The following is a 56,962-nucleotide window of genomic DNA, read 5'->3' as shown; positions in this document are numbered from 1 at the left end:
GCTAAGGCGGAGATCATTTCGATATGGCTATGTTTGTCCGGCGCCGCCAGCATCACAATCACATCGACGGGGTCAAACTCACCAGCACCAAATGAGACGCCCTGTTTCAGTTTTAATAATGACAGGCCAAGTCCTTTCGCCCCTTCTTCCGGTCGCGCATGTGGCATTGCCAGCCCAGGAGCCAGCACATAGTAGGGACCTAACCTGTGATGCTGCTCAATGATAGCCGTGACATATTTCGGCGCAATGACCTGCAAATCCAGCAGCGGTTTCGCGCACAGTTCCAGCGCCTGGGGCCAGCTTTCAACGCTATCCTGTAGGATGATGGTTGTATCATATATCCACTTTTTGAGCATTTTTCACTCCCGCTAAAGGCCAGACATGGGCAAACTCTATTCAACCCATCAATTAATGACTGCGATCGCGATCACAAAGATAGCGCTACCAACGACTAACATGCAGAACTGTGATAGCGCTATCAAATTGCTATCCTGGTGCGAAATCACAGCAAAAAAAGGGATTTAAGGCGTATACTGCCTGTCACGTAAAATGAAGGATGAAACTAAATCGCGTCCTGTCAGCAGGAAGATGTATGTCTTTAACCCGAAAACGGCGCAGTACCGGAAAAGTAACGCTCGCGGATGTCGCGCAGCTTGCCGGCGTAGGCACGATGACTGTTTCCCGTGCCCTCCGCACGCCCGAACAGGTTTCCGATAAACTGCGTGAAAAAATTGAAGCCGCGGTGCAGGAGCTGGGTTACATGCCCAATCTTGCCGCCAGCGCACTGGCATCGGCATCGTCATGGACGATTGCGATGGTAGTACCCAATCTTTCCGAAGCTGGCTGTTCCGAGATGTTCGCCGGGCTACAGCAGGTGCTCCAGCCAGCCGGATATCAGATTATGCTGGCGGAATCTCAGCATCGTCTTGAACAGGAAGAGAAACTGCTTGAAACGCTGCTGGCCTCGAACATCGCCGCGGCGATACTGCTCAGCGTCGAGCACTCCGATACCGTGCGACACTGGCTAAAAAACGCCTCTATCCCGGTGATGGAAATGGGTGCAATGCGTGCCGATCCTATTGATATGAATATCGGGATTGATAACGTCGCCGCCATGTATGAACTTACCGAAATGGTGATTCAGCGCGGCTACCAGAATATCGGCCTGCTGTGCGCTAACCAGGAGCAGTGGATTTTTCAGCAGCATTTGCAGGGCTGGTACAAGGCGATGCTGCGCCACCACCTGTCGCCAAACAGAGTGATTAATGCCGCCATGCCGCCGAGCTTTTCCACCGGTGCGGCACAATTGCCGGAGTTTCTGCTGGCGTGGCCGGAGCTGGATGCGCTGGTGTGCGTATCAGATGAACTGGCCTGCGGCGCGCTGTATGAGTGCCAGCGTCGGCGCATCAAGGTGCCGGACGATTTAGCGGTCGTGGGCTTTGGCGACAGCGACGTCAGCCGCGTCTGTCAGCCGCCGCTGACGACGATGGCAGTACCGCATCGCAAGATTGGGATTGAAGCCGGGAAAGCGTTACTGGAACGTCTGAATGATGGAGACTGGCGCGACCATAAACCCATCGCGTCCAGCCTGTGTCTGCGGGAAAGCTGTTAAGGCTTACTCAGCCTCTTCCTCTTTTTCCGGCTTATTTTCCGGTTTAGCGGATTCGTTTTTGGCGTTGCGGGTCATCCACAGCGCCAGTGCTTTAAGGGAATCCGGCGTGAATTCGTCGCAACGCGCGGTGATCTCTTCCGGCGTCATCCAGCACACTTCGCTCACTTCCTCTTCCTGCAAGGCGAAAGGTCCGTGGGAAACGCAGCTAAACAGCCCGCCCCAGACGCGACAATGCTCATCTTCGAAATAAAACTGTCCGTGCTCGGCAAACGGCACGCCAGCGATACCTAACTCTTCTTCCGCTTCACGACGCGCGGAATCCAGCAATACTTCATCGGCCTGCACGACGCCACCCGCTGTGGCATCCAGCATACCAGGAAGAAAATCTTTGGTGTCAGTGCGACGCTGGACCAGAATCTTGCCCATGCCGTCATGAACAACGATGTAAGTCGCGCGGTGACGCAGACGCTCCGCACGCATTTGTTCGCGGCTGGCCTGCGCGATCACTTCATTCTCTTCGCTGACAATGTCAACCCACTCAGTACTTGCCAAATGATTCTGCTCCACCATCGGGAAACCTTCTCGTCTAAGCGCTCTTTCGGCGCGTTTGCAGTTGTGGTGTAACTTACGGATTAATCGCTATCTGCGCAATAACTTGCTGATCATTAAGTGCGATAACGCTTAATGTCCCGTCTTCATACATGCCGTAGCTTGCCGGGTTACCGCCTTTAGGAATGCTGACAGACCCGGGGTTAAAGTGGTAAAACGCCCCGCGTTTTTCCGCCACCGGAATATGAGTATGACCATAAACCAGGACATCGCCAGCGGCGAGTGACGGCAGGTTATCCGGGCCGAACAGGTGCCCGTGGGTCAGGAACAAACGGCTGTTTTCCATCAACACTTGTTGCCAGGGAGCGGTGATGGGAAATTGCAGCAGCATCTGGTCAACTTCGCTGTCGCAGTTGCCGCGAACGGCGATAATGCGCGAGGCAAAATGATTAAGTTTTTCCGCCACCTGCGCGGGAGCATAGCCTTCCGGCAACGCATTGCGTGGGCCGTGGTTTAACACATCGCCCAGGATCACCAGCCATTGCGCCCCGCTTTGGACGAACAGAGAAAGCACGCGTTCGGTCGCGGGCAGCGATCCATGAATATCCGACGCAAACATCAGTTTCATCAGTTACTCCTCGGGAATACAGACTGCCCTATCATACCTCAAGCGCCCCGTCTTATCAGCCCGCGCGCTTAGCAGAGAGTGCCAGATAGCGCTGTACCGACGCGCGTTGCCACTGGAAGGTGGCGTAATCCACCAGCAGCTGTGGGACGTCATCGCCGTTGAGGATCAGGCGATTGAGCATCAGCGCCAGATCGGTGTCGGCAATACACCACTCGCCAAACAGGTTTGGGTTACCCTGTGACAGCAGCGATGACGCGGTATCAATCAGCTTCCGGGCGCTGGATAAGCCTTCCTCGCTGAGGGCGGGCTTTTTGACGCCAGCGAACACCACGTCCGTGGAGCGTTCTGTGCGAATCGGCACCAGGTCGCTACGCAGCCACGCCTGGATCTGGCGGACGCGGGCGCGCTTTTGCAGATCGTGAGGATAGATGCGTTCCCACTCTGGTGGGGCAAAGCGGTCTTCAAGGTACTCGTCAATCGCTGAGGATTCACTCAACTCAAAACCGTCAATCTCCAGCACAGGGACACGGCGGGTGAGCGCGTAACCCTGCCACTGAGGCTTCAGATGTTCGCCGCTGTCCAGGTCAACGGTTTTCAGACTAAAAGTTAGCCCCTTTTCTGCCAGCGCCACATAAACGCTCATGACATAAGGAGAAAAAAAGTTCGCATCGGACCACAACGTTATTACAGGCTGGCTCATAACATCCTCATCGGCTGATCGGTTTTCACTCAACATATAATCTCTTTGCCTCGCTGTCACTTGATGAAAACTCACGATTTACAACAAGCACCTATACTGATTTTTCATGGCAACACTATTCGCACTGACAGGAGTTGAGAATGATAGATCTCTATTATGCCCCCACCCCTAATGGCCATAAGATCACCCTCTTTCTTGAAGAAGCCGAACTGGACTACCGGATCATTCGCGTGGATATCAGCAAAGGCGATCAGTTCCGCCCCGTTTTTCTGGCCATCTCGCCCAACAATAAAATTCCGGCCATCATTGATAACCTGCCTTCTGACGGGGGCAAACCGTTAAGCCTGTTTGAGTCCGGAGAGATTTTGCTTTATTTGGCAGAGAAAACCGGCAAGCTCCTGAGCGGGGAGTTGCGCGAGCGTCATCACACGCTGCAATGGTTATTCTGGCAGTCGAGCGGCCTGGGGCCGATGCTGGGGCAGAATCATCACTTTACCGCCTATGCGCCGCAGACGATCCCTTACGCCATTGAGCGATATCAGGTCGAAACCCAGCGCCTGTACGGGGTCCTGAACCGTCGGCTGGAAAAATCACCGTGGCTGGGAGGTGAGCATTACAGCATCGCAGATATCGCCTGCTGGCCGTGGATTAACACCCATGAACGCCACCGGATCGACCTGGCCACTTATCCGGCGGTGAACAACTGGTTTGAGCGCATCCGGACCCGCCCGGCAACCGAACGCGCCATGCAAAAAATCCATCAGATTTGAGCCTGTGCCCCGTTGGGTGCAGGTGTTCTCCTCATGTATGATGAGGTAAAAATACTGACACGGAGAAGACCTGCAATGTCCCAGCATGACGCTATTATTCGTATAAAAAACCTTCGCTTACGTACATTCATTGGTATCAAAGAGGAAGAGATCGCGAATCGCCAGGATATCGTGGTGAATGTCGTGATCCATTACCCGGCAGACAAGGCGCGCGCCAGCGAAGACATCAATGACGCGCTGAACTATCGCACGATCACCAAAAGCATCATCCAGTACGTTGAGAACAACCGTTTTGCGCTACTGGAAAAATTAACTCAGGATGTGCTCGACATCGCACGCGAACACCACTGGGTCACTTATGCTGAAGTGGAGATCGATAAACTTCACGCCCTGCGCTACGCCGACTCCGTCTCCATGACGTTAAGCTGGCAGCGCCAGGCGTAAACCTGGAGGTTGTATGAAGATCCTGCTCACCGGCGGTACGGGGCTGATTGGTCGCCATCTCATTCCACGTTTGCAGACGTTGCATCACGACATTACCGTGGTCACGCGCAGCCCGGAGAAAGCGCGCCAGGTGCTGGGCACCGGCGTTGAGATCTGGAAAGGCCTGGCGGAACGGCAGGATCTGAACGGCTTTGACGCCGTCATCAACCTTGCAGGCGAACCAATCGCTGATAAACGCTGGACCGAAGAGCAAAAACAGCGTTTATGCAGCAGCCGCTGGAACATGACCGAAAGGCTGGTTGAGCTGATTCGTAACAGCGAGATGCCGCCCTCGGTGCTGATTTCCGGCTCTGCAACAGGCTACTATGGCGATCTTGGTGAAGTGGTGGTGACCGAAGAAGAGCCGCCGCACAACGAGTTTACCCATAAACTCTGCGCCCAGTGGGAGCGCATTGCCTGCGGGGCGCAGAGCGATAACACCCGCGTCTGCCTGCTGCGCACCGGCGTGGTGCTTGCTCCGAAAGGCGGTATTCTCGGTAAAATGTTGCCGCCGTTTAAAATGGGGCTTGGCGGGCCCATTGGCAACGGTCGTCAGTATCTGGCGTGGATCCATATCGACGATATGGTCAACGGTATTCTCTGGCTGCTGGATAACGACCTGCGCGGGCCGTTTAACATGGTATCTCCCTACCCCGTACGTAATGAACAGTTTGCTCACGCCCTGGGTCATGCCCTGCATCGCCCGGCGGTACTGCGCGTGCCTGCGACGGCGATTCGGCTGTTGATGGGCGAATCTTCGGTGCTGGTGCTGGGCGGCCAGCGCGCGCTGCCAAAACGGCTGGAAGCGGCCGGATTTACGTTCCGCTGGTATGACCTGGAAGAGGCGCTGGGGGATGTGGTGCAGTGAATATGTTAGAGTTATACGCCATCTCTGGATGATATGGCGTAACTATGGCAACCATCACCACAACCCGGCTTCACCTCACCCCTTTCGAACCTTCTGACTGGGCGTTCTTTCGCTCTCTGCGCGAAGACCCCAACATCATGCGCTATATGGCCGCTATCATGCCTGAAAAAGAGACGCGCCGCGTATTTGCCGCGCGCCTGATGGCGGAGCATGTCTTTGTGATCCGTCTGCATAACGACGTTACGCCGCTCGGGGATATCGGCCTGCAAATCAGTGCGGCGAACCGTGAAGAGGCGGATATTGGCTACACGGTTGTGCCTGACGCGCAGGGAAAAGGCATTGCCAGCGAGGCGCTGCGGGCGGTGTGTGAGTATGCATTTAACCAGACGGGCGTGAAGGCGATAAACGCGTACGTGCTGGCGGATAATGGCGGGTCGGTGCGGGTTCTTGAGAAAGCAGGTTTTGTGCGCACGCAGGTACTGGAGAAGGCGTACGAGATTAACGGCGTACGGTATGACGACTGGGTGTATCGGCTGGAGTGTGGTGCGGTCTGAATGCTGGGCGACACTGCGTTTGCCCGGCCTACGGTTTTTGTAGGCCCGGAAAGCGAAGCGCCACCGGGCAATTGGGCGGCTCTGGGGCTGATGCCCTCACCCCGGCCCTCTCCCACAGGGAGAGGGAGAAAGGCCAAACCTACTTCAACGAGCCTTTCAGGAACTGCTGCAAACGCGGGCTTTGCGGGTTCGCCAGCACTTCGTCCGGATGCCCCTGCTCCTCAATCTTGCCCTGATGCAGGAAGATAACGTGGTTAGAAACGTTACGGGCAAAGCCCATCTCGTGCGTCACCACCACCATCGTTTTGCCCTCTTCCGCCAGCTTCTGCATGATGCGCAGCACTTCGCCAACGAGTTCAGGATCCAGCGCGGAAGTCGGTTCGTCAAACAGCAATACTTCCGGCTCCATCGCCAGCGCGCGGGCGATGGAAACACGCTGCTGCTGTCCCCCTGACAGGTGCACCGGATATTTGATCTGCTGCCGCTCGTCGATCCCCACTTTCGCCAGGTATTTCACCGCACGCTCGCGGGCTTCCTGCTTGCTTAAGCCGAGCACCTGAACCGGCGCTTCCATCACGTTCTCCAGCACCGTCATGTGGCTCCAGAGATTGAAGTGCTGGAACACCATTGTCAGACGCGTACGCAGCAGGCGCAGCTGGTTTTTATCCGCCACTTTAAGCTGGCCGTCTTTATCACGGACCATGTTGATGTTCTGTCCGCTCACCACAATCGACCCTTCGCTCGGCTTTTCGAGGAAGTTGATGCAGCGCAGGAAGGTACTTTTACCCGAACCTGATGAGCCGATAATACTGATCACGTCGCCCGCGTTAGCCTCCAGCGACACCCCTTTCAGCACTTCATGTTCGCCGTAGCGCTTGTGCAAATCAATTACGTTTAATTTGTTCTCAGCCATCATAAATTCTCAGTGCGTCGACGGTTTTATATGCTGCAACCAGCGTTTTTCAGCCTTACGGAACAGGCTGATCAGGACGTAAGAAATGATCAAATAGAGCACTGCCGCAATACCAAACGCCGTAAACGGCTGGTAGGTGGCAGAGTTAATATCGCGGGCAATCTTTAACAGATCCGGCACCGTGGCGGTAAACGCCAGTGCCGTCGAATGCAGCATTAAAATCACTTCGTTGCTGTAGGCCGGCAGCGCAATACGCAGCGCCGAAGGCAGAATAATACAGCGGTAGAGCTTCACGGACGAGAAGCCGTACGCGCGCGCCGCCTCAATCTCACCGTGCGGCACAGAACGGATGGCCCCGGCGAAGATCTCGGTGGTATAGGCGCAGGTATTAAGGGTCAGCGCCAGCACCGTACAGTTCAGACCGCTGCGGAAGAACGCGTTCAGCATCTCGGTGCCTTTCACGATCTCCAGCGTGTACATTCCGGAATAGAACACCAGCAGCTGCACGTACAGCGGCGTACCGCGAAACACGTAGGTGAACAGCCAGATCGGAAACTGGATAAATTTATTGTTCGACACGCGGCCAATGGCGAGAAACACCGCCAGAATGCCGCCCATGACCACCGAGGAGATCAGCAGCCACAGCGTGATCGCCACGCCAGTAAAGCGGTAGCCATCCGTCCACAGCAGGGATTTCCAGTACTCCTGAATAATCTCAATCACAGGTCAGCCCTCTTCACACCCACGGAGTAGCGACGTTCGAGCAGAAGCAGCACACCATTGGAGACGGTCGTAAAGACCAGATAGATTACGCCGCAGACTACCGCAAAATAGAACGGTTCCCAGGTGCTTTTACCCGCCAGCTGCGTGGCCTTCACCACATCTTCCAGACCCAGCAGGGAGACCAGCGCCGTTGCCTTGAGAATAACCTGCCAGTTGTTACCGATGCCCGGCAGCGCGTAGCGCATCATGGCCGGGAACATGATCCGGCGAAACGTTTGTGAGGAGGTAAAACCGTAGGCGGTCGCCGCTTCAATGTGCCCTTTCGGCACGGCCATGTAAGCGCCGCGAAAGGTCTCAGTGAAATAAGCACCGTAGATAAAACCAAGGGTAATAATACCGGCCACCATCGGGTCGATATCGATCTGATCCATGCCGATGGCATCCGTGACGCCGTTAAGTGCGATTTGCAGGCCATAAAAGATCAGCAGCATCAGCACCAGGTCAGGCACGCCGCGAATCAGCGTGGTATAGCCTTCAAATATCAGCGCCAGCGGTCTGTTGGCGGATAACTTTGCCCCCGCGCCCGCCAGGCCTATCAGCACCGCCAGCACCACGGAGCTGATAGCCAGCTCAAGGGTGACAAGCGCGCCCTGTAAAATAACGCCAGAAAATCCGTACAGCATACCGCGTGCCCTGTCGTCTCGTGAGTGGTGGAACCGTGTCTTTTCCCCTCCCGCAACGGGAGGGGCCGCACGTTATCAGACGGGGCGATTAGCCGCCGTAAACATTAAAATCGAAGTACTTTTTCGCCAGCTTGTCGTAGGTGCCGTCCGCGCGCATCTCGGCGAACGCTTTGTTCAGGGCTTCACGCAGTTCGTTGTCTTCTTTCCGCAGGCCCATACCGGTGCCAACGCCAAAGAGTTTTTCGTCCTTAATGGACGGACCGCCGAACTTGTAATCTTTACCCACAGGCTGTTTCAGGAAGCCTTCGCTTGCCGCCACTTCATCCTGGAATGCCGCGTCAATACGGCCTGCCGTCAGGTCTGCGTAGATGTTTTCCTGACCCTGGTAAGAGACAATTTCAATCCCCTTTGGCGCCCAGTGCTCGTTACCGTAGGTTTCCTGCGTCGTACCCTGCAACACGCCCACGCGTTTGCCCTTCAGAGATTCAAGGGTTGGCTGAATGTCAGAGGATTTCGCCACCACCAGACGTGAGTCAGCCGCGTAGAGTTTGTCCGTGAAGGCAATCTCCTGCTGACGTTTTTCGGTGATAGACAGGGAGGACATGATCACGTCAATTTTTTTCGCTTTCAGGGACGGGATTAGCGCGTCCAGCGGGTTTTCAACGTAGGTACATTGCGCTTTAATGCGTTTGCACAGCTCGTTAGCCAGATCGATGTCAAAACCGACCAGTTCCCCCTTCGCATTTTTCGATTCGAAAGGCGCGTAGGTTGGGTCAGTCCCAATACGAATTTTCTGCGGAATGGCTGCGAATGCTGCGGTGGCGCTGGAAAAGGCCAGTACCAGAGAAAGTGACAACACCAGTTTTTTCATATCTGTCCTCAACAAACTGTCTAAATACGAGATTTTACGACTACGGGGTGCCGTTAATGTGCCATTAATCCCCTCACTCAGGCAAAGATTAATGCCTCTGAACGGGAATTTTTGCATTTAAAATGCTTAACTATGCACACGGCGGTCCAATATGGTGCATTGCTTGCACCATACTGGAACACTTCCCCTAAAGATGCACCACATCAGTGCATCTCATTCAGGTATTAATCACCGTAGACGTTGAAATCAAAGTATTTCTTCGCCAGTTTGTCGTAGGTACCGTCTTTACGCAGCTCATTAAACGCTTTGTCGAAGGCGGCTTTCAACTCGGTATCATCCTTACGCAGACCAATACCGGTGCCGTCGCCAAAGTATTTTTTGTCTTTCACCGACGGGCCGGCAAAGGCGTACTCTTTACCCGCAGGCTGTTTCAGGAAGCCTTCGCTCGCGGCGACTTCATCCTGAAACGCGGCATCCAGACGGCCTGCCGCCAGGTCAGAGTAGATCAGATCCTGGTTCTGGTAAGCGACCACATCGACGCCTTTCTCGCGCCAGTTAGCATTGGCGTAACCTTCCTGGGTCGAGCCCTGAAGCACGCCAACATGTTTGCCTTTCAGCGAGTCGATGGTCGGCTGGATTGGCGAGCCTTTCGCGGCAATCAAACGTGAGTCGGCAGCGTAGAGCTTCTCTGAGAAGGCGATCTCCTGCTGACGTTTTTCCGTGATGGAGAGAGAAGAGATAATGGCATCAATTTTCTTGGCTTTCAGCGACGGGATCAGCGCGTCAAAGTCACTGCCCACCCATGTGCATTTCACTTCCATGCGTTTGCACATCTCATTTCCCAGATCGATATCAAACCCCACGAAGTCGCCTTTCGCATCCTTGGAGGAGAAAGGCGCGTAGGTTGCGTCTGTACCGATACGAACTGTCTGTGGTAGCGCTGCATAGCTACTTGCTGCTGCACTCAAGCCCACGAGCAAAGACAGAGCCAGAACCGTCTTCTTCATACATTTACCCTCAAGAACCGTGATTTTATTATGGTTTATGTTGCGTGTTGTGTTGCAGGCTGCTCTTGCAGGTCTTATGCCACATTGTCGTCGGGTTAAAACTACGACGTTAAATATGTTAATAAAACGTTGCGATACTGCCTTAATGGTGAAAGATAGCAGGTCTGCCGAACGAACCGGAAAGAGAAAAAGGGAAAAAGCGAATTAAATGTCGAGGATATGATCGCGGTTGCAGTTTTGCCCTGAAACAGGGCAAACAGTCATTTCATGCACCTTGTTTGTGCACAGCCTCACGCCCCCTGCCAGCGGGTAAAGAGATCTTCCGGCAGGTCTATATTGAACTGATCCAGCACGCGGTTAACGGTCTGGTTGATGACATCGTCCAGCGTTTGTGGACGATGATAGAACGCGGGGACCGGCGGCATTATCACAGCTCCCAGTTCGGCTGCCTGCGTCATTAAACGCAGATGTCCCAGGTGCAGCGGCGTTTCCCGCACGCAGAGCACCAGAGGACGACGCTCTTTCAGCACCACGTCCGCCGCACGCGTCACCAGCGTGTCGGTATAGCTGTTTACGATACCGGAGAGGGTTTTAATCGAACAGGGCAAAATAACCATGCCGGCCGTTTTAAACGAGCCCGAAGAGATGCTGGCGGCGATATCGCGGGCATCGTGGACAACATCAGCCAGCGCCTGAACGTCGCGCAGAGAGAGATCGGTTTCAAGAGAGAGGGTCTGACGCGCCGCCTGGCTCATCACCAGATGAGTTTCTACGCCTGCAACGTCACGCAGCACCTGTAACAGCCGGACGCCATAAATCGCGCCGCTGGCACCGCTGATCCCTACAATGAGTCGTTTCATGATTTTTGCCCTTGCTGATTTCAGGGCTGACTGTGCAGGATTTTACGGGGAGTTGCAAGTGAGGGCATTCGCCCTCACTTGCCGGAGCATTAACCTTCGTTGTGCATCTCTAAGCTTTCGAGATCGTTTTGCAGCTGGACGGCTTTCGCATCGTCGTTACGCAGAGAATCAAGGTAGTCGAGATACTGCTGGTCTACGTCTTTTGTCACGTAGATCCCATTGAATACCGAGCATTCGAACTGCTGAATATCCGGGTTCTCGGCGCGCACCGCATCGATCAGATCGTTCAGATCCTGGAAAATCAGGCCGTCGGCCCCGATGATCTGGCGAATCTCATCCACTTCTCGGCCATGCGCAATCAGCTCATTAGCGGTTGGCATATCAATGCCATACACGTTCGGGAAGCGAATTTCCGGCGCTGCGGAGGCGAGATATACTTTCTTCGCCCCGGCCTCACGCGCCATCTCGATGATCTGCTCAGACGTCGTGCCGCGCACAATGGAGTCGTCCACCAGCAGCACATTCTTGTCGCGGAACTCGGCACGGTTAGCGTTTAGCTTACGACGTACGGACTTACGACGCAGCTGCTGGCCCGGCATGATAAAGGTGCGGCCAACGTAGCGGTTTTTCACGAAGCCCTGACGGTACGGCTTGTCCAGAATACGGGCAATTTCCAGCGCGATATCACAAGAGGTTTCAGGGATTGGGATCACGACGTCGATGTCGAGATCGTCCCACTCGCGGGCAATCTTCTCGCCCAGCTTCGTCCCCATGTTGACGCGCGCGCTGTAAACGGAAATTTTGTCGATGAACGAGTCAGGACGCGCGAAGTAAACGTATTCGAACAGGCACGGGTTGCTCACCGGGTTGTCGGCGCACTGGCGGGTAAACAGCTGGCCCTTCTCGGTGATGTAGACCGCTTCGCCTGGCGCGACATCACGCAGGAATTCGAAGCCCAGCGTGTCCAGCGCCACGCTTTCGGAGGCAACCATGTACTCGGAACGGCCATCGCCGAGGTCTCGTTTGCCGAGCACCAGCGGGCGAATGCCGTTTGGATCGCGGAAGGCCACCATGCCGTGACCGATGATCATCGCTACGCAAGCGTACGCGCCACGGATCAGGCGGTTAGTCGCGGCAACGGCGGCAAAAATGTTGTCTGCTTCCAGCGGATAATGGCGGAAGTTATCCAGTTCGCTGGCAAAGATATTGAGCAGGATTTCAGAATCAGAGGTGGTGTTAATGTGGCGACGTTTCTCTTCGAACAGCTTTTTACGCAGCTCGTGGGCATTGGTCAGATTGCCATTGTGGGCAAGCGTGATGCCATACGGGGAGTTAACATAAAAAGGCTGAGCCTCAGAGGCGCTGGAACTGCCAGCAGTAGGATAACGAACGTGACCGATCCCCATATTACCTTGCAGACGCTGCATATGGCGGGCTTCAAACACATCGTTTACCAGGCCATTCGCCTTGCGTAAACGGAAGCAGTTGTTTGCATCAATGGTGATGATACCCGCAGCATCCTGCCCACGGTGCTGAAGCACCGTTAACGCGTCATAAATCGACTGGTTTACCGGCATGAAACCGGCGATACCGACAATACCGCACATTCGTCTTTTCCTCGTTAAGCCACATCTCAGGGTTTATGCCCTGGGCAAGAAACTCGACGAGCTTTGCAGATAGTCAAAGAACCATCTGATGATGAAGCTGAACTCCGGAATGAGCTGCGATTTTTGCCAGTCTTCACTTTTGGAGAACCCGGTAAAGGTATCCAGGAAGAACAGGATCGCGGCCACAATGAGCACGCCTCGCAACGCGCCGAAACAGATGCCGAGCACCCTGTCCGTTCCTGACAGACCGGTTTTCTCGACCAGCTGACCTATCACGTAATTGACGATAGCGCCGACAATCAGCGTCGCGATAAACAGCACCGCGATGGCGATTCCGTTTCGGACCAGTTCATCTTCAAAGCCCGTGAACCAGACAGACAGGTAAGTGTAGTAATGACTGGCAACAAAGAAAGCACAACCCCAGGTTACCAGCGATAACGCTTCACGAACAAAGCCACGGATCAGGCTAACCAGACAGGAAAAACCAATCACCGCAATGATGGCGTAATCAATCCAGACCATATGTGTCCCACGATTAAACGCCCTGTCATCCAGTTCGGGGCGAATTCTAACAGAAAAAGAAAACGTTTGCGTAGGGATTTCCTTCCCACGCGTAAATAAAAAAGGCGCTGAAAAAATGCTCAACGCCACCGCACCTTTGACGTTTCTGTGAACGTCTACCTCCCCCTCACCCCGGCCCTCTCCCTCAAGGGAGAGGGAGCAAACCGTCCCCTCGCCCCTTTGGGGAGAGGGTTAGGGTGAGGGGGTAATTTCTGTCAGTTTGCGCTGTAGTTCATCACCACACCGCTCAGCCCGGAGATCTGCTTCAGCTCGCCAAGCGAACCTTTGAGCTTATCTTTAGACGCATCCGGCCCCACGAGGATACGGGTAATTTTACCCTGTACCGGCGTGGTGGGTGAAGTATAAACACGGTATCCCGCGCCGCGCAGTTTACTCACAATCTCATTGACCTTATCTGCATTTTTCAATGCACCGAGCTGAACGACATAGGCTTTGCCGGTAGGGGCCGCGTCCTGTTTCGCCGGCGGTGGCGTTTCTGAAGCGGCTGCCAGTTGCTCGGCCGCTTTATCCCGCTGCGGTTTCGGCTGCGGCTTCTCCACCGGTTTCGGCTTCTCAACAGGCTTAGGCTGTTCTACCGGCACCGGATCAATCTCGATGTTATTGTTCGTCGCCAGACGCGACGGGTCAAGAGACGGCGCGGCTGCATCACCTGCGCGCACCTCTTCCGCTGCGCCTTCAGGCGGCTGGGCTGGCAGCGCCTGCGTTGCCGCTGGCAGCATATCGGGCTCGTCGCGATCGCCCGGTTTGGGTACCAGCGGAATGGCCGCAAATTCATCCTGGTAATGCTTTTTCTGCCCGTCGAGCAATCCCGGGAGAATAATCACCCCGAGCGCGACCAGCACAATGGTTCCTGTTAAACGGTTCTGAAACTTACTCGCCACCGGTTCTCCCCGCGTCCATCACTTCCATGACATGTGCCACCGTGTGGAATGACCCACACACCAGCACGGTATCTTCTGGTTTAGCCTCCGCCATCGCGGCACGCCAGGCCGAAACCACACTGCTGTAGATTTCGCCTTTGCCGAGATGTTCCATCAACTGCTCAGCAGTCGCGCCGCGCGGCCCTTCCAGAGGAGCACAATACCAGCTATCGACCACACTCTCCATGCAGGCCAGCGTGCCGCCGATATCTTTATCATGAAGCATACCGATAACCGCCAGCACGCGCCCGGTTTTTGGTAACGATTTGAGACGTCCTGCGAGGTACGCCGCCGCATGCGGGTTATGTGCAACATCCAGAATCAGACGCGGCGACTCAATCACAATCTGAAAACGTCCCGGTAACAGTGCGTTCTGAATGCCATCGCGGATTGCCTGCTCGCTTACCGCTAATCCGCTGGCGCGCAGGGCTGCCAGCGCAGTCGCCGCGTTAGGCTGTGGCACCTGCGGCAGCGGCAGATTCTCCAGTACGCCCTGTGCGTCGCTAAAGCGCCAGCCGTTGTCCTGCACCTCATACTGCCAGTCCACGCCGCGACGCAGCAGTCGAGCACCCTTCTCTTTCGCCACTTCAGCGATGGTATGCGGCATGTCCGGTTCGCCAACCACGGCAGGCTTATCGGCCCGGAAAATACCGGCCTTCTCACGGCCAATGCTTTCGCGGTCGGGCCCCAGCCAGTCGGTGTGATCCAGCGCGATGCTGGTGACGACGGCGACATCCGCATCTACCATATTTGTGGCATCCAGACGTCCACCCAGACCCACTTCCAGGATCACCACGTCCAGTTGCGCCTGCTTAAACAGCCACAGCGCCGACAGGGTGCCGTATTCGAAATAGGTTAATGAGGTATCGCCGCGCGCGGCTTCGATAGCGGCAAACGACGCCGTATGGGCCGATTCGGCCAGCTCGGTGTTTTGCACCCGCACGCGCTCGGTGTAGCGCACCAGATGCGGCGAGCTGTAAACGCCTACCTTATAACCGGCTGCCATCAGGACAGATTCCAGCGTGCGGCAGGTGGTGCCTTTACCGTTAGTGCCGGCCACGGTAAACACGAAAGGCGCAGGTTTCAGCACGTCAAGGCGCGCGGCAACCTGGCTTACGCGCTTAAGGCCCATGTCGATAGTTTTACTGTGCAGGTTTTCCAGATAAGAAAGCCACGCGGCCAGGGGCGACGTGGCTTGAGGAATGCTTTTATTTTCCATGATGCCCGGTTGTCATTAATGGTTTAGAAAGCAAAAGGGCAGCGCCATTTGGCCCTGCCCTTTTCAGTTATCAGGCCTCGGGTTCCTGATCCGGTACCACCACGCCTTCGCGCGGCTCGTCCGGGCTCGGCGACGGCAGATTCATCAGCTTCGCCAGGACGCTTGCCAGTTTGAGGCGCATCTCCGGGCGGCGGACGATCATGTCGATAGCACCCTTCTCAATGAGGAACTCACTGCGCTGGAAGCCCGGCGGCAGTTTCTCACGTACGGTCTGCTCGATAACGCGAGGACCGGCAAAGCCGATCAGCGCTTTTGGCTCAGCGATGTTCAGGTCGCCCAGCATCGCGAAGCTTGCAGAAACGCCGCCCATGGTTGGGTCGGTCAGTACCGAGATGTACGGCAGACCGCGCTCCTGCATTTTCGCCAGCGCGGCAGAGGTTTTCGCCATCTGCATCAGGGACATCAGCGCTTCCTGCATTCGTGCGCCACCGGAGGCGGAGAAGCAGATCAGCGGGCAGTTGTCTTCCAGCGCCTGCTCAACGGCACGCACGAAACGCGCACCAACCACAGAGCCCATTGAGCCGCCCATAAAGGCGAACTCAAACGCGGCGGCAACCACCGGCATCTCATGCAGGGTGCCTTTCATGACGATCAGCGCGTCTTTCTCGCCGGTCTCTTTCTGTGCAGAGGCCAGACGATCTTTGTATTTTTTGGAGTCGCGGAACTTAAGCACATCTTTTGGCTCCAGTTCGCTGCCCAGTTCTACCAGAGAACCTTCGTCCAGCAGGCTATGCAGGCGGTTGCGCGCCGACATACGCATATGGTGGTCACACTTCGGACACACCTCAAGATTGCGTTCCAGCTCTGCGCGATACAGAACCTGGCCGCAGCTATCACACTTCGTCCATACCCCTTCAGGAATGCTCGCTTTACGCGTTGGGGTAATGTTGCTTTTAATTCGTTCAATCCAGCTCATTGATAACCTTTCTGCCTGAACCTGGTCGTATGCCAGTTTTGCTGTAAGAGGCGAATAATGCCATTTTTGCCTCCAACAGACCATGAATGTTGCACATTAAAACATAACAGCCCGAAACTTTGGATAAAAAAGTGGTCGAACCGCCAGCGTGCATTTACTTCGCTTGTTTTGCCGCCGCGCGTTTGTGACGAATAATTTCGATCACACCCGGCAGAACGGAAAGCACAATAATCGCTACAATCAGTAACTTAAGGTTTTCCTGAACCACCGGCAGATCGCCAAACAGGTAGCCCGCATAGGTAAACAGCAGTACCCACAGCAGCGCGCCCACCACGTTGTACATGGCAAAATGACGATAGGACATGTGACCCATTCCCGCCACAAACGGTGCAAATGTGCGCACAATAGGCACAAAACGGGCAAGGATAATGGTTTTACCGCCATGGCGTTCATAGAACGCATGGGTCTTATCTAAATAACTGCGGCGGAAAATCTTCGAGTCCGGATTACTGAACAACCGCTCGCCAAACACCCGCCCGATAGTGTAGTTGACCGCATCACCAATAATCGCGGCGATGATCATCAGGACGACCATCAGGTGGACATTCAGGTCATTCGTTGGCAGTGCGGATAACGCGCCCGCCACGAACAGCAGTGAATCTCCCGGCAGGAACGGCGTAACCACAAGGCCGGTTTCACAGAACAGAATGAGGAACAGAATGGCGTATACCCAGACGCCGTACTGCGCGACCAGCTCCGCCAGGTGAACATCAATGTGCAGGATGAAATCAATCAGAAAACGTATTACGTCCATATTGTCTAAGCCCTAATTGCGCCTTTGTTTAGTCCGCTAAAAACAGCGGGCCCATTGGCGGTTTTGGCAGGTCGAACCGGTCCGGATAATCCACCGAAACCAGATACAGACCTTCCGCTTTCGCCGTTGCTGCCGCAAGCGTTCTGTCCTTCGCTGCCAGCAGTTCTGCAATCCAGCTCTCCGGCTGGTGTCCGGCGCCCACTTCCATCAGGCTGCCTACAATATTCCGCACCATATGATGTACAAAGGCATTGGCTTTGATATCCACCACCACATACGCGCCATAACGACTGACGTTAATGTGCATGACGTTACGCCACGGCGTACGGGACTGACACTGCACCGCACGAAACGACGTAAAATCATTCTCTCCAATCAGACACTGCGCCGCACGCTGCATACGTTCTGCATCCAGCGGTTCATAAAAATGCGTCACGCCCTGGCTTAACACCGCCGGGCGCAGGCGCTGGTTGTAGATGACATAACGGTAGCGCCGCGCCGTCGCGCTGAAACGCGCGTGAAAATCATCCGGCACAGCTTTCACCCAACGCACGGCAATGTCACCAGGCAAATTCGCATTTACACCCAGCGTCCAGGCCGCGTCTTTGCGCACGGCGGTGGTGTCAAAATGCACTACCTGTCCCGTGCCGTGAACGCCGGCATCGGTGCGGCCCGCACAGAAGACGCTTATCGGTTCATTCGCCACCTGAGAGAGCGCTTTCTCCAGCTTCTCCTGGACGCTGCGCACCTCATTCTGCCGCTGCCAGCCATAGTATTTACTGCCATCGTATTCAATGCCGAGGGCAATTCTGTGGACCGGCTTTTGTTCCACATCTGACATCAGTACAGATACTCCTGCACCAGTTTTTCCGCGATTTTGACCGCCATCAGCGCGCCGCCAAAACGCACGTTGTCGGCAACGGACCAGAACTGCACCTGCTCAGGCATACCGTAATCGTTACGCACGCAGCCTACAGAGAGATGCGCGCTGCCGGTAGCGTCGCCCACCTGCGTCGGGAATTCACTCTCTTCGGACAGGACAAGGTCCTCTCCGCGGCCAAACGCGTCGCGGGCTTCTTCAGCCGCCAGCGGACGCAGGGCTTCAAACCCGACCATCTGCGCGTGGCCGTAAAAGACCGGAGACTGCACAACGTTCGCGGAGATCATCAGACCGTCATCCTGCAGAATTTTGCGTGCTTCATCGACGATACGACGCTCTTCCCGCACCGAACCTTCACGATCCGGCAGCAGCGGCAGCATGTTGAACGCCAGCTGGCGGCCAAAGAAATCATCTTCGTCGATCGGGATACCGTTCAGCAGCTTCGCGCTCTGCCCTGCCAGTGCGTCTACGGCTTTTTTGCCGTTAGCGGAGGCTGACAGCAGGCTGGTCACGGAAATACGCGACAGGCCACCGTCGTCGATCAGCGGCTTCAGCGCGGTCAGCAGCTGGCTGGTGAGGCTGTTCGGTACTGCAATGATATTGCGGTTGCGGTAGTCAGCCAGCACAAACGGGTTGACGTCCGGCACCACCAGCGGCACATCCGGCTCCAGGGAGAACAGGCCGCTCAGGTCGATCACCAGACAGCCTGAATTGGTCGCTTCTTCAATGTAGGATGCCGTGGCTTCCGCACCTGCGGCAAAAAACGCAAGCTGAGCCTGTGTCCAGTCAAACGCGGCGGCATCCTGCACCATCACGGATTTCCCGCCGAAACGCAGATGTTCTCCTGCGCTGTCGGTACGCGCCAGCGCGTAAATGTCGCCCACCGGGAACTGACGCTCAGCAAGGGTTTCAAGCAGGGCTTCGCCCACGGCGCCAGTGGCACCCAAAATGGCAATGTTCCAGCCTTCAGACATGGTGGTTTACTCCAGAAATAAAAAAGCGTCCCTGCCGGAATATCCGACAGGGAGCATTAAGAAGACATTAACGTGCCGGGTGGTGAACGGCGTTAAATCCCAGCTGATGCAACAGCGCCGCCGCGGGGGCGTCATCGCACATCACATACAGGGAGGACCACTCGCGGCGCTCAAGGTAATTTTTGCGCAGCTTGTCAAACTCACCCGGAATACCCGCCACTTTACGCAGCAGCGCGTCATCGCGGCGCACATCATACACCAAATGCACCAGTCTTTTCAGCGTTGCCTCATCCAGCGGTCCATGAAGGGTAATGCGACCAAATTCCGGGGCGGGCAGCAGCGTATCCAGCGCGACCTGCTGCGGATGGCCGATAAAGGCGCTGTAAGCCTCAAACACCTGGGTTGTACCACGCGCTTTGCCTTCAAGGGTATAACCCGCGATATGTGCGGTACCCACGTCCACCTTATTCAGCAATGCGACGTTGAGATCCGGCTCTGGCTCCCAGACGTCCAGTACGACGCTAAGATCTTGTCCCTCGTCGAGACATGTCAGCAGCGCCGCGTTATCCACCACCGGTCCCCGGCAGGCATTTATCAGAATAGTGCCAGCCTTCAGACGGCGGATCAGCTTTTCGTCGGCCAGGTGCAGAGTCTTGTACGGCCCTTCTTTAAAGAGCGGCGTATGGAAGGTGATGACGTCGCACTCGTCGACCAGCTCATCCAGCGTGCGGAAATCGCCCTCATCGCCGTTATCCTTACGCGGCGGATCGCACAGCAGAGTGCGGATGCCCCAGGCTTCCAGACGCTTTTGCAGACGTCCGCCCACGTTGCCCACACCCACAATCCCGACGGTGCGGTCTTTCAGCGCAAAACCATCGCGCTCGGCCAGCATCAATAGCGAGGAGAATACATATTCCACGACGGCAATGGCGTTACAGCCTGGTGCCGCAGAAAAACCAATCCCCGCCTGCTTAAGCCACTGGTCATCCACATGATCGGTCCCGGCCGTTGCCGTCCCGACAAATTTAACCCCTTTGCCGGTGAGCAGCGCCTCATTTACTTTGGTCACCGAGCGCACCATCAGGGCGTCTGCATCGTCCAGTTCGCTGACCGGAATCGGGCGACCAGGGACAGCCTTAACCTCACCCAGGCGGCTGAACAGCTCACGGGCGTAAGGCATATTTTCATCAACGAGGATTTTCACGTCTGAGTACCTGTTTGAGAGGAAGTAAACCTGCCAAGTGTGCCATAATCTCGCCGCCGGGCATATATCTCCGCCCGGTTACGCAGAGTTTGACTTTAAGGATTTTTGACGATGCAGCCCATTTCAGGTACGCCTCCGCGCCCTCCGGGTGAAGGCCCCGTAACGCCCAACACGCCAGGCGAACAACCGCTCTCCACGCAGCAACGCACCGTACTGGAGCGTCTTATCACGCGTCTTATTGCGTTGACCTCACAGCAAAACGCAGAGGTATGGGCCGGCGTTAAGCACGATTTGGGCGTCAGAAACGATGCGCCGCTACAGTCGCGCCATTTCCCTGCCGCCGAACAAAACCTGAACCAGCGTCTTACCAGCGCACAGCAGCAACATACTACCCGCCAGATTATCTCGCAGCTGACCGAGCTGTTGGGCCAGGGGAATAATCGTCAGGCGGTGAGTGATTTTATCCGTCAGCAATACGGTCATACCGCCCTGAGCCAGCTTTCGCCGGAACAGCTGAAAACCGTGTTGACCCTGCTGCAAAGCAATCAGCTTTCTATCCCGCAGCCGCAACAGCGCCCGTCTACAGAGCGGCCATTACAGCCTGCGGAGCATAATACGCTCAAGCAGATGGTCACTAAGCTGGCTGCCGCCACCGGCGAACCGACAAAGCTTATCTGGCAATCTATGCTGGAACTTTCCGGTGTGAAAGCGGGCGAGATGATCCCGGCAAAACAGTTTACCCATCTGGTCACCTGGCTCCAGGCGCGTCAGACGCTTAGCACCCAGAGCGCTCCGACCCTGCACAGCGTACAGGCGGCACTGAAACAACCGCTGGAACCGCACGAGTTCGATATGATCCGGGATTACGCCCAGCAGAGCTGGCAGGCGACACCGCAAACCGTGCTGACCACCGCGCAGGTACAGGATTTACTGAATCAGATCTTCGTTCGCCGCGCCGAGCGGGAAGGCGGTGTGCCGGAGGTAAGAAACATTCAGCCGATCTACAACCCGCTGTTTGCCCCCGTTGTTGACACGTTCAAGACGCTTTCTGCCCGTCCGGGATTGATGTTTATCGCGTTGCTGATTGCGCTGGCGATTTTCTGGCTGGTTGCTTAAAACTGCCGGGTGGCGGCTACGCCTTACCCGGCCTACGGTTCGCGCGGTTGTAGGCCCGGTAAGCGGAGCGCCAACGGGCAAAAACTACGACCTGCGAAACGCCACCAGCGTCACCACAATCCCCACCACCGCTGACACCGCACCGGCGAGAAATACGGAAGGATAGCCAAACGACGTTGCAAGCAGCCCCGCCAGCGGCCCGGTGATGCCGTAAGAGATATCCTGAAACGCCGCATAGCCGCCCAGCGCCGTGCCGCGCACCTGCGGAGCCACGCGCTTAACCACTTCAACGCCCAGCGCCGGGAAGATCAGTGAGCAGCCGCAGCCGGTTAACGCCGCACCCAGCAGCGCAACGGATGCGGACGGCGCCTGCCAGAGCAGTACCAGACCCACGGTCTCAATGACCAGTGACGCCACCGCCACCTTCACGCCGCCAAAGCGATCCGGCATCCAGCCAAACAACACGCGCATCAATACAAACGCGCCGCCAAAAGCCGTCAGCGTAAAGCCCGCCATCGCCCAGCCGCGGCTCATGAAATAGAGGGAGACAAAGGTACCAATAACCGCGAAGCCCACTCCCTGAAGCGCCAGCCCAAGCCCCGGTTGCCAGATTTGCCCCACCACGCTCCACAGCGAAGGATGCTCGCCTTTATGGGCGGGCACCTTGCGCACCGAACCGTTAAACGCCCACGCCAGCAGCGGTAATACCATGGTGGTGCCTGCCAGCACCGCAAAACCAAACTGGCTGTGGATCAGCAGCCCCAGTGGTGCGCCTGCCGCCAGCGCGCCGTAAATCGCCATCCCGTTCCAGGACATCACTTTTCCGGAACGCGCAGGTCCCACCAGCCCCATTCCCCAGGTCAGGGTGCCGGTCAGCAGCTGGCTTTCGCCAAAGCCGAGGATCAGGCGCCCCGCCACCAGCAGCGCGAATTTATACGCTGCATCTATCGGCAACAGCGCCGCCAGCAGCCAGGCTCCCCCCGCCAGCCCGCAGGCAAACATGCCCTGCAACGCCGAGCGTTTTGCGCCGTGCTGATCCGCCAGGCGACCGGCGTAGCCCCGGGTTAAAACCGTCGCTAAAAACTGAATGCCCACCGCAATACCGACCATGGTGTTGCCATAGCCCAGCTCCTGGTGAACGAACAAGGGGATCACCGGCAGCGGCAGACCAACGGTCATGTAGGTCAGAAACACCGCAAAGGCGATGCGGAAAAGGGAAAGGTTCCCGGAAGGAGCGCTCTTCTCAGGGGTAACAGCCTTCATGCATAACTCCGTGTTCAGGCATAAAAAAAGGGAGCCGCGTGGCTCCCTTCTACTATATCTTCAAACGCTTACGCTTTCAGCTTACGCATCACCAGCGTGGCGTTGGTGCCGCCGAAACCGAAGCTATTGGACATAACGGTCGTCAGCTCACGTTCGGTGGTTTCGGTCACGATGTTCAGGCCTGCCGCCTGCTCGTCCATCTCGTCGATGTTGATGCTTGGCGCGATAAAGCCGTTTTCCAGCATCAGCAGAGAGTAGATCGCTTCCTGCACGCCCGCCGCACCCAGAGAGTGACCGGTCATGGCTTTGGTTGCAGAGATAGCCGGACTGTTGTCGCCGAACACTTCACGGATCGCACCCAGCTCTTTCACGTCACCTACCGGCGTTGAGGTGCCGTGGGAGTTCAGGTAGTCGATTGGGGTATCAACGCCGTGCATCGCCATCTTCATGCAGCGCACCGCGCCTTCGCCGGATGGAGCAACCATGTCAGCGCCGTCAGACGTTGCGCCGTAGCCCACGATCTCAGCGTAGATGTGCGCGCCACGCGCCAGAGCGTGTTCCAGCTCTTCAACCACAACCATACCGCCGCCGCCAGCGATAACAAAACCGTCGCGGTGTGCATCATAGGTACGGGATGCTTTGTCTGGCGTTTCGTTGTATTTGGTGGACAGTGCGCCCATCGCGTCGAACTCACAGGCCATTTCCCAGCCCAGCTCTTCGCCGCCGCCAGCAAATACGATGTCCTGTTTGCCCAGCTGGATCTGCTCAACCGCATTACCGATACAGTGTGCGGAGGTCGCACATGCGGAGCTGATGGAGTAGTTCACACCGTGGATTTTGAACGGCGTTGCCAGGCACGCGGAAACCGCTGAACCCATCGCTTTGGTCACAACGTATGGACCGACCGCTTTCAGGCCGCGCGGGCTGCGCATGGCGTCAGCACCGAACACCTGAGCTTTAGAGGAACCGCCGGAGCCTGCAATCAGGCCCACGCGTGGGTTGTTCTGGTAAGCGTCTTCGCTCAGACCAGAATCCTTGATCGCTTCCTGCATGGAAAGATAGGCGTAGATAGAGGCATCGTTCATGAAACGAACCACTTTACGGTCAATTAAACCGGTGGTATCCAGTTTAACGTTACCCCATACGTGGCTACGCATTCCAGAATCTTTAAACTCTTCAGAGAAAGTGATCCCGGAGCGTCCTTCACGCAGAGATGCCAGGACTTCCTGCTGGTTATTACCGATGCTGGAAACGATGCCCAGGCCAGTAATCACTGCACGTTTCATTCAATACCTCTGTAAGTCGCACTATAAAAAGTTTCGAGTCGCACAATAGCGTACACTTGTACGCCGAACAAGTCCGATCAGCGATTTTCTGTGGAAATTTGCACCGATGGGCTCACATCGCTAAGATCGTGCCACTGCCTGTCGGACGAGTAACTTACGTGAAACAAAACGCCATACAACCTGCCAACCTCGAATTCAACGCTGAGGGTACACCTGTTTCCCGAGATTTTGATGACGTCTACTTTTCTAATGATAACGGACTGGAAGAGACGCGCTATGTCTTCCTCGAAGGAAATCATCTCAGCACCCGCTTCCCTGAGCATCCGCGCAGCCTGTTTGTCGTCGCGGAGAGCGGTTTCGGCACCGGGCTGAATTTTTTGACCCTCTGGCAGGCCTTCGACCAGTTTCGCGCTGCACACCCCGAGGCTACCTTACAAAGATTACATTTCATCAGTTTCGAAAAATTTCCGCTTACCGCACACGATCTGCGGCTTGCCCATCAGCGCTGGCCGGAGCTTGCCCACTGGGCGGAACAGCTTCAGGCCCAGTGGCCACCGGCTATCGGCGGCTGTCATCGTCTGATTCTGGACGACGGACGCGTCACGCTCGACCTGTGGCTTGGCGACATTAACGACCTGACCGATAAGCTCGATGACTCAATGCATCAGAAAGTGGACGCCTGGTTCCTGGACGGTTTTGCGCCCGCCAAAAACCCTGACATGTGGAGTCCGCACCTGTTCAGCGCAATGGCACGTCTGGCACGCCCGGGCGCGACGCTTGCCACCTTCACCTCGGCGGGCTTTGTCCGCCGTGGGTTGCAGGAGGCGGGGTTTACCATGCGGAAAACCAAAGGCTTTGGCCGCAAGCGCGACATGCTGGTGGGGGTGATGGAACACGATCTGGCGATCCCGGCACAGGCACCCTGGTTTGCTCGCCGCCCCAGTGCGTCGCGTGAGGTCGCCATTGTGGGCGGAGGTATTGCCAGCGCCCTGCTCTCACTGGCGCTGCTGCACCGTGGCTGGCAGGTGACGCTCTACTGCGCTGACGAGGCACCGGCGATGGGTGCATCAGGCAACCGTCAGGGCGCGCTTTATCCCTTATTAAGTTCACACGATCCCGCACTGTTCCAGTTCTTCCCGGCTGCGTTTACGTTTGCTCGTCGCCTTTACGATAGCCTGCCGGTTGCGTTCGACCACGACTGGTGCGGTGTGACGCAGTTGGGCTGGGATGAGAAGAGCCAACAGAAAATCACCCAAATGTTGTCGCTGGGGCTGCCGGAAACCATCGCCCATGCCGTGACGGCTCAGCAGGTTGCTGAGACCGCTGGCGTCGACACCGGCTGCGGCGGAATTCAGTATCCACTCGGCGGCTGGCTGTGTCCGGCTGAACTGACTTCTGCGGCGATAGCCCTCGGGCAGTCGCGTGGGTTGACAGTGCATTATGCCCACAAGGTTCAATCGCTAAGTCGCACTGCGCACTGGGAACTGCGTTTTGCTGACGGCAAAGCGTCGCAGCATGCCAGCGTTGTACTGGCCAACGGACATCACATCACTCAGTTTACCCAGACAGCGTCATTGCCGGTTTATCCAGTCGGCGGCCAGGTAAGCCATATCCCGACCGCGCCCGAACTGAGCAAACTGCGTCAGGTGCTGTGTTACGACGGCTACGCGACGCCGCAAAATCCGTCCAACGGCCATCACTGCATCGGTGCCAGCTATCATCGCGGTGAAACAGATATGCAGTACAGCGAAGCGGATCAGCAGCAAAACCGCCAGCGCCTGCTCGACTGTTTCCCGAATGCGTCGTGGGCGAAAGAGGTTGATGTCAGTGAGGGTCAGGCGCGCTGCGGCGTACGCTGCGCGACCCGCGATCACCTGCCGATGGCGGGAAACGTGCCGGACTATGACGCCACGCTTGAAGTCTATCAGGATCTTGCAGACAACAAAGAAACGGCGGTAAGTGCGCCCGTTTATCCGGAACTGTTTATGTTGGGTGGCTTAGGCTCGCGGGGATTATGCTCCGCGCCATTGCTGGCTGAAGTGCTAGCCGCGCAAATGAGCGATGAGCCGGTTCCGCTGGACAGGGTTACGCTCGCGGGGCTTAATCCGAACCGACTGTGGGTGCGGAAATTGCTGAAGGGGAAAAGGGTTAAGTAGGGTGCGGTCTGGTGTCCTCACCCTGGCCCTCTCCCCAAAAGGGAGAGGGAAGAGAAGGCGGCAACTTAGCGTTTAGCCTGCTGGAACAAATTGTCCCACATGCCCAGCACTAAAGACTGGTCGCGTGGAGACAGTTCCCCGGCCAGAATGGCTTTTTCAAGGCTGCGAGTAACTTCCGCGTGAACGGCGTCGGCAGAGTGATCGTCCCCTGCTTCCAGCGCGGCTACCGCCAGCGTCAGGTGACCACGCAGATAACCGCTGGCGAACAGCTCATCATCGCTGGCGTGTTCCACCATGTCATCAATTAACGCCAGAATGCGTGATTCAAATTCTGCGATCATCTTCTTTCCTCTGTTATAAATCTTCCGGCCACGGGAAGCATTCCGCCGTGATCTCCGGCGTATGGTAATAATTTTGTAAAGCCTCGATCAGGCGTGCCGGACGTTCCGGGATGCCTTTCTCAAGATATTCCATCACCTGCGCATGCACGCGGCGCTGGAAGACGATACGGTCTGGCTCGAAGTCGCCTTCAAGGTTGTCACAGCTGACGTTGAACGGGAAACCCGCCGCCACGCAGAACAGCCACTCCAGCGCCTGCGGTTTCACCTCCACATCTTCGAACTGCCCCTGGATGGCGGCGTCGCGCCCGTCCGGGCAGTACCAGTAACCAAAGTCCACCAGCTCGCGACGCGCTTTCCCCGCGATGCACCAGTGCGAAATCTCGTGCAAACCGCTGGCGTAAAAGCCGTGGGCAAAGACGATGCGGTTGTATGAAACCTGGTCATCAGCAGGAAGATAGATCGGTTCGTCGTCGCCTTTAATCAGACGGGTATTAAAATCATCAGCAAAACAGCTGTCGAAGATCTCAATCAGCTGTTCGTATTTATGCGTACTGTTCATTAGTTCATCCCCAACCAGGTGAGGATCTCCTGTCCATGGCTGTCATAAAGAAGTTTGGCGCTCATCACCGCCGAGACGACAACAATCATCGGGCGGATCAGCTTTTGCCCTTTGCTTAATACCAGACGCGAGCCTGCGCGCGCGCCCAAAAACTGCCCCGCCATCATCACAAATCCGGTAGCCCAGATAACCTTGCCGCCAATGATAAACAGCAGCAGACCGCCAACGTTGGAGGTTGCGTTGAGGACTTTGGCGTGGGCGGTGGATTTGGCGAGGTTGAACCCGGCCAGCGTCACGAATGCCAGCGCGTAAAACGAGCCTGCCCCCGGACCAAAGAAGCCGTCGTAAAAACCGACGCAGCCACCGGCAATCAGCGCAAACGGCAGGCCGTGCAGTCGCCGCGCCCGGTCTTCCTCGCCGAGCTTTGGCATCAGTAAGAAATAGAGGCCAATACAGATAACCAGAATCGGCAGGATCTGGCGCAGAATGTCGGACTGTACGTGCTGGACCAGCAGCGCGCCCGCCGTCGAGCCAATAAACGTCATCAGGATATTGAGCTTCTGATCGGCGAGATTCACCACTTTGCGCCGAACAAAGTAGAGCGATGAGGAGAGCGAACCGCCGCATGCCTGGAGTTTGTTGGTGGCAAGCGCCTGGGCAGGGCTCATGCCTGCCGCCAGCAGCGCCGGAACGGTGAGCAACCCGCCACCGCCCGCCAGGGCATCGATAAATCCGGCTAACATCGCAACAAAAAAGAGCACCGCCAGCAGCAGCGGTGACACCATAAACAGATCGACGAAATTATCCATTAAAGTACATGCTCATCCAGTAGCGCCTGGCAGGAAGGCGGCAACGGAGGCGGTGTCTTCTTCTCAGGCTTAGAGGTTCCAGGCTTGGCCGGTTCAAACCAGCTTTGCAGTTCGTAACCACAACCATCGCCAGGCGGTGGCAGCGGCTGATCTTCACATTCCAGGCTGTTCGCCGGGCAGCGCAGGCGAACATGCATATGCGCCCGGTGCTGGAACCATGGGCGCACTTTACGCAGCCAGTCGCGATCCGTTCCCGCATCCAGGCAAAGCTGCTGCTTGATGGCCGGGTTAACAAAGATCCGTGTGACGTCGTTATCCTCTGCCGCCAGCTTAATCATGCTGGAAATTTCCGGCGACCAGCGCGAGGCGACGACCCGTTTACCGTCGGCCGAGACCAGATCCAGCGCCTGCGGTTTCAGCAGCTGCGCTGAGCTCCAGCGCGTTTTCGGCAGTTGCAGGAAGATGTCCACATCCAGTCCGGTCTGGTGGCTGGCGTGACCGCCGTTGAAGCGACCACCTGCAGGCATCCCCATATCGCCAATCAGCATCGTCCCCAGCCCCAGGTTATGCACCTGGTTGCCAAGACGCTGAATAAACAGCACCAGGTCAGGATGGCCGAAGTAACGGCGCTGGTCGGTGCGCATCACCTGATAGGTGTCCGACTGCAGCGGAAGTTCCTGCGCGCCGACGATACACCCGTTGGAGAAAGCGCCAATGGACTGCGCGCTTCCCGCTACCGGGTGGGTGATTTTCTGCCACGGCGTGGCGGCCAGGCTTGCTCCACTGGCCAGCAGCGCCAGCAGAGCGATTGCGGTTTTTTTCATAGTTACCAGCGTGGAATGGTGGTCGACACATCCGCATTCTGCGCGCGCTGGCGCAGGAAGTGATCCATCAGCACGATCGCCAGCATCGCTTCTGCGATCGGTACCGCGCGGATCCCCACGCATGGATCGTGCCGTCCTTTGGTGATCATCTCTACTTCATCGCCTGAGCGGTTAATCGTGTGGCCCGGCACGGTAATGCTGGACGTTGGCTTCAGCGCGATATTGGCAATAATTTGCTGCCCGCTGCTGATGCCGCCCAGAATGCCGCCCGCATGGTTGCTCTGGAAACCCGCCTTCGTGATTTCGTCGCGGTTCTGGCTGCCGCGAAGCTTAACCACGTCAAAACCGTCGCCGATTTCAACGCCTTTCACCGCGTTGATGCTCATCAGCGCGTGGGCGATGTCAGCGTCGAGGCGGTCAAATACCGGCTCGCCCCAGCCAGCCGGCACACCGTCGGCCACCACGGTGACTTTCGCACCAATGGAGTCGCCCTCTTTTTTCAGGCCACGCATCAGCTCGTCCAGCGCGTCCAGCTTGTCGGCATCGGCGCAGAAGAACGGGTTAAGTTCTACCTGATCCCAGTCTTTGATTGCCAGCGGAATGTCGCCCATCTGGGTCAGACAGCCGCGGATAACGATGCCGAATTTCTGCTGGAGATATTTTTTGGCAATCGCACCTGCCGCCACGCGCATCGCGGTTTCACGCGCGGAAGAACGTCCGCCGCCGCGATAGTCGCGAAAGCCATATTTTTGTTCGTAGGTATAGTCGGCGTGGCCCGGACGGAAGACGTCTTTAATCGCGCCGTAGTCCTGGGAGCGCTGATCGGTGTTTTCAATCAGCAGACCAATGCTGGTCCCGGTGGTACGGCCTTCAAAAACGCCGGAGAGAATTTTGACCTGGTCCGGCTCGCGACGCTGCGTGGTGTAGCGAGAGGTACCCGGACGACGGCGGTCAAGGTCATGCTGTAAATCGGCTTCGGTCAGTTCGATGCCTGGCGGGACGCCATCAACGATACAACCCAATGCCAGACCGTGCGACTCGCCAAAGGTGGTCACACGGAATACCTGTCCAATACTGTTTCCTGCCATCACGGCTCCGATGTTGTTGTTTGTGTTTGAGCGTTGTGAAACGGGCCGAAGCCCGCTGGATTAATCTTTGTAAATGCTGAAGTATTCGCGTGCATCAAGCAGTTGCGCCTTGGTCAGCATAAAGACGCCGTCACCGCCGTTGTCGAACTCAAGCCAGGTGAACGGCACATCCGGGTACTGCTCTATCAGATGTACCATGCTGTTACCCACTTCACAAATCAGAACGCCATCGTCGGTCAGATAATCCGGCGCGCAGGCCAGGATGCGGCGGGTCAGCTTCAGCCCGTCAGAGCCTGACGCCAGGCCCAGCTCCGGCTCGTGACGGTACTCGTTCGGCAGATCGGACATGTCTTCGGCATCCACGTACGGTGGATTGGTGACGATCAGGTCGTATTGCAGCGTCGGCAGGTCGCGGAACAGGTCAGAGCGGATAGGCGTGACGTGATGGATCAGGCCGTGCTCTTCAATGTTGTGTTCGGTGACGGCCAGCGCGTCGGTGGAGATATCGACGGCGTCCACTTCCGCTTCCGGGAAGGCGTACGCGCAGGCAATCGCGATGCAGCCGCTGCCGGTGCACATATCAAGTATGTGCTGCGGCTGATGGTTAATCAGGCCGTCAAAGTGGTTGTTGATCAGCTCGCCAATCGGCGAACGCGGCACCAGCACACGCTCATCAACATAGAACTCATGGCCGCAGAACCAGGCTTTGTTGGTCAGGTAAGCCACCGGAATACGCTCGTTCACGCGACGGATCACGCGCTCAACGATGCGGTGTTTTTCACTGGAGGTCAGGCGCGCGGTGCGCATGTCTTCCGGAATATCCAGCGGCAGGTAGAGTGACGGCAGCACCAGCTGGACGGCCTCATCCCACGGGTTATCGGTGCCGTGTCCGTACCAGATATTGGCGGCGCTGAAGCGGCTAACCGACCAGCGCAACATGTCCTGTATGGTATGCAGCTCGTTTACTGCTTCATCGACAAAAATTTTATCCACTCTTTCCTCCAGGGCATGCTTGCATAATTTTCGGCGGCTAGTTTGCCATGAAGACGGCGATAAATCAGCAATGACGCGTGTCGCTTGAGGTTAAAAAATGCGTTTAGTCGGGTACACTATCGGAAATACGAGATGAGAATGACGAATGAAAAAGAAAACATCGCTCAGCGAGGAGGATCAGGCTCTCTTCCGTCAGCTGATGACCGGGACGCGTAAAATCACGCACGACACCATTGTCCATCGCCCGCAGCGTAAAAAAATCAGCGAGGTTCCGGTCAAACGGTTGCTTCAGGAGCAGGCCGATAACAGCCACTATTTTTCAGATGAGTTTCAGCCGCTGCTAAATACGCAGGGCGCGGTGAAATACGTGCGCGAAGACGTTAGCCATTTTGAACTGAAAAAATTACGCCGGGGAGATTACTCGCCGGAGCTGTTCCTCGATCTGCATGGGTTGACCCAGATGCAGGCGAAGCAGGAGCTGGGGGCGTTGATCGCGGCGTGCCGACGCGAGCATGTTTTTTGCGCCTGCGTGATGCACGGTCACGGCAAACATATTCTCAAACAACAGACGCCGCTGTGGCTGGCTCAGCATCCGCACGTAATGGCTTTTCATCAGGCACCAAAAGAGTACGGCGGAGATGCCGCATTGCTGGTGTTGATTGAAGTTGAGGAGTGGCAGCCGCCAGAGTTGCCCTGACAGGATGGCGGGAGGCACGCGGCACCCCGCCATATCGCACGTCACGTCAGATGGCTTTAGCCATCTTCAGGTTGCATGGACTCATTTGCCAGTTAAAGACCCCTTTGCCGGTTTCGTCGAGGGTGACGTTGGCAATGGCGGACGTTGTGAACATTGGTGGCGTTTCGCCCGGGCACAGCTCAGATACCAGATAGCCGACCAGCGGCAGGTGGGAAATGACCAGTGCGGAAGCGACACCTTCGTTGCACAGCGCCTGAAGGTAAGCACTGACAAGGCCAACATCGCCACACGGCGTGAGTTCAGGGAGAACATCCACACTGGATGGCAGGTTCATACACTCCCCTACCACATCCAGCGTCTGTTCTGCCCGCAGGAACGGACTCACCAGAACGCGTTCAATGTCCACTTTTTGACCTTTAAGCCATGTCGCCATCTGACGGGATTCGTCGCAGCCACAGACGGTTAAAGGACGTACTGAGTCACTGGCGGCATCGAGTGCCGCGTCGCCGTGACGCATGATAAAAACTTGCATATTGCACCGCTTTTGTTAACCAGAATCACCGGCGTTAACTACCCGCGATTAATGCTCTGAGGTAGAAAACCCGATGGCCGGGCATTGTGCCTGATCCATTCGGTGAATGAAACGCTGTTTTTTACCTCAATGGCGTAAGTATAGTCAATCTCTGTTTACAATTTCGCCAAAACAGGTTCCATCACCTCAGGATTTACCCTTCTTTGACTTCAGTTTACGCAATCAGTTTCCCTTGCGGGCCAGAATGTCTGACCCCGTTCCGCCATCTGCAATAATTCGTCACAAGGTGTAAACCGTGGACCGTATTGCGAGGCCAGACGTTGCAGGATCGCAACCACTTCACCCGCCCCGAGGGTATCCATATACCGGAACGGGCCGCCAAGGAATGGCGGAAAACCGATACCAAACACGGCACCGATGTCGCCGTCGCGCGCGCTTTTGATCACCTGCTCACCAAAGCAGCGCGCCGCTTCATTGAGCATCATCATCACGCAGCGCTCAGCACACTGAACCGCCGACAGTTTTCCCTGACCCGTGACAGGAATAAGCGCATAAACCGAAGGGTCGACCTGTTTCTTGCTTTTACGCCCTTTCGCGGCGTAAAGATAGAAACCGCGTTCATTTTTTCTGCCTTTGCGATCGTCCTTCAAAATTGCGGAAACAAAGTTTGCAGGCGGCGCAAAACGATCGCCATAAGCCGCTTCCAGCACAGGGATAATTTTAGTCCCCGTATCAATTCCTACCTCATCCAAAAGTTGGATTGGGCCGACGGGGAAACCAAACTTCACCAGGGCGTCATCGACGTGCTCAATTTTCTCCCCTTCCGCCAGCAACCGCATCGCTTCGTTAATATACGGCGCCAGAATGCGGTTGACGTAGAAGCCGGCTTTGTCCGCGACCACAACAGGAGTTTTGCCCTGTTTTTTCGCCAGCTTCACCACGGTGGCAATAGTTTGCGGGCTGGTTGTGGCATGAGGGATAACCTCCACCAGCGGCATTTTTTCGACAGGACTGAAATAGTGCAGCCCTATCACCTGCTCCGGGCGCATGGCTTTCGCCGCGATGTCGCCGATCGGCAAAGACGAGGTGTTTGACGCGAAAATGGTGTGCGGCGCGCAATGCTGTTCAACGTCCGCTACCATCTGCTGCTTAAGGGCCAGATCTTCGAACACGGCTTCAATCACCAGATCGCGGTGTGCAAACCCACTGTAGTCGGTGGCGCCAGTGATCATCGCGAGGGTTTTATCGCGATCGCTGGCCTTGATATGGCGGCGTTTCACTTTGCGATCAAGGTTCTGCCAGCTGTACTGCAACGCGTGGTTGATGCCCTTAGGATTGATATCTTTGATACGTACGGGCAATTTGCCTTTGCTGGCGGTGACAAACGCGATGCCGCCGCCCATCAGCCCACCACCCAGAACCCCAACGGCGCGCAGCGGAGCCGGTTCAGCTTCACTGCCCGGATCTTTTTTAACCTCCGTGCTGGCAAAGAAAATGCCGCGCAACGCCTGCGACTGCGGCGTCATCGCCAGCTCGCCAAACGCTTTCGCTTCCGCGGCATAACCGCTGCTGCTGCCCTGCGATAAACCGGTTTCAATCACCTTCAGAATGCGCGTCGCTGCCGGATAGTTCCCTCTGGTTTTTTGCTCGGTTTTTTTACCCACCATATTAAACAGCAGCGTGCGCCCCAGCGGCCCGGCGAGGATACGCTCACGCACCGGCAGGGGGCGTTTCGCCTGACGACCTTTCAGCGCCCGCTCAACGGCAGCCTCAAGCAAGATTGCGTGCGGAACGACCTCATCAACCAGACCCGCCTTTAACGCCTGACGGGCGCGCAGCTGTTTACCGGTTAAAATCATCTCCAGCGCAGTACTGACGCCCACCAGCCGCGGCAAGCGCTGCGTGCCACCTGAACCGGGCAGCAATCCAAGCTGTACTTCAGGCAGTCCGAGTACGGTTTTCGCATCGTCGGTACAGATGCGACTGTGGCAGGCCAGCGCCAGCTCAAGCCCGCCGCCCAGGCAAGCCCCGTGGATCGCAGCGACAACGGGTATCGACAGCGCATGGATCTCCGCCATCACTTGCTGCCCCTGACGCGCCAGATCTTCTGCTTCCTGAGCGCTTGTCGCCCGGGCAATCATGTTGATATCGGCCCCGGCAATAAAGTTATCCGGCTTTGCCGAGATAAATACCAGGCCACGTATCGCTTTGTTTTCGCGGATCTGTCTGAGCATCGCACGCACCTGAACGCCGAACTCCGCCTTCAGGGTATTCATCTTTTCGTCGGGCACATCAATGGTGATAACGGCCACGTTATCAAGGCGAACAGCAAGGTTAAATGCAGATGTCGTTTCCATTATTCAGCCTCCAGAACCATTGCTGCGCCCAGGCCGCCCGCCGCACAGGCGGTGACGAGACCAAAGCCGCCGCCACGGCGACGCAGTTCGTGCAACGTCTGGGTGATCATTCTCGCCCCGGTCGCTGCAAACGGATGACCGTAAGCAATGGAGCCACCCAGCACATTGAATTTACTTTGATCCACTTCGCCTGTGGCATGTGCGCGGCCCAGCACGTCGCGGGCAAAACGTTCGCTCGCCATAAGCTGCACGTTTGCCAGCGTTTGTGCGGCAAAGGCTTCGTGCATATCAATTAACGTGAGATCGGAGAGCGTTAGCCCCGCGCGCTCCAGCGCCAGCGGCGTGGACCAGGCCGGTCCGAGCAGCATGTCCTGCCAGACATCGATGGCGGTAAAGGCGTAGCTGCGCAAATAGCCCAGCGGTGTGATGCCCAGCTCTTTCGCCCGGGATTCCGTCATCAGGATCACGGCGGCGGCACCGTCCGTCAGCGGCGTACTGTTGGCCGCCGTAACGGTGCCATGTTTACGGTCAAAGGCCGGGCGCAGTTTTGCGTAATCTGCCAGGGTTGAGGTGCCGCGAATGTTGTTATCTTCCGCGAGCGGTTCCCGGTAAGGCGGTACATAGGCGGTCATCACTTCGTTGGTCAGTTTGCCCTCCGACCAGGCTTTCGCTGCCAGCTGATGCGAGCGATGCGCCAGCGCATCCTGCTGTTCGCGGGTAATACCATAGGTTTTTGCCATCTGCTCGGCTGTATCGCCCATGCGCAGGCCGGTGGAGTATTCAGCAACGGCAGGTGGCACGGGCATGAGGTCGCGCAGGCGTAAACGCGAGAAGAGTTTAAGCTTTGCACCGGTAGTGCGAGCTTTGTTGGCATCCACGAGGATGCGGGCCAGCTGTTTGCTGACGCCGATGGGCAGCACGGAGGAGGAATCCGCGCCGCCGGCGATCCCCGCGCGAATGGTCCCCGCCATCAGGCTTTCCGCCACGTTCGCCACCGCCTGGAAACTTGTGGCGCAGGCGCGGCTGACGCTGTAGGCGTCGGTATGAACATTCATGCCGGTACCCAGCACGATTTCACGCGCGATATTGGGTGCTTCCGGCATCTGTACCACCTGGCCGAAAACCAGTTGCTCAATAACCTCTGGCGGGATCTCGCTGCGAGCCAGCATCTCCCCCACCACCATTTTTCCCAGATCGACAGCCGGTATACCGTGAAACGCGGTTGCCTGACGTGCAAACGGCGTACGTAACCCGCTGACAATGGCAATGCGGTCACCGTGTCGGGTGATAAGCGGTAATGCCTGACTCATAACACTCCCCTGTAAAAAAATTTTGCGCGCACGTTAAGTGGTCTGACCTGATAATAGTCTTAACTATTTTTTTACATTGAGCCAATCGGGGAAGCGAAAAATTGCGAGCTAAGGCACAGAGAAGAAAAAGAAAATGCCCAGGGTAAAAGCAAAACGGTAACCCGTGGGTTACCGTTTTTAGTGTTTGCGCCCTCTCCCGTGGGAGAGGGTTGGGGTGAGGGCACCAGACCGCAGGAATTAACGCAGGCCCAGCTGGAAGATCAGCGTTTCTGCCTCGCAGGCGAACACAAAGTCGATATCCAGCTGTACGCCGCCTTCCACTTCCGTGAAGGTAGATTTGATTTCACATGGATCGGATTCGACTTCACGCGCACGCTTGCTCAGCGCGGCCAGCGTCTCTTCCGCTTCAGCGCGGTTAGGGAATACGCGGCTGTAAGAGGCGGTGCAATCGGTGTTGTCCATAATGGTGCCAACATCCATACAGCAGCAAACCGGGGTTTCATCAGCACTGCATTTACTCATAGCTCAATTTCCTCTGTATTCGCGCAGCGCGCGAGATAAACACGATGCGACTATTTTACGCCCCCGGACGAGCCCCCTCCAGCCGTTAATGGCGCAAAACCGGATAAGTGAGCAATATCACACTAAAAAATGATCTAAAACAAAATTCACCTTTTCGGATGAATCGTACTGGTCACAATTTTGCCAACCAGATCTCGTTTCATGAAACATGTTTGAAAATATTAATAAACAAACTTGCAACATCCCAGCTGGTCAGACCTATACTCTCGCCACTGGTCTGATTTGTATGTCATACCTCAGACCCTACACTTCGCGCTCCTGTTACGGTATGTAACAATTATTGAATAAAAATAACTCAATGAGGTTATGGTCATGAGCCAGAAAACCCTGTTCAAACAAACTGCTTTAGCAGTTGCAGTGGCAATCGTCTCAACGTCCGCCTGGTCAGCGGGCTTCCAGTTAAACGAATTTTCTTCCTCTGGCCTTGGCCGTGCGTATTCCGGGGAAGGTGCGATTGCCGATGACGCAGGCAACGCAAGCCGTAACCCGGCGCTTATCATGATGTTTGATCGCCCTACCTTCTCTGCCGGTGCGGTTTACATCGATCCTGATGTCAACATTTCTGGCAAATCTCAGTATACCGGCGCAGATCTGAAGGCGGATAACATTGCACCAACGGCGTGGGTGCCTAACCTGCACTTTGTTGCGCCAATCAATGAACAGTTTGGTTGGGGTGCCTCTGTCACCTCAAACTATGGCCTGGCAACGGAGTTCAATAACAACTACCCGGCCGGGGAATACGGCGGTAAAACCGACCTGACGACCCTGAACCTTAACCTGAGCGGCGCATATCGTCTGAACGATAACTGGAGCTTTGGTCTGGGCTTTGATGCTGTCTACGCTGATGCAAAAATCGAGCGTTATTCCGGGGAGCAAACTGCTGCGCTGCCGAAAAACAGCAATAAAATTGCCAGCCTGAAAGGTGACGAGTGGGGTTACGGCTGGAACGCCGGTATCCTGTATGAACTGGATAAAAACAACCGCTGGGGTCTGACCTACCGCTCAGAAGTGAAGATTGACTTCGATGGCGATTACAAAAGCGGCATCCTGAGCCCAGTCAACGGTATGGTACCGGGCGCAGGCACCACCATTCCATGGGGTACCTCGAATCAAACCGTACCGGGTTCACTGTCACTGCATCTGCCAGAAATGTGGGAAGTGTCAGGTTATAACCGCGTTGCGCCGCAGTGGGCTATTCACTATAGCCTCGCGTATACCAGCTGGAGCCAGTTCCAGGAGCTGAAAGCCACCGGCAGCAACGGCCAGACGCTGTTCTATAAAGACGAAAGCTTCCACGATGCTTACCGTATCGCACTTGGTACGACCTATTATATGGATGACAACTGGACGTTCCGTACCGGCGTGGCATTTGATGACAGCCCGGTACCGGCAGATAAGCGTTCTATCTCCATTCCGGATCAGGACCGTTTCTGGGTAAGTGCGGGTGCAACCTACGCGTTCAACGAGAATGCCTCTATCGACGCGGGTGTGTCGTACATGCATGGACAGAAAGTGACCTTCCAGGAAGGCCCTTACGAGTTTACCTCTGAAGGTAAAGCCTGGCTGTTTGGTACCAACTTCAACTACGCGTTCTAATCCCAACACGATTGAAAAAGGTGAGCATCGCTCACCTTTTTTATTTATTCCGAATCGATATCTTTTAATTCGTTCTCGATGGCTTTCGCGTTCGGATTATCTTCCGGCTTCAGCTTACCGCCGTTGGCAATAAAGTCATGGTTCTGGAAATAGGCCTCGCGGACCATGATGTACGGATCGGAAGACTGACGCAGCAGACCGTCAGAGTCCAGCAGTTGCGCACGCGTTTCAATCCCTTCCACGGTCCATTTACCAATCGACAGCGGCCAGGTGAGCCATGACAGCACCGGATACAGCGTATCCACCATATCGCCGCCATCATCACGCACGGTAAAGCTGCCGTAGAATGGCAGGTGCACATACGGCCCATAACCTACGCCATAATGCCCCAGTGTGCTGCCGAAACGATGCGGCTGTTCACGCTGTAATTTCGGGTTCGCCATGCCTGCGACATCTATTAAGCCGCCCATACCCAGCAGAGAGTTCAGGAAGAAACGGGTGAAATGCACCATCCCCTGATACGGGTCGCCCTGGAGGAAGTAGTTCACCATCACCGCTGGCTCTTCCAGGTTACTGGTAAAGTTGCTCAGCCCGTTACGCGCTGGCTGCGGAACGTAGTCACGCCATGCCACGGCAACCGGACGAACCAGATATGGATCCAGCACATTATAGTTAAAGTTGTACATTGAACGGTTAAATCCTTCGAGAGGATCGGAGCGTCCCGTTTGCTCGCCAGAGCTGGCGCAGCCCACAAGCATCGTTACGCCCAGCGCAAGCGCCGACAGCCGAAGCTTCATATATTTCTCCCTGTTCAATATGGCTATCGTTGAATGCCATCTGTGACGGAGCCTGTGAGGCTCCGCCTGAAACGTGCAAGTGATTGTAACAGCACGCTTACCGATGTCTACGAGGACAATGACGACCCGCTCGCGTCATCACGCTAATTTCAGCATAGCCTGTCTTTAAGAATTCGTTTCGCTGGCAATTTTATATTGGCTTTGAAAGAGATGTCTCACCTTTATTGCCATTTTCAGCAATTTAAGAGCTTCCCCACGGGCAAGGCGCCAAAAGCCGCTACGCTTAAATGAGCGATTACCCCGAAGGAGCAGTTATGAAAGATATTAACGAAGAAAAAATTGGCGAGAACAATGAGGAACATGAGATTGAAAGTGAGGAGAAAGACCGGGGAGAAGAGATAGAAGTCGATGAGGATCGCCTGCCGTCGCGTGCCATGGCCATTCATGAGCATATTCGCCAGGATGGCGAAAAGGAGATGGAGCGTGACGCAATGGCCCTGCTGTGGTCGGCCATCGCAGCCGGTCTGTCGATGGGTGCCTCTCTGCTCGCCAAAGGTATATTTCACGTTCAGCTGGAAGGCGTGCCGGGCGGTTTTTTGCTGGAGAATTTAGGCTACACGTTCGGCTTTATTATCGTCATTATGGCGCGACAGCAGCTTTTCACGGAGAACACCGTCACTGCCGTACTGCCCGTCATGCAAAATCCGACCCTTGGTAATTTTGGTTTACTGATGCGCCTCTGGAGCGTCGTGCTGCTGGGGAACCTGATCGGTACGGGCGTTGCAGCCTGGGCCTTCGAGTATATGCCAATCTTTGATGAACCGACCCGCGACGCATTCGTGAAGATTGGCATGGATGTAATGAAAAATACGCCGGTTGAAATGTTCTCTAATGCCATTATCTCCGGCTGGATCATCGCCACTATGGTCTGGATGTTCCCGTCAGCGGGCAGCGCGAAAATCGTGGTGATTATCCTGATGACCTGGCTTATCGCACTCGCCGATACCACGCACATTGTTGTCGGGACCGTTGAAATCCTTTATCTGGTATTTAACGGCACACTCCACTGGAGCGACTTTTTCTGGCCGTTCGCCCTGCCTACTCTCGCAGGCAACATTTGTGGCGGAACCTTTATCTTTGCACTGCTGAGCCATGCGCAAATCCGTAACGACATGTCCAACAAGCGTAAGGCCGAACTTAAGGCTCAGGAAAAAAAGGATAAAACTGCCGAAAAATCGGCGTGAACGGTGACTCTTTGACCAGTCAGGCGGCAATGCGCTTAACGAGAAGTGTAAATAACGCTATACTCTTGCCGCTTCGTCCCCTTAGTTAAATGGATATAACGAGCCCCTCCTAAGGGCTAGTTGCAGGTTCGATTCCTGCAGGGGACACTTTTAATTTCCCCCTATAATCCCTGATTTATCAATCCGCTTTGCAATTGCCGCTTTTTTAAGCAAAAACGAGTAATAGCTCATAATGTATAACGGTGCTACATTAAGCCGCCCACCCAAGTCAGCAATGGCCAGGCAACGTCGTAAAGAACGGTAAAGCCTGCAACCATGACCTCGTCCTACGGTCTCAATGGCACGTGGTATCGCGAAGTCTGCGCTACCTTCACAGGCTTTACAAAGGTTCCACTATTTTGTCTCAATCCAAATTTCAGCGGGCTTTTCTGCACCCGCGCTACTGGTTTACATGGTTCGGCCTTGGCGTACTTTGGCTGCTGGTCCAGCTTCCTTATCCCGTGATTCGCTTCCTGGGTTCGAAGCTCGGCAGCGCATCGCGTCACTTTCTTAAGCGTCGCGAGTCCATTGCCCGAAAAAATCTTGAACTTTGCTTTCCGCATTACAACGCGCAGCAGCGTGAAACGCTGATCGCTGAAAACTTTAAATCTATCGGTATGGCGCTGCTTGAAACCGGTATGGCCTGGTTCTGGCCAGACGAGCGTGTCCGTAAATGGTTTGACGTTGAAGGTCTGGATAACCTCAAACATGCCCAGATGCAAAAACGCGGCGTGATGGTTGTGGGTGTGCATTTTATGTCGCTTGAGCTGGGCGGCCGCGTTATGGGTCTTTGTCAGCCGATGATGGCAACCTATCGCCCGCATAACAGCGCACTGATGGAATGGGTACAAACGCGGGGCCGCATGCGTTCAAATAAGGCGATGATCAGCCGTAACAATCTGCGCGGTATGGTTGGTGCCCTGAAAAAAGGTGAAGCCGTCTGGTTTGCCCCGGACCAGGACTACGGCCCTAAAGGCAGCAGCTTTGCCCCTTTCTTTGCGGTTAAAGATGTCGCTACGACGAACGGTACCTTTGTGATTTCACGTCTCTCTGGCGCCTCGATGTTAACGGTGACCATGGTCAGAAAAGCGGATAAGTCAGGCTATCGTCTGCATATCTCACCGGAGACGGCGAACTATCCTGAGGATGAGAGTGAAGCCGCGACCTTTATCAATAAGGTGATTGAGTTTGAGATTATGCGTGCACCTGAGCAGTATCTGTGGATGCACCGCCGCTTTAAAACCCGCCCTCTGGGCGAAGCCTCACTTTATATCTAACCCCTTTCGAAGGTTAGTTTCGCTAAGAAACTAACCTTTTCAAGCACCTGTAATCGCAGTGCGTAACGGCTTTTTTCGACCGTCGCTCAACAGGCATTTATTGCGTACCGAAATCAAACTGTCGCCGTTCCACGACACTCGTAAGTATCGGAAATTATTTAAAAAAATGCCTCTTGTCACTCCTGAAATTTAGGCGTACATTAGCGCCGTCTGGCGACAGGAAAGCACAGAATTCAGAGCTGAAGTTAGCGACGTAACGGGATAATTCCGATTTCCCCTTTCGCATGATTTCAACTCTCTATACTCAGTTGGACTCTGTTTTTTTAATGCGTACCGGAAGATACGCGGAGCGATGAAACGTGAAATATTTCTTTATGGGCATTTCGGTTATTGTTTTAGTTTGGGCCGGAACGTTTGCTCTGATGATCTAGTTAAGAAAATGCAGTCAAAAAAACAGGCGCCGTTGGCGCCTGTTTTTTTGGTGTCCGTTACGACTCGGGTTGTTCCACGACGCTCTTAACTGCAAGCAGGCCATCCGCGCGGAACATGCTTTTAATCCCCCGCACAGCCTGACGGATACGGTCGCTGTTTTCGATCAGCGCGAAACGCACATGCGTGTCACCGTAGTCACCAAAGCCAATGCCTGGAGAAACGCAAACCTTCGCGTCCTGAAGCAGTTTTTTGGCAAATTCCAGAGATCCCATCGCCGCATACGGCTCGGGGATTTTCGCCCAGACGTACATGGAAGCTTTAGGCATTTCAACCATCCAGCCCGCTTCGTGAAGCCCTTTTACCAGCACATCACGGCGGCGCTTGTACTGGGCGGCAATATCAAGCACGCACTGCTGATCCCCTTCCAGCGCCGCGATGGCCGCGACCTGCAATGGCGTAAACGTACCATAGTCATGGTAACTTTTAATACGCGCCAGGGCGCTCACCAGCGTTTTGTTTCCCACCATAAATCCAATTCGCCAGCCCGCCATGTTGTAGCTTTTCGACAGGGTGAAAAACTCAACCGCCACATCACGGGCACCCGGTACCTGCATAATTGACGGCGCTTTCCAGCCATCATAAACGATATCAGCATAGGCGAGATCGTGTACCACCAGCACGTCGTAACGCTTAGCCAGCGCGACCACTTTCTCAAAGAATTCGAGTTCGACGCATTGTGCCGTTGGGTTGGACGGGAAACCGAGGATCATCATTTTCGGCTTCGGATAGCTTTCACGAATCGCCCGTTCCAGCTCGTTGAAGAAGTCGACGCCTTCCACCAGTGGGACAGAACGCACCTGCGCGCCAGCAATCACCGCCCCATAAATATGAATTGGGTAGCTCGGATTCGGCACCAGGACGGTATCGCCGTGATCGAGCGTCGCCAGCATCAGGTGGGCCAGCCCCTCTTTGGAGCCAATGGTCACAATCGCTTCGCTTTCAGGATCGATATCCACCTGATAACGATCCTGATACCAGCGGGAGATAGCCCGACGCAAGCGTGGAATGCCGCGTGAGGTTGAATACCCATGGGTATCGGGACGCTGGGCAACTGTGCAGAGTTTCTCAACGATATGCGGCGGCGTTGGGCCGTCAGGGTTACCCATACTGAAATCGATAATGTCTTCACCGCGCCGACGCGCAGCCATTTTCAGTTCAGCAGTGATATTGAAAACATAAGGGGGGAGACGATCGATACGCGTAAAACGGCGTTCAGGACTGAATTCAGCCATAGATTCCTCAGAGTCACGTTAGCGCCCGGACCGTCCGAGCGACGCTGCCACCCGTGTGGCATGCTTAGAAAATAACCTGAAGAAAAAGACGCTGTCGAGGGGATAACGGCAAAACAATATATTGCGCTAAAACGGGAATGCGATTGCAGTGAAAAGCGGAACTCTTATCGTGAACAGGCAGTTTTAAGCGCTGCGATTTAACACAATATTTTCAGTATCGTTACCTGACGCTTCTCCCCAAACGAAAAAGCAGCGACTTTCAGTCAAAAGCCAGCAATCCCCTTTGAGAATTATGGTTTTTCCCCATTTGATAAATCTGATGGATAGCTGGTCATCTGGCCCTATGTTTTCTATCATAGATTTTTCCCGTTTTCCCAGGCCTGACCGTGCACGAAATCTTCAATATGCTCCTGGCGGTGTTCGACCGCGCGGCATTAATGCTGATCTGTCTCTTTTTCCTTATCCGCATCCGCTTGTTTCGCGAACTGTTGCATAAATCTGCCCACTCGCCAAAAGAGCTGCTGGCCGTTACGTTTATCTTTTCGATGTTTGCCCTGTTCAGCACCTGGTCCGGCGTGCCGGTAGAAGGCTCGCTGGTGAACGTGCGCATCATCGCCGTAATGTCAGGCGGGATCCTCTTTGGTCCCTGGGTCGGGATTATCACAGGCATTATCGCCGGCACCCATCGATACCTGATTGATATTGGCGGCGTGACGGCAGTCCCCTGCTTTATCACCAGCATTATTGCCGGGGTACTCTCCGGCTGGATTAACCGCAAAATCCCGAAAAAACAGCACTGGCGTGCGGGGATTATCGCGGGGATGGTCTGCGAAACGCTGACCATGATCCTGGTCGTCGTCTGGGCACCGACCACTGCGCTGGGGCTGGATATCGTCTCGAAGATCGGTATTCCGATGATCCTCGGGAGCGTCTGTATAGGCTTTATCGTGCTGCTGGTGCAAAGCGTGGAAGGCGAAAAAGAGGCCAGCGCCGCGCGTCAGGCGAAGCTGGCACTGGATATTGCCAACAAAACGCTGCCGCTTTTCCGACACGTTAACACCGAATCTTTACGTCAGGTTTGCGATATCATCCGCCGGGATATTCACGCCGATGCGGTCGCCATCACCAATATTGACCACGTGCTGGCCTATGTTGGCGTCGGTGAGCACAATTATCGCGACAGCGACGATACCATCAGCCCGACCACCAGACAGGCGATTAACTACGGAAAAATCATCATTAAAAACAATGATGAAGCCCACCGGACGCCAGAGATCCACTCAATGCTGGTGATCCCGCTGTGGGAAAAAGGCGTGGTCACGGGAACGCTGAAAATTTACTACTGCCATGCGCACCAAATCACCTCCTCGCTCCAGGAGATGGCGATTGGCCTGTCGCAGATTATCTCCACCCAACTCGAAGTTTCGCGTGCGGAGCAGTTGCGCGAGATGGCAAATAAGGCAGAGCTGCGTGCCCTGCAAAGCAAGATCAATCCCCATTTCCTGTTTAACGCGCTGAACGCTATCTCCTCTTCCATTCGTCTTAATCCGGATACCGCGCGGCAGCTGATTTTTAATCTGTCGCGCTATCTGCGCTACAACATTGAGTTAAAAGACGACGAGCAGATCGACATCAAAAAAGAGCTGTATCAAATCAAGGATTACATCGCGATTGAGCAGGCACGCTTTGGCGATAAGCTGACGGTCATTTACGATATTGATGAAGAGGTCAACTGCGTGATCCCAAGCCTGCTGATCCAGCCGCTGGTGGAAAACGCTATTGTTCACGGCATTCAGCCGTGTAAAGGAAAAGGCGTGGTCACGATTAGCGTGACGGAAAGCGGTAACCGCGTGCGAATCGCCGTGCGCGATACCGGACACGGCATCGATCCGAAAGTTATCGAGCGCGTCGAATCAAACGAAATGCCGGGAAATAAAATCGGGCTGCTGAACGTACACCACCGGGTCAAGCTGCTGTACGGTGACGGGCTGCACATTCACCGCCTTGAGCCGGGCACCGAGATTGCTTTTTATGTCCCGAACGAACGAACGCCCGTTAATGCCCCCATATCCTTGTTGCCGTAGGCCGGAGTAACAGATGAAAGTCATCATCGTAGAAGATGAAATTCTGGCTCAGCAGGAGTTGAGCTGGCTTATCAAAACCCACAGCCAGATGGAGATTGTTGGCTGTTTTGAGGATGGTCTGGACGTGCTGAAATTTTTGCAGCATAACCGGGTCGACGCGATTTTTCTCGATATTAATATTCCGTCTCTGGACGGCGTTCTGCTGGCGCAAAATATCAATCAGTTCGCCCACAAGCCGTTTATTGTGTTTGTCACCGCGTGGAAAGAGCATGCCGTGGAAGCCTTCGAGCTGGAGGCGTTTGACTATATTCTCAAGCCGTATCAGGAGTCGCGTATTATCAGCATGCTGCATAAGCTGGAAGCCGCATGGCAGCAGCAGTCGCTGCCCGCCAGTGCCAGTCCGGTAGCGCGGGAAAACGACACCATTAATCTGGTCAAGGACGAACGGATCATCGTCACGCCTGTCGACGATATTTACTATGCTGAAGCGCACGAAAAAATGACGTTTGTCTATACGCGGCGTGAGGCCTACGTAATGGCGATGAACATCACCGAATTTTGCAACAAACTCCCGGCAGCGCACTTCTTCCGCTGCCACCGCTCGTTCTGCGTCAACCTGAACAAGATCCGCGAGATCGAACCCTGGTTTAATAACACCTATATTTTGCGTCTGAAGGATCTGGATTTTCAGGTGCCGGTAAGCCGCAGCAGAGTGAAAGCGTTCCGCCAGCTCATGCACCTGTAGCGCGTTCCCTCTCCCGCAGGAGAGGGAGACGGATGTCAGAGGATCTGGCCAAGTACCTGACGCAGATGCGCCCCGGAGCCAAGCAAGCCCGGATTGTCGTGGACAATCAGGTAAACCGGAATGTCCTGCACGTAACTTTTGAAGCGGCCTTTGTCTTCAAAGCCACCACGGAAACCGGAGGCGGTAAAGAAATCGAGGAAGCGCGGCACGATCCCGCCCGCAATATAGACCCCGCCAAAGGTGCCGAGATTCAGGGCCAGGTTGCCGCCGAAACGCCCCATAATGACGCAGAACAACGACAAAGCACGACGGCAGTCAATACAACTGTCGGCCAGCGCGCGTTCGGTCACATCTTTAGGCTGCAGATTTTCCGGCAGACGACCGTCTGATTTTACAATCGCCCGATACAGGTTCACCAGACCCGGACCAGAAAGCACGCGCTCGGCCGACACGTGACCAATCTCGGCGCGTAGCTCCTCAAGAATAATGCCCTCTTCTTCGCTGTTCGGCGCAAAATCCACGTGGCCGCCCTCACCCGGCAGGCTGACCCAGCGTTTGTCGACGTGAACCAGGTGCGCCACCCCCAGACCGGTTCCGGCGCCGTAAACAGCAATGGGTTTGCCTTCAACCGGGGCCGTACCGCCGAACTGAATCAGATGCTCAGGTTTAAGCATTGGGATAGCCATGGAAACCGCAGTGAAATCGTTGATAATTTCAAGGTGCGAGAAACCGAGGTTTTTCCGCATTTCGGCAATTGAAAAGGCCCACGTGTGGTTGGTCATCGCCACCCAGTCGCCGGTGATCGGACAGGCGATGGCGATACAACCGTCTTCAACGCTCACTTTATGCTCTTCAAGATAGACGCGAACTACCGCTTCCAGGCTTGGGTAATCCAGCCCTGAATAGGTTTTCGCCTGAGAAATTTCACCGCTGTTTACATCGCACAGGGCAAGGCGCGCGTTGGTGCCGCCTACATCACCTACCAAAGCATACTTTGTCATTCTTCTACTGCTCCGCTAAAGTCAGAATAAATCTTTGGGACACTGTAAATTCAAGGCGTGATAACAACAACGACCAGAAGGTGACTGCCCATGGATTATCGATCTTCGTCACATAATAACTTTACCGTTTCAGCACCTTTTGCACTATTGCCACAATGCTGATTGTGCAAAGTAACGTTAAGCCGTTTTGTACAAGGAAATCATCATGCTCCATCCGCGAGCCAGAACCATGCTGTTATTGGCTGTCCCGGCGCTAATTATTGGCGTAGCGTCGAGCCTGGTGCTCATCGTCGTCATGAAAGTAGCGGCAGTGCTGCAAACGATTTTATGGACCGCGCTGCCGGTTAAACTTGGCATCAGCACTGACTCGCCAGGGTGGATCATGATGATGCTGACCCTGACCGGAATTGCCGTAGGTCTGGTGATCCGCTATAGCCCGGGCCATGCCGGGCCGGACCCGGCACTGGAACCCTTGATTGGTGCGCCAGTATCTCCCTCTGCTCTGCCGGGGCTTGTTATCGCGCTGATTATCGGTCTTGCGGGCGGCGTAAGCCTCGGGCCTGAACATCCCATTATGGCGGTTAATATCGCGCTGGCGGTCTTTCTGGGAGCGCGTCTTTTCCCGCGCGTTGGCGCGCTGGACTGGACGATTCTGGCTTCCGCCGGTACCATCGGGGCACTGTTTGGTACCCCAATAGCGGCTGCGCTCATCTTTTCGCAAACGCTCAGCAGCGACAATGATGTGCCGCTGTGGGATAAACTCTTTGCGCCATTGATGGCCGCCGCAGCAGGGGCCCTCACGACCAGCCTGTTTTTCCATCCTCATTTTTCACTCCCCATCCCCCACTATGGCCAGATGCAACTCACCGATATTGTCAGCGGTGCCGTCGTCGTCGCGATAGCCATTGCGCTGGGAATGATCGCAGTGTGGTGTCTTCCGCGCCTGCATCGTCTGATGCACAGGCTGAAGCATCCGGTGCTGATTCTGGGTATGGGCGGTTTTATTCTGGGCGTTTTAGGCGCTATCGGCGGGACGGTTACGCTGTTTAAGGGTCTGGACGAGATGCAGCAACTGGCCTTCAGCCAGGTCTTTAGCGTCTCCGATTATCTGCTGTTCGCGCTGGTAAAACTGGCGGCGCTGGTGATCGCTGCAGCCTGTGGTTTCCGGGGAGGACGGATCTTCCCGGCGGTATTTGTTGGCGTCGCGCTGGGGCTGATGCTGCATGAGCACGTCGACGCTGTCCCTGCGGCGATTACCGTCTCCTGCTCCATTCTGGGGCTGGTACTGGTGGTAACGCGCGATGCATGGCTGAGTCTGTTTATGGCGGCCGTTGTGGTGCCGGATACCACGCTTCTGCCGCTCCTTTGTATCGTGATGTTGCCCGCCTGGCTCCTGCTGGCGGGCAAACCGATGTTGATGGCATGGCGAAACGACAGGTAATCAGGCGTTATTGCGCGCCTCCAGCGCTTTGGTCAGCGCGCTCAGCAGCGGCGGAATATCGGCTTTCGGCAGCATCACCTCGATCAGCGATAGTCGCTCGTGGTGTGCTACTTTATCCAGCACCTCCGCCAGTGTTTCCGCTTCGCTGACGCGCCAGCATTCTGCCTCTGGCGCCAGGCTCAGCGCCTGCGGGATCTGCGTCCAGTTCCAGAGGGCAATATCGTTATAGCGCTGCTCCGGCCCGTGGATGGCTCTCTCAACCGTGTATCCCTCGTTGTTAAGCACCAGAATAATCGGGCGCTGCTTGTCGCGCAGCATCGATCCCAGCTCCTGAATGGTCAACTGCGCGGCACCGTCACCCGTCAGGACAATCACGCGTCGGTTCGGACACGCTGTTTGCGCGCCAAACGCCGCCGCGAGCGTGTAGCCGATCGATCCCCAAAGCGGCTGGACGATAAAGTTCACGTCTGCCGGTAAACGCAAATCGATAGCGCCGAAAGCAGACGTCCCCTGGTCAGCCAGAATAATGTCTCCGGGGCGAATAAACGTTTGCAGGGTTCGCCAGAAGCTCTCCTGAGTCAGCGCCCCTTCGATAGTGGGGAAAGAAGAGCTGCTGTGATCCGATGGCGCTCGCGTATCACGTACATGCGTTTTGCACAGCGCTGTCAGCGTTTCAATGGCCTCCCTCATCGAGATACCCGTAAACCAGACGTCGCCGACGCGGGACGCGTGGGGCTGAACCTCTATCGTCTGATCTGGCGTCAGCTGGTGGGTAAACCCGGCTGTGAGCGTATCGGTAAAGCGCGTGCCAATGCACAGCACCGTATCAGCCCCCTCGATTGCCTCTTTGACCGCCGCGGCGCTCGCCGATCCGCTGTAGGTGCCATAAAAACCGCTCTGTCGTTCGTCAAAAATGCCCTTGCCCATCAGCATGGTGGCGTGTGCCATCGGCACCTCTTTCACCCACGTCTGAAGGGCCGCGCGCAAACCGTGGCGCAGCACCAGGAAGTCCGCTAACAGCGCGGTGCGTTTGCTCGTTGACAAACGCTTTTCGGCAGCCTCACGGAACGCTTGCATGCAGGCTGAATCGGCCGGTGCGGAGTTAAGAGTGAGAGCGCTTACAGGGGGCGTAGCGGCTTTTTTCGCCACATCGGCGGGCAGCATCAGGTAGCCCGGACGGCGCTCCCGCAGCATGGTGGTCAGGACTCTGTCAATTTCATAGCAGGCGTTTTGTTCGGTAAGCACCGCCTGTGCAACGGTGATGGGTTCGCTCATGTGGTAGAAATGGCGGAACTCGCCGTCGCCTAAGGTGTGGTGCAGTAACTCTCCTCGCTGCTGCGCCGCCATACCCGGAGCCCCCACAATATGGAGCACGGGGACATGTTCGGCAAAGCTGCCCGCCACACCGTTCATGGCGCTTAACTCCCCAACGCCGAAAGTCGTCAGGAGTGCGGCAAATCCCTTACAGCGGGCATAGCCGTCTGCGGCGTAAGACGCGTTCAGCTCGTTGGCACAGCCCACCCAGCAGATGTCCGGGCTGTCTATCACATGGTCGAGAAACTGCAGGTTATAGTCGCCCGGCACGCCAAACAGATGATCGGCACCGCAATCTGTTAGTCGGTCCAGCAGGTAATCGGCGACGCAATAGGGGGTACGCATATTATAGGTGTCCTTCTGACGTTGACCTCACTCTGAGTATTAAATAAGCGTGAAGGGTGTCCAGAATTGGCGACAATCAGGAGCTGGAAAGAATGCTTTACGAAAAAAGCTGAGCTATGCTCATTTTCTTCAGGTTAGTGTAAACGCATACACTGATTTTTCTTTCCAGCGCCAGAGGTCTCGCTCATGGGTTATCAACCTGACAAAAATCGTTACCAGACAATGCAATATCGCCGCTGTGGACAAAGCGGCCTCAAGCTTCCCGCCATCTCGCTGGGGCTTTGGCATAATTTTGGCGACGCGACGCTGCTCGAAAACAGCCGTCAACTTTTACAGCGCGCCTTCGATTTGGGTATTACACATTTTGACCTTGCTAATAATTACGGCCCACCTCCTGGTTCAGCCGAACGCAACTTCGGGCGCATCCTGCAGGAGGATTTCCTGCCCTGGCGCGATGAGCTAATCATCTCCACCAAAGCGGGCTACACCATGTGGGACGGGCCTTACGGCGACTGGGGCTCGCGTAAATATCTGATTTCCAGCCTGGACCAGAGCCTCAGGCGTATGGGGCTGGAGTACGTTGATATCTTCTATCATCACCGCCCCGATCCACAAACGCCGCTGCGTGAAACGATGAAAGCGCTTGACCATGTGGTGCGCCAGGGCAAAGCACTGTACATCGGCCTGTCCAACTACCCGGCGGAACTGGCGCTGAAGGCGATTGAAATACTGGAGGATCTGGGCACGCCCTGTCTAATCCACCAGCCGAAGTACTCCATGTTTGAACGTGCGCCTGAAGAGGGGTTGCTGGACGTGTTGCAGCAAAATGGGGTGGGATGTATCCCCTTCTCTCCCCTGGCGGGCGGACAGTTGACCGATCGCTATCTGAACGGCATCCCGGCAGATTCTCGCGCAGCAAGCGGCAGTAAGTTCCTTAATCCGGAACAGGTCACCGACAAAAAGCTGGAAAAGGTACGCAAGCTGAATGCGCTGGCGGAAAAACGGGGGCAAAAGCTTTCGCAAATGGCACTGGCCTGGATCCTGCGCCACGATGCGGTGACATCCGTGCTCATCGGCGCAAGCAAAACCGGACAAATTGATGATGCTGCAGGCATGCTTGAAAATCGTCATTTCTCCGCAGAAGAGCTGAAGACGATAGAAGCGATCCTGTCCAGTTCAGATTAAAAACACTTTTAGCAAAAAGTGCTCTCGTTCATGATTTAGGAGTTGAGGCGATGAAACGAATGTTTACCAACTCGTAAAATTGCGTTAACAGGTCGCACAGCGGCCCCGATCGTGAAGGAGAAAGAGTATGTTCAGGTCACTGATTCTTGCAGCGGTACTACTGGCTTCGGCCCCGCTGGTCGCCAATGCGGGCGAAATCACCCTGTTGCCATCGATTAAATTACAAATTGGCGATCGTGATGACTACGGCAGATACTGGGACGGTGGCTACTGGCGCGACCGTGACTACTGGCACCGACATTATGAGTGGCGTAAAAACCGCTGGTGGAAACACGATAACGGCTATCACCGTGGCTGGGATAAGCGTAAGGCCTACGAGCGCGGCTACCGCGAAGGCTGGAACGATCGTGACGACCGCCGTGGCGGCAGGGGTCACGGAAAAGGCAGAGGCCATGGTCACGGCCATCACCATTAACAGCTAAAAGGAGCCTCACGGCTCCTTTTTCTTTTACAGGCCTGCGGCTGTGCCTATCAGCAACCACATGTTTAACGCCACCACCACGACCACAATGGCCCACCCGGCGCGTTTCACCCACGTCGAATTCACCAGATCGCCCATCAGCGATTTGTTGCTGGTGAATATCAGTAGCGGCACCAGCGCCAGCGCAATACCGAAACTCAGCAGCACCTGACTCATCACCAGAATGCGGGTCGGATCCAGCCCCATCAGAATTACAATAAAGGAAGGCAGCATCGTTACCGAACGGCGAACCCACAGTGGAATATGGAAACGTACGAACCCCTGCATCACCACCTGCCCGGCCAGTGTCCCCACAACCGTAGAGGAAAGTCCCGCAGCAACCAGGCTTAAACCAAAAATAGTGGCAGCGGCATGGCTCAGCAACGGCTCCAGCGTCAGGTACGCCTGGTCGAGATCGGCAACCCCGGTATGCCCGTTAAAGTGAAACGCGGCGGCGGCAGTCGCCATCATCGCCAGATTCACAAATCCGGCAATGGTCATCGCAATTGCCACATCCCATTTCGAGGCGGAGTAGCGCTCTTTACTCGTCCCGCCGTGCAGATTTTGGGTTAAAGAAGAGTGCAGATAAATTACGTGCGGCATAATGGTCGCCCCCAGCACCCCGGCGGCCAGAAATACGGCTTCAGAGGTGGGTAACGACGGGATCACCATCCCTTTCGTCAACTGCACCAGATTCGGCTGGGAGAAAATCAGCTCAACAATATAGGCGGCAGCGACGAACAGCAGCAGGCCGCCGATGACTTTCTCCAGCGGTTTTTGTCCCCGCCTCTGGAGCATCAAAATAAGGAACGTGGCGATACCGGTCAGCACGGCGCCCTGTAGCAGGGAGACGCCCAGAATAAGCTTAAAGCCGATCGCCGCCCCGATAAACTCGGCGAGATCGGTGGCCATGGCGATAATTTCCGCCTGGACCCAGTAAAACCATACCGCCGGACGCGGATAGTGATCGCGGATTTGCTCCGCCAGGTTTTTCCCGGTGGCAATACCCAGCTTCGCGGAAAGCATCTGAATCAGCATCGCCATCAGGTTGGCCCACACCACAACCCACAGCAGCTTATAGCCGAAACTGGCCCCGGCCTGAATATTGGTCGCAAAATTACCCGGATCGATGTAGCCAATCGCGGCAATGAATGCAGGTCCCATTAATGCGAACCGCAGCTTGCGTGCCGCCCTGCCGCTGCTACTCTCTACGCGACTATTCGTCATTTCTGCCTCTGGAAATATAGCCTGTGCTATGTTTTATGCTATCAAAATGAGAATGATTATCAAGTTCATTTGTAATGGTTAACATGATTACTCTGATAGCCAGGGACAATAGACAGGCAGGTGGAGCAAGGTCACAGAATGTGAAAATGCGCAGACATTTGTGAAGCGTAGCACACAAACTTAACTTTTCACTCATTTACCTAACATAACAAAAATGTATTGTTGATCACTATTTTTGAGACTCGTCACAGGATGTAACTATAGTGTGGGCTTGATCTCGTTTTCTTTGTGCTTGTTACATAGAATGTGCACGGAAATTAAACCTGCCTCATATTTGGAGCAAATATGGACCGCGTCCTTCATTTTGTCCTGGCACTCGTTGTCGTTACTGCACTCGCATTGCTGGTCAGCACTGACCGCAAAAATATTCGTATTCGCTATGTTGTCCAGCTGCTGGTCATTGAAGTTTTACTTGCGTGGTTCTTCCTGAACTCCAACGTAGGCCTCGGCTTCGTGAAAGGCTTCTCCGAAATGTTCGAAAAACTGCTCGGATTTGCCAACGACGGGACTAACTTTGTCTTTGGCAACATGAACGATCAGGGTTTGGCCTTCTTCTTCCTGAAAGTGCTCTGCCCTATCGTCTTCATCTCTGCCCTGATCGGGATCCTCCAGCACATTCGTGTTCTGCCGGTGGTTATCCGTGCAATCGGCTTCCTGTTATCGAAAGTTAATGGCATGGGCAAGCTGGAATCCTTTAACGCAGTCAGCTCGCTGATCCTGGGTCAGTCTGAGAACTTCATTGCGTATAAAGATATCCTCGGCAAGATGTCCCGTAACCGCATGTACACCATGGCGGCGACAGCAATGTCTACCGTTTCCATGTCTATCGTGGGCGCGTATATGACTATGCTGGAACCTAAATACGTGGTTGCAGCGCTGGTTCTGAATATGTTCAGCACCTTTATTGTTCTTTCGCTGATTAACCCGTACCGCGTGGATGCCAGCGAAGAGAACATTCAGATGTCAAACCTGCACGAGGGACAGAGCTTCTTCGAAATGCTGGGTGAATACATTCTGGCGGGTTTCAAGGTTGCGATTATCGTTGCCGCGATGCTGATTGGCTTTATCGCACTGATCGCTGCGCTGAACGCCCTGTTTGCGGCCGTACTTGGTATTTCGTTCCAGGGTATTCTGGGCTATATCTTCTACCCGGTCGCCTGGGTAATGGGTGTGCCCGCTCACGAAGCGTTGCAGGTGGGCAGTATCATGGCAACGAAACTGGTATCCAATGAATTCGTGGCGATGATGGATCTTCAGAAGATTGCCAGCACGCTCTCCCCGCGTGCGGAAGGGATCCTGTCCGTCTTCCTGGTCTCCTTCGCGAACTTCTCTTCCATCGGTATTATCGCTGGTGCGATTAAAGGCCTGAACGAAGAGCAAGGTAACGTCGTTTCTCGCTTTGGCCTGAAGCTGGTTTACGGTTCAACGCTGGTGAGCGTCCTGTCTGCCTCTATCGCAGCATTGGTGCTGTAATCCATATCGCTCAATGAAAACCGGGAGCCATCGCTCCCGGTTTTTTTATGTCTCCAGCGCCGTCAGGGGCAGTGGTTTACCAATCAAATAGCCCTGCAAATAATCAACGCCGTATCGCAGCAACATCTCGCGTTGTTCAGCCGATTCCACATATTCAGCCACCACACAAAGCGATTTCGTTTTTGCCATGTTGCAAATGGACTGCACGATCATCGCATCCATGCTGTCGGTGCAGATATCTTTCACGAAGCAGCCATCGATCTTAATGATATCGGCCTCCAGTCGCTTCAGGCGCTCAAAGTTGGCATAGCCGGTACCAAAGTCATCGATAGCAATGCGGAAGCCATAATCCCGCAGCTGCTGGATATTGTTGATGCTGCTTCCCGAGTCAGAGAAAGCCTGTTCCTCGGTGATCTCAATGACGATATCTTGCGGTGCAACGGCGTAGCGTTCAAAAAGCGCGATGATCTCAGTTGCAATCTCGTTCTGCATCAGCGTCAGCGGCATCAGATTAACGGAGAACCGCGTTCCGGCCCGTCCGGATGGATGACTGCGCATCCACATCAGCAATTTTTCCACCACGTTCAGGTCGAATCGGTGGCTCAGGTTGAACTGAGCAATCAGCGGAATAAAGCGGTCAGGGGTGATGATCTCACCATCACTTTCAAGACGCGAAAGGATTTCAAAGTACCCTTCTCCCCGCGCGTTGTGAATTGGCTGCGCGTAAAGATGGAGACCACCGATATCAAGGGCGCGTTTTATACGGGCCAGCATTAGCACCCTGTCAGTCGTATGACCAGAAACATCATCCAGACTGTTGGTTAACGCAAGGACGTTATGCCCGGAACAGGACTGCTCGGACAGCCAGCTCAACTGACCCAGCGTGTGATGCACGCTTTCTCCATTTGGCACTTCCCCCCAGGAGGCACCAAACTCAATGTCGAGCTCAGTCTTGTTCCAGATAATTTTACGGCTGTTCAGATGGTCAACCATAAATTGCAGACGTTCAGCCGTGCCCGGTCCCAGCAAGACCAACATCAGTTCACTGCCTGGTAACTGGAAGAGCTTCTCGTCTTTTTGCAATAACGGCTGCAGCGACGCGGTGATCATCTTTTTACAGTGCACGCGCATGAGGATGCCGTAGTGACGGCTCAGGAATTCCAGATTATCCAGACGCAAGCAGCAGACTTTGGCCTCAGGATGATGCTGTAGAAAAACTTCCAGCGCACGAATGTTAGGCAGACCGGTGAGCGGATCGGTAAGCGCCCTCTCCTGCCACCCCTGTTTCAGCCATTCACTTTTCTGATAGATCTGCGACATGTAAAGCAGGCAGATAGCGAAAGAGATGAGTACCGACAGAATAAAGGAGAGCGAGTGGCCCGATTCAACGCCATTGAGAAAATTATAATTATAGGTCAACAACATGAGCGCTGAGGCTGCCCAGAATAAAGAGATGAGCGCATAGCTCAAACGACCAATACCCAGGGTAAAAAGAATGAAAACGGTCGGCATCAAATAACCCGCAATAAACTGCGACTCAAAAGGCGCGCATAAAATAGCGATCATTGAGACCAACAGCATCAGCCACACAACGATAAATAACGCTTTTTTGTTGCAAAAGAGGGGCTTCACGCTTCGCCGCCAGAATGTTCGGGCATAGCGAGGATTAATAATCATTCTTAATGGATAATAGAACATCATGGTGAAAATCAGGGCGGCGCAAATCAGACTCTGAATATCGATAACGTTATAAATTGCAGAGCCTTCGCCGAAATAGGAGGAGATTGTTACCGGGAAATCAAATAAATACCCCGCCAGATACATCGATAATTTGATGCCCACAGGCACCATAAATCCGAGCCATAAAATACGTATACCAATGTACTTATTCGGCATGCTGTGGCGCCAGCGCTTGCCCAGCATCAAACGGATAACGCCACAGGCGGCGAAGACGGAAAACGTCTGACAACATAATAAAACGATAGATTGTAGCGGGGCTAAATCAAAGTAATAAGCATTAGTAACACTAAAACTTAGCAACAAAGGAATGATTGCCCGTCGTCCAAATAACAACACGATGGCGAGCATGGCGCTTAAGGGCAGCCACGCTAAATAAACATCATTTTCGTTAACGATAGCGCGCGGAGAGATATAACGGGAAAAGGGGATCGCAATCAGGCTTAGCGCCAGGGCAATCATAAATATTTTTACATTATTGTAAATTTTTCTATTCATTAATCCGGGTAATCTATTTAACCATCGTCTTATTGACCGGATCGATAATAGGTTTATTAATTGGACGAATCAAGTTTAGGTCTATTTATGGACTTATTTATTGATTTGGATTGAGGTGAGGTATAGAAAATGACGTTAATTGCAACAAAAACAGTCTAAATATTTTACAAGATATAAAAAACCCCCGTCTGACGACGAGGGTTTAAATTTTGGTGGAGCTATGCGGGATCGAACCGCAGACCTCCTGCGTGCAAGGCAGGCGCTCTCCCAGCTGAGCTATAGCCCCACATGTTACTTTACCTACCGTACTCTGTTGGGTTCAGAGTTTGGTGGAGCTAAGCGGGA

Annotated in this window: 55 protein-coding genes and 3 tRNA genes (2 of these 58 running past the window's edge); 19 read left to right on the top strand and 39 right to left on the bottom strand. The window is 55.0% G+C overall.

The genetic code is table 11. From position 1 onward, the window contains the following. Positions 1–356: the 5' portion of a PTS sugar transporter subunit IIA gene (locus INF86_RS20965; protein ID WP_063147687.1), read on the bottom strand. It extends 88 nt beyond the left edge of the window; the window shows 356 of its 444 coding nt (coding positions 1–356); it begins with the start codon at positions 354–356; its stop codon lies beyond the left edge, outside the window. A gap of 236 nt (positions 357–592) precedes the next feature. Here INF86_RS20965 and INF86_RS20960 point away from each other — a divergent pair, with 236 nt between their 5' ends. Further along, entirely contained in the window at positions 593–1,612 is a 1,020-nt protein-coding gene (locus INF86_RS20960; RefSeq protein ID WP_023300631.1) for a LacI family DNA-binding transcriptional regulator, read from the top strand. Between the two features lie 3 nt (positions 1,613–1,615). Here the strand turns inward: INF86_RS20960 and yfcD are convergent, their stop codons facing one another. From yfcD to yfcF, 3 genes are read right to left on the bottom strand one after another with little or no spacing between them, the layout of a single operon-like run. Continuing rightward, positions 1,616–2,182, bottom strand: a complete 567-nt coding sequence (yfcD, locus tag INF86_RS20955; protein WP_023300632.1) for an NUDIX hydrolase YfcD — start codon at positions 2,180–2,182, stop codon at positions 1,616–1,618. 55 nt (positions 2,183–2,237) lie between these two features. Continuing rightward, positions 2,238–2,789, bottom strand: a complete 552-nt coding sequence (yfcE, locus tag INF86_RS20950) for a phosphodiesterase (RefSeq protein ID WP_045621141.1) — start codon at positions 2,787–2,789, stop codon at positions 2,238–2,240. Between the two features lie 55 nt (positions 2,790–2,844). Beyond that, positions 2,845–3,489, bottom strand: coding sequence for a glutathione transferase (gene yfcF, locus INF86_RS20945; protein WP_180243031.1), 645 nt, complete (start codon positions 3,487–3,489; stop codon positions 2,845–2,847). Positions 3,490–3,629: 140 nt separating this feature from the next. Between yfcF and yfcG the strand changes: the two genes are divergently transcribed. The 4 genes from yfcG (at position 3,630) to INF86_RS20925 (ending at position 6,164) form a co-directional block, all read left to right on the top strand. Next, positions 3,630–4,259: a GSH-dependent disulfide bond oxidoreductase gene (gene yfcG, locus INF86_RS20940; protein ID WP_022648841.1), complete on the top strand. Its 630-nt coding sequence runs from the start codon at positions 3,630–3,632 to the stop codon at positions 4,257–4,259. 75 nt (positions 4,260–4,334) lie between these two features. Further along, positions 4,335–4,703: a dihydroneopterin triphosphate 2'-epimerase gene (gene folX, locus INF86_RS20935; protein WP_003861432.1), complete on the top strand. Its 369-nt coding sequence runs from the start codon at positions 4,335–4,337 to the stop codon at positions 4,701–4,703. A gap of 13 nt (positions 4,704–4,716) precedes the next feature. Then, positions 4,717–5,610 carry a TIGR01777 family oxidoreductase gene (locus INF86_RS20930; protein WP_193543900.1) on the top strand — a complete coding sequence of 298 codons (894 nt, stop codon included), beginning with the start codon at positions 4,717–4,719 and terminating at the stop codon, positions 5,608–5,610. A gap of 44 nt (positions 5,611–5,654) precedes the next feature. Further along, positions 5,655–6,164, top strand: coding sequence for a GNAT family N-acetyltransferase (locus INF86_RS20925; protein ID WP_063853425.1), 510 nt, complete (start codon positions 5,655–5,657; stop codon positions 6,162–6,164). A gap of 139 nt (positions 6,165–6,303) precedes the next feature. On the opposite strand, the gene hisP is transcribed toward INF86_RS20925, so the two are convergent. The 15 genes from hisP to pdxB form a co-directional block, all read right to left on the bottom strand. Beyond that, positions 6,304–7,077, bottom strand: coding sequence for a histidine ABC transporter ATP-binding protein HisP (gene hisP / locus INF86_RS20920; RefSeq protein WP_003861426.1), 774 nt, complete (start codon positions 7,075–7,077; stop codon positions 6,304–6,306). 9 nt (positions 7,078–7,086) lie between these two features. Beyond that, positions 7,087–7,800: an ABC transporter permease gene (locus tag INF86_RS20915; RefSeq protein ID WP_003861424.1), complete on the bottom strand. Its 714-nt coding sequence runs from the start codon at positions 7,798–7,800 to the stop codon at positions 7,087–7,089. Further along, positions 7,797–8,483, bottom strand: coding sequence for a histidine ABC transporter permease HisQ (locus INF86_RS20910; RefSeq protein ID WP_006811404.1), 687 nt, complete (start codon positions 8,481–8,483; stop codon positions 7,797–7,799). The genes INF86_RS20915 and INF86_RS20910 overlap by 4 nt, the downstream gene beginning before the upstream one ends. Positions 8,484–8,571: 88 nt before the next feature. Then, complete coding sequence (hisJ, locus tag INF86_RS20905) at positions 8,572–9,354, bottom strand: histidine ABC transporter substrate-binding protein HisJ (RefSeq protein WP_003861421.1); 783 nt, start codon at positions 9,352–9,354, stop codon at positions 8,572–8,574. A 224-nt stretch (positions 9,355–9,578) separates the two neighbouring features. After that, complete coding sequence (gene argT, locus INF86_RS20900) at positions 9,579–10,361, bottom strand: lysine/arginine/ornithine ABC transporter substrate-binding protein ArgT (protein ID WP_015572255.1); 783 nt, start codon at positions 10,359–10,361, stop codon at positions 9,579–9,581. Positions 10,362–10,651: 290 nt separating this feature from the next. Next, on the bottom strand, positions 10,652–11,221 hold the full coding sequence (locus tag INF86_RS20895; protein ID WP_159403438.1) for a UbiX family flavin prenyltransferase: 570 nt from the start codon (positions 11,219–11,221) through the stop codon (positions 10,652–10,654). An 89-nt stretch (positions 11,222–11,310) separates the two neighbouring features. Continuing rightward, the gene (gene purF, locus INF86_RS20890; RefSeq protein ID WP_006811407.1) at positions 11,311–12,828 is read right to left on the bottom strand and encodes an amidophosphoribosyltransferase; all 1,518 of its coding nucleotides are present in this window, start codon (positions 12,826–12,828) and stop codon (positions 11,311–11,313) included. Between the two features lie 33 nt (positions 12,829–12,861). Then, complete coding sequence (gene cvpA / locus INF86_RS20885; RefSeq protein ID WP_000262116.1) at positions 12,862–13,350, bottom strand: colicin V production protein; 489 nt, start codon at positions 13,348–13,350, stop codon at positions 12,862–12,864. Between the two features lie 254 nt (positions 13,351–13,604). After that, positions 13,605–14,291 (bottom strand): cell division protein DedD, encoded by a 687-nt coding sequence (gene dedD, locus INF86_RS20880; RefSeq protein WP_023300639.1) that lies wholly within the window; start codon positions 14,289–14,291, stop codon positions 13,605–13,607. Beyond that, positions 14,281–15,549: a bifunctional tetrahydrofolate synthase/dihydrofolate synthase gene (gene folC / locus INF86_RS20875; RefSeq protein WP_193543899.1), complete on the bottom strand. Its 1,269-nt coding sequence runs from the start codon at positions 15,547–15,549 to the stop codon at positions 14,281–14,283. Before folC ends, dedD begins: the two co-directional genes overlap by 11 nt. A gap of 70 nt (positions 15,550–15,619) precedes the next feature. After that, positions 15,620–16,525, bottom strand: coding sequence for an acetyl-CoA carboxylase, carboxyltransferase subunit beta (gene accD, locus INF86_RS20870; RefSeq protein ID WP_022648854.1), 906 nt, complete (start codon positions 16,523–16,525; stop codon positions 15,620–15,622). A gap of 154 nt (positions 16,526–16,679) precedes the next feature. After that, complete coding sequence (locus tag INF86_RS20865) at positions 16,680–17,339, bottom strand: DedA family protein (RefSeq protein ID WP_006811410.1); 660 nt, start codon at positions 17,337–17,339, stop codon at positions 16,680–16,682. A gap of 28 nt (positions 17,340–17,367) precedes the next feature. Beyond that, positions 17,368–18,180 carry a tRNA pseudouridine(38-40) synthase TruA gene (gene truA, locus INF86_RS20860; RefSeq protein ID WP_001286071.1) on the bottom strand — a complete coding sequence of 271 codons (813 nt, stop codon included), beginning with the start codon at positions 18,178–18,180 and terminating at the stop codon, positions 17,368–17,370. Further along, complete coding sequence (locus INF86_RS20855; protein ID WP_023306649.1) at positions 18,180–19,193, bottom strand: aspartate-semialdehyde dehydrogenase; 1,014 nt, start codon at positions 19,191–19,193, stop codon at positions 18,180–18,182. Before INF86_RS20855 ends, truA begins: the two co-directional genes overlap by 1 nt. Positions 19,194–19,260: 67 nt before the next feature. After that, positions 19,261–20,397: a 4-phosphoerythronate dehydrogenase PdxB gene (gene pdxB, locus INF86_RS20850; RefSeq protein ID WP_023306650.1), complete on the bottom strand. Its 1,137-nt coding sequence runs from the start codon at positions 20,395–20,397 to the stop codon at positions 19,261–19,263. Between the two features lie 111 nt (positions 20,398–20,508). Here pdxB and flk point away from each other — a divergent pair, with 111 nt between their 5' ends. Next, on the top strand, positions 20,509–21,513 hold the full coding sequence (gene flk, locus INF86_RS20845; RefSeq protein WP_045621148.1) for a flagella biosynthesis regulator Flk: 1,005 nt from the start codon (positions 20,509–20,511) through the stop codon (positions 21,511–21,513). Between the two features lie 84 nt (positions 21,514–21,597). On the opposite strand, the gene INF86_RS20840 is transcribed toward flk, so the two are convergent. Together INF86_RS20840 and fabB are read right to left on the bottom strand one after the other, a co-directional pair. Continuing rightward, the gene (locus tag INF86_RS20840) at positions 21,598–22,776 is read right to left on the bottom strand and encodes an MFS transporter (protein WP_193543898.1); all 1,179 of its coding nucleotides are present in this window, start codon (positions 22,774–22,776) and stop codon (positions 21,598–21,600) included. Between the two features lie 68 nt (positions 22,777–22,844). Continuing rightward, positions 22,845–24,062 carry a beta-ketoacyl-ACP synthase I gene (gene fabB / locus INF86_RS20835; protein WP_022648859.1) on the bottom strand — a complete coding sequence of 406 codons (1,218 nt, stop codon included), beginning with the start codon at positions 24,060–24,062 and terminating at the stop codon, positions 22,845–22,847. Positions 24,063–24,220: 158 nt separating this feature from the next. Between fabB and mnmC the strand changes: the two genes are divergently transcribed. Further along, the gene (gene mnmC / locus INF86_RS20830; protein WP_157507111.1) at positions 24,221–26,218 is read left to right on the top strand and encodes a bifunctional tRNA (5-methylaminomethyl-2-thiouridine)(34)-methyltransferase MnmD/FAD-dependent 5-carboxymethylaminomethyl-2-thiouridine(34) oxidoreductase MnmC; all 1,998 of its coding nucleotides are present in this window, start codon (positions 24,221–24,223) and stop codon (positions 26,216–26,218) included. A 65-nt stretch (positions 26,219–26,283) separates the two neighbouring features. Here the strand turns inward: mnmC and INF86_RS20825 are convergent, their stop codons facing one another. From INF86_RS20825 to prmB, 6 genes are read right to left on the bottom strand one after another with little or no spacing between them, the layout of a single operon-like run. After that, entirely contained in the window at positions 26,284–26,559 is a 276-nt protein-coding gene (locus INF86_RS20825) for a YfcL family protein (RefSeq protein ID WP_022648861.1), read from the bottom strand. 13 nt (positions 26,560–26,572) lie between these two features. Next, a complete protein-coding gene (locus tag INF86_RS20820; protein ID WP_193543897.1) occupies positions 26,573–27,118 on the bottom strand; it encodes an elongation factor P hydroxylase in 546 nt (181 codons plus the stop codon). Continuing rightward, the gene (locus tag INF86_RS20815) at positions 27,118–27,927 is read right to left on the bottom strand and encodes a sulfite exporter TauE/SafE family protein (RefSeq protein WP_022648863.1); all 810 of its coding nucleotides are present in this window, start codon (positions 27,925–27,927) and stop codon (positions 27,118–27,120) included. The genes INF86_RS20820 and INF86_RS20815 overlap by 1 nt, the downstream gene beginning before the upstream one ends. Next, complete coding sequence (gene mepA / locus INF86_RS20810; RefSeq protein WP_003861385.1) at positions 27,927–28,751, bottom strand: penicillin-insensitive murein endopeptidase; 825 nt, start codon at positions 28,749–28,751, stop codon at positions 27,927–27,929. The genes INF86_RS20815 and mepA overlap by 1 nt, the downstream gene beginning before the upstream one ends. 2 nt (positions 28,752–28,753) lie before the next feature. Next, positions 28,754–29,839: a chorismate synthase gene (aroC, locus tag INF86_RS20805; RefSeq protein WP_022648864.1), complete on the bottom strand. Its 1,086-nt coding sequence runs from the start codon at positions 29,837–29,839 to the stop codon at positions 28,754–28,756. A 60-nt stretch (positions 29,840–29,899) separates the two neighbouring features. Next, positions 29,900–30,832 (bottom strand): 50S ribosomal protein L3 N(5)-glutamine methyltransferase, encoded by a 933-nt coding sequence (gene prmB, locus INF86_RS20800; RefSeq protein WP_003861381.1) that lies wholly within the window; start codon positions 30,830–30,832, stop codon positions 29,900–29,902. Between the two features lie 145 nt (positions 30,833–30,977). Between prmB and smrB the strand changes: the two genes are divergently transcribed. Beyond that, on the top strand, positions 30,978–31,529 hold the full coding sequence (gene smrB, locus INF86_RS20795; protein WP_022648866.1) for an endonuclease SmrB: 552 nt from the start codon (positions 30,978–30,980) through the stop codon (positions 31,527–31,529). 46 nt (positions 31,530–31,575) lie between these two features. Here the strand turns inward: smrB and sixA are convergent, their stop codons facing one another. The 4 genes from sixA to INF86_RS20775 form a co-directional block, all read right to left on the bottom strand. Beyond that, on the bottom strand, positions 31,576–32,061 hold the full coding sequence (gene sixA / locus INF86_RS20790; protein ID WP_003861375.1) for a phosphohistidine phosphatase SixA: 486 nt from the start codon (positions 32,059–32,061) through the stop codon (positions 31,576–31,578). A gap of 209 nt (positions 32,062–32,270) precedes the next feature. Next, positions 32,271–34,418: a fatty acid oxidation complex subunit alpha FadJ gene (fadJ, locus tag INF86_RS20785; protein ID WP_193543896.1), complete on the bottom strand. Its 2,148-nt coding sequence runs from the start codon at positions 34,416–34,418 to the stop codon at positions 32,271–32,273. Next, a complete protein-coding gene (gene fadI / locus INF86_RS20780; RefSeq protein WP_023300649.1) occupies positions 34,418–35,728 on the bottom strand; it encodes an acetyl-CoA C-acyltransferase FadI in 1,311 nt (436 codons plus the stop codon). The genes fadJ and fadI overlap by 1 nt, the downstream gene beginning before the upstream one ends. 237 nt (positions 35,729–35,965) lie before the next feature. Then, positions 35,966–36,250 (bottom strand): YfcZ/YiiS family protein, encoded by a 285-nt coding sequence (locus INF86_RS20775; RefSeq protein WP_022648869.1) that lies wholly within the window; start codon positions 36,248–36,250, stop codon positions 35,966–35,968. Between the two features lie 372 nt (positions 36,251–36,622). Here INF86_RS20775 and fadL point away from each other — a divergent pair, with 372 nt between their 5' ends. Next, a complete protein-coding gene (gene fadL / locus INF86_RS20770; RefSeq protein ID WP_022648870.1) occupies positions 36,623–37,906 on the top strand; it encodes a long-chain fatty acid transporter FadL in 1,284 nt (427 codons plus the stop codon). A gap of 44 nt (positions 37,907–37,950) precedes the next feature. On the opposite strand, the gene mlaA is transcribed toward fadL, so the two are convergent. Beyond that, a complete protein-coding gene (mlaA, locus tag INF86_RS20765; protein WP_022648871.1) occupies positions 37,951–38,703 on the bottom strand; it encodes a phospholipid-binding lipoprotein MlaA in 753 nt (250 codons plus the stop codon). 314 nt (positions 38,704–39,017) lie between these two features. Between mlaA and INF86_RS20760 the strand changes: the two genes are divergently transcribed. The 4 genes from INF86_RS20760 (at position 39,018) to ypdK (ending at position 41,694) form a co-directional block, all read left to right on the top strand. Continuing rightward, positions 39,018–39,947: a formate/nitrite transporter family protein gene (locus INF86_RS20760; RefSeq protein ID WP_022648872.1), complete on the top strand. Its 930-nt coding sequence runs from the start codon at positions 39,018–39,020 to the stop codon at positions 39,945–39,947. A 75-nt stretch (positions 39,948–40,022) separates the two neighbouring features. After that, a tRNA-Arg gene (locus INF86_RS20755) sits at positions 40,023–40,094 on the top strand. Between the two features lie 248 nt (positions 40,095–40,342). Then, positions 40,343–41,263: a kdo(2)-lipid IV(A) palmitoleoyltransferase gene (lpxP, locus tag INF86_RS20750; protein WP_193543905.1), complete on the top strand. Its 921-nt coding sequence runs from the start codon at positions 40,343–40,345 to the stop codon at positions 41,261–41,263. 359 nt (positions 41,264–41,622) lie between these two features. Next, on the top strand, positions 41,623–41,694 hold the full coding sequence (gene ypdK / locus INF86_RS22670; protein ID WP_099458937.1) for a membrane protein YpdK: 72 nt from the start codon (positions 41,623–41,625) through the stop codon (positions 41,692–41,694). A gap of 57 nt (positions 41,695–41,751) precedes the next feature. Here the strand turns inward: ypdK and alaC are convergent, their stop codons facing one another. Continuing rightward, positions 41,752–42,987: an alanine transaminase gene (alaC, locus tag INF86_RS20740; RefSeq protein WP_023300650.1), complete on the bottom strand. Its 1,236-nt coding sequence runs from the start codon at positions 42,985–42,987 to the stop codon at positions 41,752–41,754. A 386-nt stretch (positions 42,988–43,373) separates the two neighbouring features. On the opposite strand from alaC, the gene INF86_RS20735 reads away from it, so the two are divergent. Beyond that, positions 43,374–45,071 carry a sensor histidine kinase gene (locus INF86_RS20735; protein WP_022648926.1) on the top strand — a complete coding sequence of 566 codons (1,698 nt, stop codon included), beginning with the start codon at positions 43,374–43,376 and terminating at the stop codon, positions 45,069–45,071. A gap of 13 nt (positions 45,072–45,084) precedes the next feature. Further along, entirely contained in the window at positions 45,085–45,816 is a 732-nt protein-coding gene (locus INF86_RS20730) for a LytTR family DNA-binding domain-containing protein (RefSeq protein ID WP_032622329.1), read from the top strand. A 35-nt stretch (positions 45,817–45,851) separates the two neighbouring features. Here INF86_RS20730 and glk read toward each other — a convergent pair whose 3' ends face one another. After that, complete coding sequence (gene glk, locus INF86_RS20725) at positions 45,852–46,817, bottom strand: glucokinase (protein ID WP_022648928.1); 966 nt, start codon at positions 46,815–46,817, stop codon at positions 45,852–45,854. Between the two features lie 205 nt (positions 46,818–47,022). Here glk and INF86_RS20720 point away from each other — a divergent pair, with 205 nt between their 5' ends. Next, on the top strand, positions 47,023–48,258 hold the full coding sequence (locus INF86_RS20720) for an ion channel protein (RefSeq protein ID WP_038416469.1): 1,236 nt from the start codon (positions 47,023–47,025) through the stop codon (positions 48,256–48,258). Here the strand turns inward: INF86_RS20720 and ipdC are convergent, their stop codons facing one another. Beyond that, positions 48,259–49,917: an indolepyruvate decarboxylase gene (gene ipdC, locus INF86_RS20715; RefSeq protein ID WP_193543895.1), complete on the bottom strand. Its 1,659-nt coding sequence runs from the start codon at positions 49,915–49,917 to the stop codon at positions 48,259–48,261. A gap of 186 nt (positions 49,918–50,103) precedes the next feature. Between ipdC and mgrA the strand changes: the two genes are divergently transcribed. Together mgrA and ypeC are read left to right on the top strand one after the other, a co-directional pair. Further along, positions 50,104–51,102 (top strand): L-glyceraldehyde 3-phosphate reductase, encoded by a 999-nt coding sequence (mgrA, locus tag INF86_RS20710; protein WP_193543894.1) that lies wholly within the window; start codon positions 50,104–50,106, stop codon positions 51,100–51,102. A gap of 127 nt (positions 51,103–51,229) precedes the next feature. Further along, positions 51,230–51,577: a DUF2502 domain-containing protein YpeC gene (ypeC, locus tag INF86_RS20705; protein ID WP_022648932.1), complete on the top strand. Its 348-nt coding sequence runs from the start codon at positions 51,230–51,232 to the stop codon at positions 51,575–51,577. A gap of 33 nt (positions 51,578–51,610) precedes the next feature. Here ypeC and INF86_RS20700 read toward each other — a convergent pair whose 3' ends face one another. After that, the gene (locus tag INF86_RS20700) at positions 51,611–52,849 is read right to left on the bottom strand and encodes an Nramp family divalent metal transporter (RefSeq protein WP_023300656.1); all 1,239 of its coding nucleotides are present in this window, start codon (positions 52,847–52,849) and stop codon (positions 51,611–51,613) included. Positions 52,850–53,194: 345 nt separating this feature from the next. On the opposite strand from INF86_RS20700, the gene nupC reads away from it, so the two are divergent. After that, positions 53,195–54,382 carry a nucleoside permease NupC gene (gene nupC, locus INF86_RS20695; protein WP_022648934.1) on the top strand — a complete coding sequence of 396 codons (1,188 nt, stop codon included), beginning with the start codon at positions 53,195–53,197 and terminating at the stop codon, positions 54,380–54,382. A gap of 45 nt (positions 54,383–54,427) precedes the next feature. Here nupC and INF86_RS20690 read toward each other — a convergent pair whose 3' ends face one another. The 3 genes from INF86_RS20690 to INF86_RS20680 form a co-directional block, all read right to left on the bottom strand. Next, positions 54,428–56,617 (bottom strand): EAL domain-containing protein, encoded by a 2,190-nt coding sequence (locus INF86_RS20690; protein ID WP_193543893.1) that lies wholly within the window; start codon positions 56,615–56,617, stop codon positions 54,428–54,430. A gap of 210 nt (positions 56,618–56,827) precedes the next feature. After that, a tRNA-Ala gene (locus INF86_RS20685) sits at positions 56,828–56,903 on the bottom strand. Between the two features lie 41 nt (positions 56,904–56,944). After that, a tRNA-Ala gene (locus INF86_RS20680) sits at positions 56,945–56,962 on the bottom strand (it continues 113 nt past the right edge of the window).

Source organism: Enterobacter cloacae complex sp. I1M, from assembly GCF_014982425.1.
Classification (GTDB): Bacteria; Pseudomonadota; Gammaproteobacteria; order Enterobacterales; family Enterobacteriaceae; genus Enterobacter; species Enterobacter intestinihominis.
Note: the sequence above shows the minus strand (reverse complement) of the source record. Positions and strands in the feature narration are given on the sequence as shown.

Excerpts from the sequence above, each read along its gene's own strand:
- INF86_RS20960 (WP_023300631.1), top strand. The coding sequence starts at position 593 with ATGTCTTTAACCCGAAAACGGCGCAGTACCGGAAAAGTAACGCTCGCG.
- yfcD (WP_023300632.1), bottom strand. The coding sequence starts at position 2,182 with ATGGTGGAGCAGAATCATTTGGCAAGTACTGAGTGGGTTGACATTGTC.
- yfcE (WP_045621141.1), bottom strand. The coding sequence starts at position 2,789 with ATGAAACTGATGTTTGCGTCGGATATTCATGGATCGCTGCCCGCGACC.
- yfcF (WP_180243031.1), bottom strand. The coding sequence starts at position 3,489 with ATGAGCCAGCCTGTAATAACGTTGTGGTCCGATGCGAACTTTTTTTCT.
- yfcG (WP_022648841.1), top strand. The coding sequence starts at position 3,630 with ATGATAGATCTCTATTATGCCCCCACCCCTAATGGCCATAAGATCACC.
- folX (WP_003861432.1), top strand. The coding sequence starts at position 4,335 with ATGTCCCAGCATGACGCTATTATTCGTATAAAAAACCTTCGCTTACGT.
- INF86_RS20930 (WP_193543900.1), top strand. The coding sequence starts at position 4,717 with ATGAAGATCCTGCTCACCGGCGGTACGGGGCTGATTGGTCGCCATCTC.
- INF86_RS20925 (WP_063853425.1), top strand. The coding sequence starts at position 5,655 with ATGGCAACCATCACCACAACCCGGCTTCACCTCACCCCTTTCGAACCT.
- hisP (WP_003861426.1), bottom strand. The coding sequence starts at position 7,077 with ATGGCTGAGAACAAATTAAACGTAATTGATTTGCACAAGCGCTACGGC.
- INF86_RS20910 (WP_006811404.1), bottom strand. The coding sequence starts at position 8,483 with ATGCTGTACGGATTTTCTGGCGTTATTTTACAGGGCGCGCTTGTCACC.
- hisJ (WP_003861421.1), bottom strand. The coding sequence starts at position 9,354 with ATGAAAAAACTGGTGTTGTCACTTTCTCTGGTACTGGCCTTTTCCAGC.
- argT (WP_015572255.1), bottom strand. The coding sequence starts at position 10,361 with ATGAAGAAGACGGTTCTGGCTCTGTCTTTGCTCGTGGGCTTGAGTGCA.
- INF86_RS20895 (WP_159403438.1), bottom strand. The coding sequence starts at position 11,221 with ATGAAACGACTCATTGTAGGGATCAGCGGTGCCAGCGGCGCGATTTAT.
- purF (WP_006811407.1), bottom strand. The coding sequence starts at position 12,828 with ATGTGCGGTATTGTCGGTATCGCCGGTTTCATGCCGGTAAACCAGTCG.
- cvpA (WP_000262116.1), bottom strand. The coding sequence starts at position 13,350 with ATGGTCTGGATTGATTACGCCATCATTGCGGTGATTGGTTTTTCCTGT.
- folC (WP_193543899.1), bottom strand. The coding sequence starts at position 15,549 with ATGGAAAATAAAAGCATTCCTCAAGCCACGTCGCCCCTGGCCGCGTGG.
- accD (WP_022648854.1), bottom strand. The coding sequence starts at position 16,525 with ATGAGCTGGATTGAACGAATTAAAAGCAACATTACCCCAACGCGTAAA.
- INF86_RS20865 (WP_006811410.1), bottom strand. The coding sequence starts at position 17,339 with ATGGACGTAATACGTTTTCTGATTGATTTCATCCTGCACATTGATGTT.
- truA (WP_001286071.1), bottom strand. The coding sequence starts at position 18,180 with ATGTCAGATGTGGAACAAAAGCCGGTCCACAGAATTGCCCTCGGCATT.
- INF86_RS20855 (WP_023306649.1), bottom strand. The coding sequence starts at position 19,193 with ATGTCTGAAGGCTGGAACATTGCCATTTTGGGTGCCACTGGCGCCGTG.
- flk (WP_045621148.1), top strand. The coding sequence starts at position 20,509 with ATGCAGCCCATTTCAGGTACGCCTCCGCGCCCTCCGGGTGAAGGCCCC.
- INF86_RS20840 (WP_193543898.1), bottom strand. The coding sequence starts at position 22,776 with ATGAAGGCTGTTACCCCTGAGAAGAGCGCTCCTTCCGGGAACCTTTCC.
- fabB (WP_022648859.1), bottom strand. The coding sequence starts at position 24,062 with ATGAAACGTGCAGTGATTACTGGCCTGGGCATCGTTTCCAGCATCGGT.
- INF86_RS20825 (WP_022648861.1), bottom strand. The coding sequence starts at position 26,559 with ATGATCGCAGAATTTGAATCACGCATTCTGGCGTTAATTGATGACATG.
- INF86_RS20820 (WP_193543897.1), bottom strand. The coding sequence starts at position 27,118 with ATGAACAGTACGCATAAATACGAACAGCTGATTGAGATCTTCGACAGC.
- INF86_RS20815 (WP_022648863.1), bottom strand. The coding sequence starts at position 27,927 with ATGGATAATTTCGTCGATCTGTTTATGGTGTCACCGCTGCTGCTGGCG.
- mepA (WP_003861385.1), bottom strand. The coding sequence starts at position 28,751 with ATGAAAAAAACCGCAATCGCTCTGCTGGCGCTGCTGGCCAGTGGAGCA.
- aroC (WP_022648864.1), bottom strand. The coding sequence starts at position 29,839 with ATGGCAGGAAACAGTATTGGACAGGTATTCCGTGTGACCACCTTTGGC.
- smrB (WP_022648866.1), top strand. The coding sequence starts at position 30,978 with ATGAAAAAGAAAACATCGCTCAGCGAGGAGGATCAGGCTCTCTTCCGT.
- sixA (WP_003861375.1), bottom strand. The coding sequence starts at position 32,061 with ATGCAAGTTTTTATCATGCGTCACGGCGACGCGGCACTCGATGCCGCC.
- fadJ (WP_193543896.1), bottom strand. The coding sequence starts at position 34,418 with ATGGAAACGACATCTGCATTTAACCTTGCTGTTCGCCTTGATAACGTG.
- fadI (WP_023300649.1), bottom strand. The coding sequence starts at position 35,728 with ATGAGTCAGGCATTACCGCTTATCACCCGACACGGTGACCGCATTGCC.
- INF86_RS20775 (WP_022648869.1), bottom strand. The coding sequence starts at position 36,250 with ATGAGTAAATGCAGTGCTGATGAAACCCCGGTTTGCTGCTGTATGGAT.
- fadL (WP_022648870.1), top strand. The coding sequence starts at position 36,623 with ATGAGCCAGAAAACCCTGTTCAAACAAACTGCTTTAGCAGTTGCAGTG.
- mlaA (WP_022648871.1), bottom strand. The coding sequence starts at position 38,703 with ATGAAGCTTCGGCTGTCGGCGCTTGCGCTGGGCGTAACGATGCTTGTG.
- INF86_RS20760 (WP_022648872.1), top strand. The coding sequence starts at position 39,018 with ATGAAAGATATTAACGAAGAAAAAATTGGCGAGAACAATGAGGAACAT.
- alaC (WP_023300650.1), bottom strand. The coding sequence starts at position 42,987 with ATGGCTGAATTCAGTCCTGAACGCCGTTTTACGCGTATCGATCGTCTC.
- INF86_RS20730 (WP_032622329.1), top strand. The coding sequence starts at position 45,085 with ATGAAAGTCATCATCGTAGAAGATGAAATTCTGGCTCAGCAGGAGTTG.
- glk (WP_022648928.1), bottom strand. The coding sequence starts at position 46,817 with ATGACAAAGTATGCTTTGGTAGGTGATGTAGGCGGCACCAACGCGCGC.
- INF86_RS20720 (WP_038416469.1), top strand. The coding sequence starts at position 47,023 with ATGCTCCATCCGCGAGCCAGAACCATGCTGTTATTGGCTGTCCCGGCG.
- ipdC (WP_193543895.1), bottom strand. The coding sequence starts at position 49,917 with ATGCGTACCCCCTATTGCGTCGCCGATTACCTGCTGGACCGACTAACA.
- mgrA (WP_193543894.1), top strand. The coding sequence starts at position 50,104 with ATGGGTTATCAACCTGACAAAAATCGTTACCAGACAATGCAATATCGC.
- ypeC (WP_022648932.1), top strand. The coding sequence starts at position 51,230 with ATGTTCAGGTCACTGATTCTTGCAGCGGTACTACTGGCTTCGGCCCCG.
- INF86_RS20700 (WP_023300656.1), bottom strand. The coding sequence starts at position 52,849 with ATGACGAATAGTCGCGTAGAGAGTAGCAGCGGCAGGGCGGCACGCAAG.
- nupC (WP_022648934.1), top strand. The coding sequence starts at position 53,195 with ATGGACCGCGTCCTTCATTTTGTCCTGGCACTCGTTGTCGTTACTGCA.
- INF86_RS20690 (WP_193543893.1), bottom strand. The coding sequence starts at position 56,617 with ATGAATAGAAAAATTTACAATAATGTAAAAATATTTATGATTGCCCTG.